This window comes from Candidatus Nitrotoga sp. BS (assembly GCF_927797785.1).
GTDB lineage: Bacteria > Pseudomonadota > Gammaproteobacteria > Burkholderiales > Gallionellaceae > Nitrotoga.
The window spans coordinates 1-42,849 of sequence record NZ_CAKMLL010000088.1 but is presented as its reverse complement, the minus strand read 5'-3'; the positions used below and the strand labels follow the sequence as shown (position 1 = coordinate 42,849).

The 42,849-nt window shown below is 46.9% G+C and carries 44 protein-coding genes and 1 other RNA gene; 21 read left to right on the top strand and 24 right to left on the bottom strand.

Features of this window, described 5'->3' with window-relative positions:
- Positions 1–386: 386 nt before the first annotated feature.
- Positions 387–1,106 (top strand): EI24 domain-containing protein, encoded by a 720-nt coding sequence (locus MJ769_RS11220; RefSeq protein WP_239237229.1) that lies wholly within the window; start codon positions 387–389, stop codon positions 1,104–1,106.
- A 249-nt stretch (positions 1,107–1,355) separates the two neighbouring features.
- Here MJ769_RS11220 and MJ769_RS11215 read toward each other — a convergent pair whose 3' ends face one another.
- Complete coding sequence (locus MJ769_RS11215; RefSeq protein WP_239237228.1) at positions 1,356–1,499, bottom strand: hypothetical protein; 144 nt, start codon at positions 1,497–1,499, stop codon at positions 1,356–1,358.
- 111 nt (positions 1,500–1,610) lie between these two features.
- Between MJ769_RS11215 and rnpB the strand changes: the two genes are divergently transcribed.
- The 18 genes from rnpB (at position 1,611) to lpxC (ending at position 21,313) form a co-directional block, all read left to right on the top strand.
- Positions 1,611–1,963: RNase P RNA component class A (gene rnpB / locus MJ769_RS11210), an RNA gene on the top strand.
- Between the two features lie 422 nt (positions 1,964–2,385).
- The gene (gene mraZ / locus MJ769_RS11205; RefSeq protein ID WP_239237230.1) at positions 2,386–2,832 is read left to right on the top strand and encodes a division/cell wall cluster transcriptional repressor MraZ; all 447 of its coding nucleotides are present in this window, start codon (positions 2,386–2,388) and stop codon (positions 2,830–2,832) included.
- Positions 2,829–3,788: a 16S rRNA (cytosine(1402)-N(4))-methyltransferase RsmH gene (gene rsmH / locus MJ769_RS11200; RefSeq protein WP_239237227.1), complete on the top strand. Its 960-nt coding sequence runs from the start codon at positions 2,829–2,831 to the stop codon at positions 3,786–3,788. The genes mraZ and rsmH overlap by 4 nt, the downstream gene beginning before the upstream one ends.
- Positions 3,781–4,071 carry a cell division protein FtsL gene (ftsL, locus tag MJ769_RS11195; RefSeq protein WP_239237226.1) on the top strand — a complete coding sequence of 97 codons (291 nt, stop codon included), beginning with the start codon at positions 3,781–3,783 and terminating at the stop codon, positions 4,069–4,071. The genes rsmH and ftsL overlap by 8 nt, the downstream gene beginning before the upstream one ends.
- A complete protein-coding gene (locus MJ769_RS11190; RefSeq protein WP_239237225.1) occupies positions 4,068–5,801 on the top strand; it encodes a peptidoglycan D,D-transpeptidase FtsI family protein in 1,734 nt (577 codons plus the stop codon). The genes ftsL and MJ769_RS11190 overlap by 4 nt, the downstream gene beginning before the upstream one ends.
- Complete coding sequence (locus MJ769_RS11185; protein WP_239237224.1) at positions 5,798–7,330, top strand: UDP-N-acetylmuramoyl-L-alanyl-D-glutamate--2,6-diaminopimelate ligase; 1,533 nt, start codon at positions 5,798–5,800, stop codon at positions 7,328–7,330. Before MJ769_RS11190 ends, MJ769_RS11185 begins: the two co-directional genes overlap by 4 nt.
- The gene (locus MJ769_RS11180; protein WP_239237223.1) at positions 7,327–8,793 is read left to right on the top strand and encodes a UDP-N-acetylmuramoyl-tripeptide--D-alanyl-D-alanine ligase; all 1,467 of its coding nucleotides are present in this window, start codon (positions 7,327–7,329) and stop codon (positions 8,791–8,793) included. Before MJ769_RS11185 ends, MJ769_RS11180 begins: the two co-directional genes overlap by 4 nt.
- Positions 8,783–9,868: a phospho-N-acetylmuramoyl-pentapeptide-transferase gene (mraY, locus tag MJ769_RS11175; RefSeq protein ID WP_239237222.1), complete on the top strand. Its 1,086-nt coding sequence runs from the start codon at positions 8,783–8,785 to the stop codon at positions 9,866–9,868. Before MJ769_RS11180 ends, mraY begins: the two co-directional genes overlap by 11 nt.
- Positions 9,868–11,265: a UDP-N-acetylmuramoyl-L-alanine--D-glutamate ligase gene (gene murD / locus MJ769_RS11170; protein WP_239237221.1), complete on the top strand. Its 1,398-nt coding sequence runs from the start codon at positions 9,868–9,870 to the stop codon at positions 11,263–11,265. The genes mraY and murD overlap by 1 nt, the downstream gene beginning before the upstream one ends.
- Positions 11,247–12,410, top strand: coding sequence for a putative lipid II flippase FtsW (gene ftsW / locus MJ769_RS11165; protein ID WP_239237220.1), 1,164 nt, complete (start codon positions 11,247–11,249; stop codon positions 12,408–12,410). Before murD ends, ftsW begins: the two co-directional genes overlap by 19 nt.
- The gene (gene murG, locus MJ769_RS11160; protein ID WP_239237219.1) at positions 12,407–13,468 is read left to right on the top strand and encodes an undecaprenyldiphospho-muramoylpentapeptide beta-N-acetylglucosaminyltransferase; all 1,062 of its coding nucleotides are present in this window, start codon (positions 12,407–12,409) and stop codon (positions 13,466–13,468) included. The genes ftsW and murG overlap by 4 nt, the downstream gene beginning before the upstream one ends.
- Positions 13,465–14,883 carry a UDP-N-acetylmuramate--L-alanine ligase gene (gene murC / locus MJ769_RS11155; protein WP_239237218.1) on the top strand — a complete coding sequence of 473 codons (1,419 nt, stop codon included), beginning with the start codon at positions 13,465–13,467 and terminating at the stop codon, positions 14,881–14,883. Before murG ends, murC begins: the two co-directional genes overlap by 4 nt.
- Complete coding sequence (murB, locus tag MJ769_RS11150; RefSeq protein ID WP_239237217.1) at positions 14,880–15,863, top strand: UDP-N-acetylmuramate dehydrogenase; 984 nt, start codon at positions 14,880–14,882, stop codon at positions 15,861–15,863. The genes murC and murB overlap by 4 nt, the downstream gene beginning before the upstream one ends.
- Positions 15,856–16,803, top strand: a complete 948-nt coding sequence (locus tag MJ769_RS11145; protein ID WP_239237216.1) for a D-alanine--D-alanine ligase — start codon at positions 15,856–15,858, stop codon at positions 16,801–16,803. The genes murB and MJ769_RS11145 overlap by 8 nt, the downstream gene beginning before the upstream one ends.
- On the top strand, positions 16,793–17,581 hold the full coding sequence (locus MJ769_RS11140; protein ID WP_239237215.1) for a cell division protein FtsQ/DivIB: 789 nt from the start codon (positions 16,793–16,795) through the stop codon (positions 17,579–17,581). The genes MJ769_RS11145 and MJ769_RS11140 overlap by 11 nt, the downstream gene beginning before the upstream one ends.
- A gap of 106 nt (positions 17,582–17,687) precedes the next feature.
- The gene (ftsA, locus tag MJ769_RS11135; protein WP_239237214.1) at positions 17,688–18,923 is read left to right on the top strand and encodes a cell division protein FtsA; all 1,236 of its coding nucleotides are present in this window, start codon (positions 17,688–17,690) and stop codon (positions 18,921–18,923) included.
- A 78-nt stretch (positions 18,924–19,001) separates the two neighbouring features.
- A complete protein-coding gene (gene ftsZ / locus MJ769_RS11130) occupies positions 19,002–20,159 on the top strand; it encodes a cell division protein FtsZ (RefSeq protein ID WP_239237213.1) in 1,158 nt (385 codons plus the stop codon).
- Positions 20,160–20,401: 242 nt separating this feature from the next.
- Entirely contained in the window at positions 20,402–21,313 is a 912-nt protein-coding gene (lpxC, locus tag MJ769_RS11125; protein WP_239237212.1) for a UDP-3-O-acyl-N-acetylglucosamine deacetylase, read from the top strand.
- An 806-nt stretch (positions 21,314–22,119) separates the two neighbouring features.
- Here lpxC and MJ769_RS11120 read toward each other — a convergent pair.
- On the bottom strand, positions 22,120–22,521 hold the full coding sequence (locus tag MJ769_RS11120) for a hypothetical protein (protein WP_239237211.1): 402 nt from the start codon (positions 22,519–22,521) through the stop codon (positions 22,120–22,122).
- 512 nt (positions 22,522–23,033) lie between these two features.
- Between MJ769_RS11120 and MJ769_RS11115 the strand changes: the two genes are divergently transcribed.
- Positions 23,034–23,552, top strand: a complete 519-nt coding sequence (locus MJ769_RS11115; protein WP_256445720.1) for a cbb3-type cytochrome c oxidase subunit I — start codon at positions 23,034–23,036, stop codon at positions 23,550–23,552.
- 13 nt (positions 23,553–23,565) lie between these two features.
- Here MJ769_RS11115 and MJ769_RS11110 read toward each other — a convergent pair whose 3' ends face one another.
- The 16 genes from MJ769_RS11110 to MJ769_RS11040 form a co-directional block, all read right to left on the bottom strand.
- Positions 23,566–23,994 carry a hypothetical protein gene (locus tag MJ769_RS11110; protein WP_239237209.1) on the bottom strand — a complete coding sequence of 143 codons (429 nt, stop codon included), beginning with the start codon at positions 23,992–23,994 and terminating at the stop codon, positions 23,566–23,568.
- Positions 23,975–24,403 carry a hypothetical protein gene (locus MJ769_RS11105; RefSeq protein ID WP_239237208.1) on the bottom strand — a complete coding sequence of 143 codons (429 nt, stop codon included), beginning with the start codon at positions 24,401–24,403 and terminating at the stop codon, positions 23,975–23,977. The genes MJ769_RS11110 and MJ769_RS11105 overlap by 20 nt, the downstream gene beginning before the upstream one ends.
- A complete protein-coding gene (locus MJ769_RS11100) occupies positions 24,400–25,740 on the bottom strand; it encodes a 4Fe-4S binding protein (protein WP_239237207.1) in 1,341 nt (446 codons plus the stop codon). The genes MJ769_RS11105 and MJ769_RS11100 overlap by 4 nt, the downstream gene beginning before the upstream one ends.
- 7 nt (positions 25,741–25,747) lie before the next feature.
- Positions 25,748–28,339, bottom strand: coding sequence for a fused MFS/spermidine synthase (locus tag MJ769_RS11095; RefSeq protein WP_239237206.1), 2,592 nt, complete (start codon positions 28,337–28,339; stop codon positions 25,748–25,750).
- A 700-nt stretch (positions 28,340–29,039) separates the two neighbouring features.
- A complete protein-coding gene (locus tag MJ769_RS11090; RefSeq protein ID WP_239237205.1) occupies positions 29,040–29,291 on the bottom strand; it encodes a hypothetical protein in 252 nt (83 codons plus the stop codon).
- A 134-nt stretch (positions 29,292–29,425) separates the two neighbouring features.
- Positions 29,426–29,674, bottom strand: coding sequence for a hypothetical protein (locus MJ769_RS11085; protein WP_239237204.1), 249 nt, complete (start codon positions 29,672–29,674; stop codon positions 29,426–29,428).
- A gap of 2 nt (positions 29,675–29,676) precedes the next feature.
- Positions 29,677–30,741 (bottom strand): formylglycine-generating enzyme family protein, encoded by a 1,065-nt coding sequence (locus MJ769_RS11080; protein ID WP_239237203.1) that lies wholly within the window; start codon positions 30,739–30,741, stop codon positions 29,677–29,679.
- On the bottom strand, positions 30,742–31,212 hold the full coding sequence (locus tag MJ769_RS11075) for a hypothetical protein (RefSeq protein WP_239237202.1): 471 nt from the start codon (positions 31,210–31,212) through the stop codon (positions 30,742–30,744). It lies immediately after the preceding gene.
- Positions 31,209–31,697: a c-type cytochrome gene (locus MJ769_RS11070; protein ID WP_239237201.1), complete on the bottom strand. Its 489-nt coding sequence runs from the start codon at positions 31,695–31,697 to the stop codon at positions 31,209–31,211. Before MJ769_RS11070 ends, MJ769_RS11075 begins: the two co-directional genes overlap by 4 nt.
- The gene (locus MJ769_RS11065; RefSeq protein ID WP_239237200.1) at positions 31,694–31,972 is read right to left on the bottom strand and encodes a hypothetical protein; all 279 of its coding nucleotides are present in this window, start codon (positions 31,970–31,972) and stop codon (positions 31,694–31,696) included. Before MJ769_RS11065 ends, MJ769_RS11070 begins: the two co-directional genes overlap by 4 nt.
- Before the next feature lie 42 nt (positions 31,973–32,014).
- The gene (locus tag MJ769_RS11060; protein WP_239237199.1) at positions 32,015–32,335 is read right to left on the bottom strand and encodes a hypothetical protein; all 321 of its coding nucleotides are present in this window, start codon (positions 32,333–32,335) and stop codon (positions 32,015–32,017) included.
- 80 nt (positions 32,336–32,415) lie between these two features.
- Positions 32,416–32,550 carry a hypothetical protein gene (locus MJ769_RS14460; RefSeq protein WP_256445719.1) on the bottom strand — a complete coding sequence of 45 codons (135 nt, stop codon included), beginning with the start codon at positions 32,548–32,550 and terminating at the stop codon, positions 32,416–32,418.
- A 27-nt stretch (positions 32,551–32,577) separates the two neighbouring features.
- On the bottom strand, positions 32,578–33,243 hold the full coding sequence (locus MJ769_RS11055; RefSeq protein WP_239237198.1) for a hypothetical protein: 666 nt from the start codon (positions 33,241–33,243) through the stop codon (positions 32,578–32,580).
- Between the two features lie 18 nt (positions 33,244–33,261).
- The gene (locus MJ769_RS11050) at positions 33,262–34,224 is read right to left on the bottom strand and encodes a cbb3-type cytochrome c oxidase subunit II (RefSeq protein ID WP_239237197.1); all 963 of its coding nucleotides are present in this window, start codon (positions 34,222–34,224) and stop codon (positions 33,262–33,264) included.
- A 35-nt stretch (positions 34,225–34,259) separates the two neighbouring features.
- Positions 34,260–35,669 carry a cbb3-type cytochrome c oxidase subunit I gene (locus MJ769_RS11045; RefSeq protein ID WP_239237196.1) on the bottom strand — a complete coding sequence of 470 codons (1,410 nt, stop codon included), beginning with the start codon at positions 35,667–35,669 and terminating at the stop codon, positions 34,260–34,262.
- A 341-nt stretch (positions 35,670–36,010) separates the two neighbouring features.
- Positions 36,011–36,292, bottom strand: coding sequence for a hypothetical protein (locus MJ769_RS11040; protein ID WP_239237195.1), 282 nt, complete (start codon positions 36,290–36,292; stop codon positions 36,011–36,013).
- Between the two features lie 229 nt (positions 36,293–36,521).
- On the opposite strand from MJ769_RS11040, the gene MJ769_RS11035 reads away from it, so the two are divergent.
- Positions 36,522–37,988, top strand: coding sequence for a hypothetical protein (locus MJ769_RS11035; protein WP_239237194.1), 1,467 nt, complete (start codon positions 36,522–36,524; stop codon positions 37,986–37,988).
- Positions 37,989–38,349: 361 nt separating this feature from the next.
- On the opposite strand, the gene MJ769_RS11030 is transcribed toward MJ769_RS11035, so the two are convergent.
- The 6 genes from MJ769_RS11030 to MJ769_RS11005 form a co-directional block, all read right to left on the bottom strand.
- Positions 38,350–38,736, bottom strand: a complete 387-nt coding sequence (locus MJ769_RS11030; protein WP_239237193.1) for a hypothetical protein — start codon at positions 38,734–38,736, stop codon at positions 38,350–38,352.
- A gap of 526 nt (positions 38,737–39,262) precedes the next feature.
- Entirely contained in the window at positions 39,263–39,712 is a 450-nt protein-coding gene (locus MJ769_RS11025) for a hypothetical protein (RefSeq protein WP_239237192.1), read from the bottom strand.
- 6 nt (positions 39,713–39,718) lie between these two features.
- Positions 39,719–40,165, bottom strand: coding sequence for a TlpA family protein disulfide reductase (locus MJ769_RS11020; protein WP_239237191.1), 447 nt, complete (start codon positions 40,163–40,165; stop codon positions 39,719–39,721).
- Between the two features lie 89 nt (positions 40,166–40,254).
- Complete coding sequence (locus MJ769_RS11015) at positions 40,255–40,767, bottom strand: cbb3-type cytochrome c oxidase subunit I (protein WP_239237189.1); 513 nt, start codon at positions 40,765–40,767, stop codon at positions 40,255–40,257.
- On the bottom strand, positions 40,748–41,344 hold the full coding sequence (locus MJ769_RS11010; protein ID WP_239237187.1) for a c-type cytochrome: 597 nt from the start codon (positions 41,342–41,344) through the stop codon (positions 40,748–40,750). Before MJ769_RS11010 ends, MJ769_RS11015 begins: the two co-directional genes overlap by 20 nt.
- A gap of 122 nt (positions 41,345–41,466) precedes the next feature.
- On the bottom strand, positions 41,467–42,246 hold the full coding sequence (locus MJ769_RS11005; protein ID WP_239237186.1) for a c-type cytochrome: 780 nt from the start codon (positions 42,244–42,246) through the stop codon (positions 41,467–41,469).
- Positions 42,247–42,849 lie beyond the last annotated feature (603 nt).

The following is a 42,849-nucleotide window of genomic DNA, read 5'->3' as shown; positions in this document are numbered from 1 at the left end:
GCTATTCAAATCGCTTTGGCGGGTAAGGCTCTTGAGGGATGGGGTGAGTAGTTACATTTTTTTATCTGAACTCATCAAAAATTCACCAGCCACTCTCTACATTTGCGCTGAATAATAAATGGCCTATAGTGCTAATTCATAAATTAGTCATCGACCAACACAACCAATAATGGTGTCTTATCCATGTCATTTCAAGAGGAGACAGGCGTGAGGACATCTATTTGAATGTTGCCGATAAAGAAGATTGGCGATAAGTATTAGGCCATATCTGTAGTCGTTATAATTGGGTGGCTCACGCGTATTACCAGATGAACAATCATTATCATTTCTGGTGGAAACGGTAGCCAAAAATGAATCATTGAATAATAATTTGTAAGGAAATCGTCATGACACAAATATTTGATGCAATCGTCTGCGCCTTTCGCGACCTTTTCCAGTTTAAGGTGTTATGGATCGTTATCTGGCCGATGTTGGCGTCGGTTTTGTTGTGGATGGTGCTGGGCGTTGTCTTCTGGGATACTTTTTCAGGATGGATCACAAGTGGCCTCACTTATATCGGCGTCCAAGAGTGGTTGGAAGGGCTGGAGCCGCGCTGGGTGGCTAACGGTATTCAGATCATCACACATTTTATACTGTTCGTTCCTCTGGTATTTACTACTGCGCTGCTGATCACGGCATTTTTTGCCATGCCGGCACTAATTCGATTGGTGGCGGATCGTGATTACCCCCAGCTTAAACGTGAAAATGGCGGTAGCAATATCGGCAACCTATTGAACGCAGCACTTGCTATTGGCGTATTTATCGCGATCTGGGTGTTGAGTTTGCCGTTTTGGTTGATCGGCATTGGCGTGATCGTACCCTTCGTCGCGGCGACCTATCTTAACCAGCGCTTGTTTCGCTTCGATGCAGTGGCGGAACACGCCAGCAGTGAGGAGATGAAGAGCATGTTTTCCACCTATCAGTCATCCTGGTGGGGGTTGGGATTGTTGACCGGATTATTGCAATTCGTACCTATTCTGAACCTGTTCGCACCGGTGCTCACGGCCTTGGCCTTTATACATTTCGGCTTGGCCAGGCTAACCAGTTTACGTAAAGTTTCCGAATGAAGTTTTGCACAAAGCCCAGCGCAGACCTATAGGGAAAGCGTAATAAAAAACCACTTTCTCCCCCCGAAGAAAGAAAGTGGAAAGGAAGTCAATCAAGGAAGCCCTCCGCTTAAAGCGTGTCAGGGGAGACTTTCAAGTTACAAATAATTAAGGAGAAGAATTATTTGTACTCTGAGCAAAACGCAAAAGCAGAGAACGGGCTCATTATATATAAATATAAATGCTAATACAAATGATTCGCATGTTTAATCACGCGAATATCAGTAACTTCAAACCTTTTTCTTGCCTTTTCAGCTCCACTAGCTCACCAGACGGTCCATATACATGCCCGAGCATGGCGGCCATGGCGCGCTCCATTGAAGCTCTCTCCGAGCGACTATAGATCATAGTCACGTCAATCCCCTGCGTCAGGCTGGTTGTCACCTCAAAATTTAATCAGGACTCGAGAGTCTCACCTTCATCTATTTCCCGAGACGTATATCTATACCGTGGTAAACTCACTGCGAAGCTGGCTAGACAGTCGCCGCGTCCACCAGTAAGGGCGGGGAGGAAAGTCCGGGCTCCTTAGAGCAAGATGCCGGTTAATGGCCGGACACCGTGAGGTGATGACAAGTGCCACAGAGAATAGTCTGCCCAAGTTCCGCAAGGAAACGGCGATGGTGAAACGGCGGGGTAAGAGCCCACCGCGGACGTGGTAACACGGACGGCACGGTAAACTCCATCTGGAGCAAGACCAAATAGGCAGGTAATGACGTGGCTCGCGTCGCCTGCGGGTAGGTTGCTTGAGCGTAAGGTAACGAAACGCCTAGAGGAATGACTGTCCACGACAGAACCCGGCTTATCGGCTGGCTTCACTTGATTTCTATAAGTTTCTAACGGAATGATCTTTCTAGTAGGAACGGTTTTAGTATAGGCTGGTATAAAAAACTACCGTTGCCGAGCGAGCGCTTCTACCAAGCTTTTGTTTTCATTTGAATGAAATCAAAAACAATCTTAAATACCTTACCTCAGCTTCACATCCTAACAGCATCACGCAAATTCACCCGCAAGCCCCAAATTCCCCGCAAACCGCAAAAAACACCACAAATAACTTTAGCTTTTTTGTGCAATCCATTCTTTATTAAAGAAATTAACACAACATCAATTTCTCAGCCCTAACTACTTGTCGCGCAAAGAAAAAACTATTTTTATTCCTTGACCCAGCATGTTTTTTTCAATATAGTGAAGCCGAGTGGGAAAAAGTGGGTTTTTGTGGGTAATCAAGTACAGGGTTGCGATGATGTTTCAGGGAGCGGCACAACTCAATCTGGATAGCAAAGGCAGGCTCGCGATACCGGCTCGGCATCGTGACGTCTTGCTTGTGCATTGCGCCGGGCAGTTAGTGCTAACCGCTGATGCGGATGGTTGCTTGCTGTGCTATCCGCAGCCCGAATGGCAGCCCATACGCGACAAGCTGCTCAAGTTGTCCTCCCTTAATCCACGAATACGCGCGTTACAGCGCCGCCTGGTTGGTTACGCCGAAGATGTCGAAATGGATGCAGCAGGACGCGTACTTATTTCTCCTGCCTTGCGCAGCTATGCGACGCTGGATAAGCGCGTAATGCTGATCGGCCAAGGCAATAAACTCGAATTGTGGGATGAGGCAAAGTGGGCAGCGCAGCAGGAAATAGCATTGACCTTTGCCGATGGCGAGCTTCCTCCGGAACTGGAGGGATTCACGTTGTGAGCGGTAGCTTATCTCACACGCCCAAATTGTTACACGAAACAGTTTTATTGCATGAAGCCATTGAGGCATTGCAGATAAAACCGGATGGTGTCTATGTGGACGGCACGTTCGGGCGCGGTGGACACAGTCAGTTGATACTGCAAAAGTTGAGCGCGATGGGACGTTTGATTGCCTTAGACAAAGATCCTGCAGCGGTCGCTGCGGCGCAGGCAATTTCTGACCCACGTTTTCTCATAGTGCATAGTGGATTCGCGCACTTGACTAAGATATTGGGCGAGCTGGCGGTTGAAAAAGTGGACGGAGTGTTGCTCGACCTGGGAGTGTCTTCGCCGCAACTGGATGATGAACAACGCGGTTTCAGCTTCCGTTTCGACGCGCCACTGGATATGCGTATGGATATCAGCAGCGGACAAACCGCAGCGGAGTGGCTTGCTACCGTAGATGAAAAATTGCTTGGAGAGGTAATACGAGACTATGGCGAGGAACGGTTTGCTACACAGATTGCAAGAGCGCTTGTTGCTGCACGCCAAGAGAAAGCTATTGCCTCGACGCGCCAGCTCAGCGAAATTGTTGCTCAGGCCGTGCGCACACGTGAACCCGGGAAAAATCCGGCGACACGCACCTTTCAAGCTATACGGATTTATCTCAACCAAGAGCTCGAAGAAATTGCGCGGATTCTCCCGCAATGCGTGGATTGCCTAAGCTCAGGAGGACATATCGTGATCATCAGTTTCCATTCGCTGGAAGACCGTATGGTAAAGCACTTCCTGCGCGACATGGCGCAAGGCGACAAGCTACCCCGTAATTTGCCGATTCGCGCTGCGGAAATACCAAAAGGTAGGCTGCGCCTGATTGGCAAAGCGATTCAGGCCACCTCACAGGAGGTGGCCATGAATCCACGGGCGCGCAGTGCGGTAATGCGCATAGCTGAGCGTACTGGAGAGGCGGATGACTAGGCTGCATCTATTGCTATTGCTTATAGTGATCGTTAGCGCGCTGAGCGTTGTGACTTCACAAAATAAGGCGCGCAAATTGTTCGCGGAACTACAAAAAGAGAATGAGCGCGCGCAGCAAATGGAAGTGGAATGGGGACAGCTACAACTTGAGCAGAGTACTTGGGCAATGTCAGCTCGGGTAGAGAAAATCGCTGTCAATCAATTGAAAATGCAGCTACCGGAAGGCCATCAGATCCGATTTATTGATACTGAAGAGCTGAGTAAATTTAAAACGCAACCATGAATTATTCCAGCCACATACAGGCCGCAAAGCTAGCCACATTACCGCAGTGGCGTTCACAGCTGTTATTTGTGCTGTTGTTAATTGGCATGGCTACAATGATCGTTCGCGCAGTGTATTTGCAAAGCATCCACCATGATTTCCTGCAACAAAAAGGGGATGCGCGTTCCAGCCGTGTCATAGAAATTAGCGCGCACCGCGGCATGATTGCCGATCGCAATGGAGAGCCGCTCGCCATCAGCACACCAGTGGAATCCATTAGTGTTAGTTCACAGGATTTGGACGCGACAAAGCAACAAGTGAATCAGTTAGCGCGGATACTGGGCATGGATATAAACGAAGTACAGCATCGTTTATTCGACACTACGCGTAACAACGTTTATCTCAAGCGCCAATTACCACCCGAACAGGTGGAAAAAATTGTGAAGCTGGGCATACCCGGTGTATCGCTACGGCGTGAGTATCGCCGCTATTACCCAGGCGGAGACGTAACGGCACACCTGCTCGGATTTACTGACGTGGACGACAACGGCCAGGAAGGACTGGAGCTGGCATTACAGAATCAACTCAGTGGCAAAGCGGGTAGCCAACGTGTAATTAAGGATCTCAGAGGTCATATTGTCGAAGACGTCACCAGCATTCGCGCGCCCAAACCGGGCAGCAATCTGATGCTGAGCATAGACAGCAAAATCCAATATTTGGCTTACCGGGAAATAAAGCAGGCGGTCAAGCAGCACCGTGCCCAAGCCGGCTCCATTGTAGTGCTGGACGCTCAAAGCGGCGAAGTGTTAGCGCTGGCCAATTGGCCAAGTTTCAACCCTAACAATCGCGCCAAGCCCAACCTTCAGGTGCTACGCAACCGCGTAGTGACCGATCAATTCGAACCGGGTTCCACACTCAAGCCATTCACCGTGGCAGCGGCGCTGGATATAGGTAAAGTGACGCCACAAACCATTATCAATACCGAGAATGGAGTCATGCAAGTCGGCAGACACAAGATCAATGACACCCATCAAGAAGAAGTGCTCACAGTGGCGCAGGTAATTCAAAAATCCAGTAATGTAGGCGCGGCTAAGATTGCGCTATCGTTAGCACCGGAAACAATCTGGCAAAGCCTTAACGATAGTGGTTTCGGTACTCAGGGCGGCAGTGGCTTTCCTGGTGAAGCGACAGGTAAATTGCGTGATTTCCAAAAATGGCGGCCTATTGAGCAAGCCACTCTTTCTTATGGCCACGGCATTTCTGTCAGCCTGTTACAACTGGCACGCGCCTATACCATATTTGCAAACAATGGTGAACTGAAGCCAGTGTCATGGCTTAAGCTTGACGCACCTGTGGAGGGCAAGAAAGTATATTCGGCTACCACCGCTCGCGAAATACTCGGTATGCTGGAACTAGCGGTTCTGCCCGGCGGCACTGCACCGTTGGCACAGATCAATGGCTACCGTGTAGCGGGCAAGACTGGCACTGCGCACAAACTAGAGGGGGGGCATTACGTCAATCGATATATTTCTTCTTTTGTCGGATTGGCACCTGCGACTAACCCACGACTGGTCGTGGCAGTGATGATCAACGAGCCGAACAACGGTCAGTATTACGGCGGTCTGGTCGCAGCACCCGTATTTAGTAATGTGATGGGCGCAGCGTTACGCCTGCTCAACGTGCCCAACGATACACAGCTCGGCAATGTATTAATGCCGCAATCTGTGGATTTCGTGAAGGAGGAAGTGTGAACTTCTATTCCAACCTCATTACCTCCCTCGGTGTAACGGTCACACGGCTGGTGACGGATAGCCGCGCAGTTGCGCCAGGTGATACTTTCATCGCCTATCCCGGCAGCAAGACTGATGGGCGCCAGTTCATTAAGCAAGCTATCGCAAATGGTGCCAATGCGGTGATCTGGGAAGCGCACGGATTTAGCTGGAACGAAGCATGGCAGCTTCCCAATGTGGCAGTAGCCGATCTCCTTCATCATGCCGGAGAGATTGCTGACCATGTCTATGGCAGTCCCTCGCAAAAAATGTGGGTGGTCGGTATCACCGGCACTAATGGCAAGACATCATGCTGCCACTGGATTGCACAATCATTTTGCGCGCTGGGCAAAAAAACCGCACTGATCGGAACCTTGGGCAACGGGTTCCATTCTGCTTTGCAGCCCACTCTGAACACTACACCCGATGCCATCCACCTGCATAAATTATTAGCCGATTATCTCGCACAAGGTGCGCAGGCTGTAGCAATGGAGGTGTCCTCCCATGCTTTGCAACAAGGACGCGTGAATGGGGTGCAGTTCGATGTAGCGCTACTTACCAACCTCAGCCGAGATCATCTCGATTACCACGGCGACATGCACAGCTATGCGGCGGCCAAGCGCAGCCTGTTCGATAAACAACAACTTAAATTTATTGTACTCAACCTGGATGATGCATTTGGTGCCGAGATTGCCGAACAACTGCGGGATAAGGATGTCGAAGTGGTTGGCTACGGTCTAAACGATACCGCCTTAGCCTTGGCCGAGCGTCTCGGTTTACGCATGGTTTACGGTGGCCCATTACGCATGGATGCGCATGGATTTAGCCTGCAAATCCATTCCAGCTGGGGCGGTGGTGAGCTGCATAACACACTGATCGGACGCTTTAATGTTTCAAACCTTTTGGGCGTTATGGCGGTTTTGCTGGTAAGCGGAGTGACGTTAAGCGATGCGCTGCACGAGTTATCGCAAATCACTGCGGTGCCGGGACGCATGCAGACTTTTGGAGATGGCGATCACCCAACGGTGGTAGTGGACTACGCACATACCCCGGAGGCACTGGAAAAAGTATTGCAGGCCGTACGTGAAGTGGTCGGACGTGACATAGTCGGGGCTTATGACGGCAAACTGATTTGTGTATTCGGTTGTGGTGGTGACCGCGACAGCGGCAAACGGCCAATAATGGGGGCTATCGCAGCCAAATTGGCAGACATCACTATCATTACCAGCGACAACCCGCGCAGTGAAGCGCCGCTCGACATTATCGCAGCCATTGTGTCCGGCATTACATCTGCAAGCAGGACAGCGAACAGCACATACCAAATTATCGAAGATCGCGCCTCGGCCATCGCTCAAGCAGTACTCAACGCGCATGCGACAGATATCGTACTGGTTGCCGGTAAAGGGCACGAGTCGTATCAGGAAATCAAGGAAGTGAAATATCCGTTCAACGACGCCGAGGTCGTACAGCGGGCATTGTTGGCCTGGCGCAATGTGGAGCAGCGGGCATGATGCTGCTATCGCAGGCTGCGCAAGTGTTGGGCGGCAAGCTTGTCGGCCACGATGCATTATTTACGTCCGTGTCCAGCGATAGTCGAGCGATTAATGCAGGCGATCTATTTGTAGCATTGCAGGGGGAAAATTTCGACGGCGCCGCATTTGTTGCCAGTGCGACTCAAAGTGGCGCGGTCGCTGCATTAGTAAACACTACAAGTTATCGAGACGTTACGTTACCGTGTCCATTGCTGCTGGTAGAAGACACTCGCTTGGCGTTAGGTCATCTGGCAGCTCATTGGCGTACACAGCTCAACACCCCCGTGATAGCAGTGACCGGTAGCAACGGCAAGACCACAGTGAAGGAAATATTGGCAAGTATATTGCGCGCGGCGACCGGTGGTGATGGCACAGTGTTAGCAACAGTTGGAAATCTCAACAATGACATTGGTGTGCCACTTACCTTGCTTAAGTTACGAAATGTGCATCGCTATGCGGTGATCGAGATGGGCATGAACCATCCGGGAGAAATTGAATACCTGACGCAGATGGCGCGGCCGAATGTCGCCATCGTCAACAACGCGGGCAGCGCGCACTTGGCCGGACTGGGTTCGGTGGACGCGGTGGCACGCGCTAAAGGAGAAATTTTCACAGGATTGTCGCCCCAAGGCACTGCGATCATTAATGCCGATGACGCTTATGCACCATTATGGCGTGAGTTGGCAGGCGGTCATACGATTATTGAATTCGGTCTGGAAAAAAATGCTGCGGTACATGCGCAATGGCAAGTACAGGATAAGGGCATGTATATCCAAGTGAGCACGCCGCAGGGTAACTTTAATGCTCAGTTGCAAGTTCCGGGTTCGCACAACGTGCGCAACGCGCTGGCCGCTACTGCGGCAGCGCTAGCCTTCCACATACCCTTGTTGGCGATTGCGGCAGGACTAGAAAATTTTGCTGGCGTGGCCGCTCGTTTGCAGCGTAAAGCTGCACTGCATGGTGCGATGCTGATAGATGACAGCTACAACGCCAATCCAGCCTCACTGCACGCCGCACTTGAGGTATTGGCGCAGAGCGCCGGCAAAAAAATCCTGGTACTGGGCGACATGGGAGAGCTGGGAGAGGACGCCGAGCGCCTGCATAGCGAAATTGGCGCTGAAGCCCTCCGTTTGGGAGTAAACCAGCTACTGGCACTGGGCAAATTGACACTTCATGCAGTACATGAGTTCGGCACAGGCGCTCGTCACTTTGAACGCATTGAGGATTTATTCGCCGTGCTGGATAAAAATTTGGATATTGATAGTACGGTATTAGTTAAGGGTTCGCGCTTTATGCGCATGGAGCGAGTGGTGCAGCATTGCACTGGAACAAATGAGGTCAGAGAGGAAAAAAGCATGGAAGAATCCATGCACAAGCTTCACCATCCTTCCTCATCTTTTCCACTTAACCGAGCGGCCGAAAGAAGCAAAAATGTTACTTAAATTCGCGCAATGGTTATCGCAATATAACAGTGTATTCAGTGTATTCAATTACATCACACTGCGCGCTGTGCTGGCAGCAATGACTGCATTGTCTATTTCCTTTCTGGTCGGGCCGATGATGATACGCAAGCTGACTGCCTATAAGATAGGCCAAGCTGTGCGGAATGACGGCCCGCAGACGCATCTGATAAAAACTGGCACGCCAACCATGGGGGGCGCGTTAATTCTCACCTCAATAGCTATCACCACGTTATTGTGGGCCGACTTGAATAATAATTATGTATGGGTGGTATTGCTCACCACATTGGGTTTCGGTGCGATCGGCTGGGTCGATGACTACCGCAAAGTGGTACATCGCAACCCCAAGGGGCTGTCTGCCAAAACCAAGATATTCTGGCAATCCATCATTGCATTGATCGTAGCGGCGTACCTGTGGCAGACCGCCAGCCTGCCTGCGCATACTGAACTTATCGTGCCCTTCTTCAAGTATCTGGTATTTCCGCTAGCAGGATTCACTTTCATTCTGCTCACCTACCTGGTTATCGTTGGCACCAGTAACGCAGTAAATTTGACCGATGGTCTAGACGGCTTGGCGATCATGCCCACGGTGATGATCAGCAGTGCGCTGGCAATTTTTGCTTATGTTGCAGGCCATGCAGTGTTCGCCAAGTATCTTGGCATGCCGCATGTACCCGGTGCGAGCGAGTTAGCGGTGTTCTGCGGCGCAATTGCGGGTGCAGGTCTAGCTTTCTTGTGGTTTAACGCTTATCCGGCAGAAGTCTTCATGGGGGACGTAGGTGCATTGGCGTTGGGTGCGGCACTCGGCACGGTAGCAGTGATCGTGCGCCAGGAATTCGTACTGCTGATCATGGGCGGGGTATTCGTCCTGGAAACGCTTTCAGTTGTTATTCAAGTGGTTTCTTTCAAACTTACAGGGAAGCGAATTTTTCGCATGGCACCGCTCCATCATCACTATGAATTAAAGGGCTGGAAAGAGAATCAAGTGGTTGTTCGGTTTTGGATTATTTCAATGATGTTGGTATTAATTGGACTGACTACACTTAAATTACGGTGATGAAAATGACAAACAAATCTGTACTAGTGCTTGGTCTCGGAGAAACTGGGCTATCGCTTGTCCACTGGCTAAGTTTACAGGGTGCGCGGGTGCGCGCTGCCGACAGTCGTGACCACCCTCCATCTCTGGAAGCATTGCGCGCACAGTTCCCGGAGATGGAATTGCACTGTGGTGTGTTTCGCAGCGAATTGCTCAATGGAGTCGACTTTATTGCCATCAGTCCCGGCATACCCTTAAGTAACCAATTCGTAGCGCAGGCAATAGCACGTGGCATTCCGATAATGGGGGATATTGAATTATTTGCGCAATCATTGCCGCAAGATCGACGCCCGAAAATTATTGCCATCACCGGTGCCAATGGCAAGACCACGGTAGCCAGCATGGTCGGGGCAATGTGCCGTGCGGCAGGTTTGGACACGGAAGTGGCTGGCAATATTTCGCCCACAGTACTGGATGTACTATTAAAGCGCCAAGGACAGCAGCCGGATGTTTGGGTACTTGAACTTTCCAGCTTTCAGTTGGAAACCACTTCCTCGCTCAGTGCAGATGCAGCAACAGTGCTCAACATCAGCGAAGACCATCTCGATCGTTATTCCGACATAAACGAATATATAGCCGCCAAGGCACGCATCTTCCGTAACAACGGACAAAGAACCGAGCAAGTGCTCAATCGCGATGATGCAATTAGTGCTGGCATGGCGTTATCAGGGTGCATACAAAATACATTTGGATTGAATACCCCACCTCTCACCGATAGTGATTGGGGCATAGATAGCAATAGTGAAGGTGTATGGCTAATGCATGGCCAGCGGCGTGTTATGAATGCCAATGAGTTGCGGGTGGCTGGGTTACATAATGTAGCTAATGCATTGGCTGCTCTAGCCTTGTGCCATGCAGTGGGTTTGCCGCTAGCACCGTTACTGAATGCGTTACGAGCTTTCGAGGGCTTACCGCACCGCGTGCAGCCCGTCACGGAAATCAATGACATCGCTTATTACGATGACTCAAAAGGAACTAATGTCGGCGCTACTATAGCGGCAGTTCAGGGTTTAGGACGGCCTGTCGTATTGATTGCGGGCGGAGAGGGTAAAGGACAGGATTTTTCGCCGCTCTATCCGGTAGTAATGCAGCATGCACGAGCAGTCGTGCTCATCGGACGCGATGCTGACAAGATTGCAGCTGTACTTCAAAATTGCGGTGTACCTGTGGTTTATGCGCAGAGTATGGTCGATGCAGTGCGTCAGAGTGCCTCCCTGGCGCAGCCAGGTGACGCAGTGCTGTTATCGCCAGCTTGCGCCAGCTTTGATATGTTCCGTAATTACAGCCATCGTGCTGAAGTATTTAACGCCGCAGTAAATGCTTTGCAAGAGGATAGGCTATGCTCGCCGCAAGCCTGAACAGACGCCCCCATGCATATATGGAATACGACATGATACTGTCGTGGATAACCATCGCGTTGCTGTCATTCGGACTGGTAATGGTTTATTCGGCTTCTATCGCCACTGCCGAAGCAAGCAAGTTTACCGGCTTTCAGCCTGCGCATTATTTGGTGCTGCATGCCCTGTATATTTTCGTCGGGATCGTAGCCGGTGTAATGGCGTTCCAAGTATCGCTCCAGAACTGGCAGAGGCTGGCACCCTATTTGTTTCTGCTTGGCGTAGCACTACTGATTCTAGTGCTGATCCCCGGCATCGGGCGCGAAGTGAATGGCAGCCGCCGTTGGCTTTCACTGTTCGTCATTAATCTCCAACCATCTGAACTTATAAAATTATTTGCCGTGCTGTATGCGGCCGATTACACCGTGCGCAAAGGTTTAATTAAAGATCACTGGGGGCAAGCATTTCTACCGATGTTCGCAGTGATGGCGCTGGTCGGAGGCTTATTATTGCTAGAACCGGACATGGGTTCTTTCGTGGTGATCTGTATTGTCTCAATGTGCATTCTGTTTCTGGGCGGATTTAATATCAAGGTATTCGCTGGATTGGTGATTGCCCTGCCACTCGCATTTACATCTCTTATTTTCTCATCAGAATATCGCACGGCGCGTATATTCGGCTTCTGGGATCCATGGTCAGACCCTTACGGCAAGGGATACCAGTTAAGTCATGCGCTGATCGCATTTGGTCGCGGCGAATGGTTCGGTGTGGGGCTGGGCGGAAGCTTACAAAAATTATTTTATTTGCCTGAAGCACATACGGATTTTCTACTCGCAGTCATTGCTGAAGAGCTTGGCTTCGTTGGTGTATGCATGGTTACCCTGTTATTTGTCGGGCTGATCATTCGCGCTTTCGCCATCGGTCGGCAAGCCGCCAATCTCGAGCGCCAGTTTTCCGCGCTGGTGGCGCAGGGTATTGCCGCGTGGTTAGGCGTGCAAGCGATGATCAATATTGGCGTAAACACGGGCGTATTGCCCACTAAGGGGTTAACCCTGCCCTTTCTTAGTTTTGGTGGCAGCAGCATGGTGGTGAGTTGCGTTGCGGCAGCACTGCTACTTCGCATTGATTGGGAAAACCGACGAATGTTGAGCGGTCTGCCAATATGACTCGAAATATCCTGATCATGGCTGGTGGAACAGGTGGCCATATATTCCCGGCTTTGGCTGTAGCTGACTACCTGCATTCGAAAGGCTGGCGCATCATTTGGTTGGGCGCACCCAGAAGCATGGAAGCAGAACTAGTGCCCAAACATGGCTATGAAATGGCTAGTGTGCGGTTTTCCGGTCTGCGCGGAAAGGGGCTGCTACGCAAATTGATACTGCCGTTCAATCTATTGCTGGCATTGTGGCAGAGTGGCGTTGCATTGTTGCGTCATCGTCCCGACGTGGTGCTGGGCATGGGGGGATATATCACCTTCCCTGGCGGAATCATGGCTGCACTGATGCGCCGACCACTGTTAATTCACGAACAAAATTCCATTGCCGGACTGAGCAACAAAGTTCTGGCGCGATTAGCTGCACGAGTGCTAAGCGGTTTTCCGAACGTACTGCCAAGCGCTGAATGGTGCGGCAATCCAGTACGCGACAGCATTGCCACGCTATCCGAGCCACAGATACGCTACGCTGCACGCAGCGGCGTGCTTAACCTGTTAGTGCTGGGTGGCAGTTTAGGTGCTAAAGCAATCAATGAATGCGTGCCACAGGCATTGGCATTATTACCACAGTCTGTGCGCCACAACGTGTTGCACCAAACTGGCAAGCAACATTTGGAATCGGTACGAACCGCTTACCGACAGGCAGCAGTCAATGCCGAGTCTCAGCCATTTCTGGATGATATGGCGCAATACTATGCCTGGGCAGACGTAATAATTTGTCGTGCTGGAGCTTTGACTATCGCTGAACTGACAGCAGCAGGCGTGGCTAGCATACTGGTGCCATTTCCGTTCGCAGTGGACGATCACCAAACCGTCAATGCGCGCTTCCTCAGCGAACGCGGCGCGGCCACCCTGCTGCCGCAGACCGAATTGAAGCCGCAGTTCTTAGCAAATTTATTACGGACAATAACCAGGGAACACGCTCTGAACATGGCGCAAAGCGCACGCAAACTGGCCAAACCAGAAGCAACACATTGTGTTGCTCAGGTATGTATGGAGTTGGCTGGATGAAACATAAAGTTAAACACATCCATTTCATAGGTATAGGTGGTTCCGGCATGAGCGGAATAGCTGAAGTTTTACTCAACTTGGGTTACCAAGTGAGTGGTTCTGATCTAGCTGATAATGCGATCACACAACGTATGAAACAACTCGGCGCAACAGTGTATCTGGGGCATGCCAATAGTCATTTGGCAAATGCAAATGCAGTAGTAGTGTCTTCCGCAGTAAATCCAGACAACCCGGAGATAGTGGCCGCGCGCGCACGCAATATTCCAATAGTGCCGCGCGCAATGATGCTGGCAGAACTGATGCGTTTACGCCAGGGAATCGCGGTGGCCGGCACACATGGAAAGACCACCACCACCAGCCTCACCGCCAGTGTCTTAGCCAAAGGAGGGTTTGATCCGACCTTTGTCATTGGCGGGAAGCTTAACAGTAGTGGCACCAACGCCAAGCTGGGAACTGGCGAATTTATCGTAGTGGAAGCCGATGAATCGGATGCTTCATTTTTGTACCTGCAACCCATTTTGGCTGTCATTACCAACATCGACGCCGATCACATGGAAACATATGAGCATGATTTCTCAAAGCTGAAGCAGGCATTCGTAGACTTCGTCGAGCATTTACCTTTCTATGGCATGGTCATAGTGTGTGTGGACGATGCCAACATACGTGACATTCTGCCCAGCATCAGCAAGCCAGTTACCACTTACGGCTTTACTGAAGACGCGCAAATCCGTGCTGTGAATATGCGCCACCACGATGGCCAGATGCGATTCACTGCATTATGCCGACAAAACGGACAGCCTCGCGACCTGGAAATCATACTCAATCTGCCTGGACAGCATAACGTACTGAATGCACTGGCAGCAATCGCCGTAGGCCTTGAAGTCGGCGTAGCAGATGATGCCATCATTAGTGCGCTAGGCGAATTCGAGGGCGTTGGACGACGTTTTCAGCGCTATGGCGAGATTCCACTGGTGGGGAGTGGTAGTTTTACTCTTGTCGATGATTACGGCCACCATCCCATCGAAATATTGGCAACTATAAATGCTGTGCACGGGGCATTTCCGGGGCGGCGTTTATTGCTGGCGTTTCAGCCCCATCGCTACACGCGTACGCGTGATTTATTTGAAGATTTCGTCAAGGTATTAAGCGGGGCGGATGTACTACTGCTAGCCGAAGTATATGCCGCTGGCGAATCACCCATCGTTGCAGCAGATGGACGGGCACTGGCGCACGCGTTACGTGTCGCCGGACAAAACAAGGTGTTGTTCGTGGAACAAATTCAAGATATGCCACAAGCCATTCTGAATATGGCACAAGCCGGTGATGTGGTCGTAACCATGGGAGCGGGTTCGATTGGTGGTGTAGCGAGCATGATAAAAAATAGTGCTACAAATATTGGCGCATCTCCTAAATGAACATGATCGAACCAACCCAGTTTATGACAGAAGAGCTGCGCGGAACGCTACGCAGCAATGTCGCCATGTCTCGCCACACCAGTTGGCGTGCTGGTGGCTATGCTGAAAGAGTATATCAACCCGCTGATCTGGCCGACTTGATTGTTTTCCTGCGAACCTTACCCGCAGATGAGCCGGTAATCGCGGTGGGATTGGGCAGCAACCTGTTGGTGCGTGATGGAGGTCTGCGCGGCACGGTGTTGCTATTACATGCGGCACTCACCGAAATGCGTATCGAAGCGGATGGATCGATCTATGCACAGGCTGGCGTATCCGGTGCCAAGCTGGCCCGCTTCGCTGCGAAGCATAACCTGATGGGTGCGGAATTTTTTGCCGGAATACCCGGCACTTTAGGTGGAATGTTGGCAATGAACGCTGGCTGCTACGGTAGTGAAATCTGGAATGTAGTGAAAAATGTGCAGACGCTAATGCGTAGCGGGAAACTATTGGAACGTGAGCCAGATGATTATGAGATTGGCTATCGGCATGTTGTACTGCAAAAAAAGGATGAATACCTTGAGCACAATGATGCCCGCATCTCTAATTCATTGCCTTTTCACCAAGAAGAGTTTTTTGTCGGCGCGAAACTGCGCATGCTCGCTGGTGACGGTGACATCTCTCGTCGCAAGATTAAGTCGCTGCTATCCAAACGCATTGCCTCCCAGCCCTTAAACCTGCCGAATGCAGGTTCAGTGTTCCGCAATCCGCCTAGTGATTATGCAGCACGTCTGATCGAGCAGTGCGGGTTGAAAGGCTTGCAGATTGGCGGTGCGCGCGTGTCCGAAAAGCATGGCAACTTTATCGTGAACATGGGCAGCGCCACGGCGGCAGATATTGAAAATCTGATTAACGAGGTACGAGCCAGCGTGCAACTGAAAACTGGTATTTGCCTTCATCCGGAAGTGCGAATCATAGGCGAGTATGCAAGCAATCATGAATAAGCAATATTTATTTCCACACTCCCGGCCTCCTGCACAACATGGAAAAGTTGCAGTCTTGTTTGGCGGGCGTTCCGTCGAGCGCGAAATCTCGCTCAAAAGCGGTACAGCAGTACTGACCGCGCTACAGAAAAGTGGGGTTAATGCCCACCCGTTTGATCCTGCCGAACAGGATTTGCATATGCTGCTGGAAGGTGGTTTTCAGCGCGCCTTCATTGCGTTGCACGGACGCTTTGGCGAGGACGGCACGATGCAGGGCGCACTTGAATTGATGAAAATACCCTATACCGGAAGCGGAGTACTAGCTTCGGCTTTAGCCATGGATAAGTGGCGCAGCAAACTGGTGTGGCAGGCTGCAGGGCTGCCTATTCCGGCTTATGAAATGATCGATGCAACTAGCGATTTGGCTGCGATAGCGAACCGGCTGGGGCTGCCACTGTTCATCAAGCCAGCCAATGAAGGTTCGAGTGTAGGCATCAGCAAAGTAAAAAAGGCCAGTGAACTGCAAGCTGCATATGCAACAGCAGCGAAACACGACAAACTGGTAATAGCGGAGGCATTTATCAGCGCGGGCGAATACACGGTCGCCATCCTTGGCGGGCAGGCACTGCCTGTAATTAAGATAGAGCCAGCTAATGAGTTTTACGATTACGAAGCAAAGTACTTGCGCAACGATACACGTTATCTGTGCCCCGCTGGTTTGTCGCAAGAAAAAGAAGGCGAAATGCAACAGCTGGCGCTACAAAGTTTTGCACTGATCGGAGGCGTCGGCTGGGGACGCGTGGATTTTTTGATGGATGAAACTGGGCAGCCTTATTTGCTGGAGATCAATACTGTACCCGGCATGACCGACCATAGCCTAGTGCCGATGGCAGCACGTCAGGCCGGAATCAGCTTCAAACAACTGGTGTTGACCATATTGGAGTTGTCCCATGTGGGATAAGCCGGAGTTGCTACGCATGATTTCCAGCTCGCTGTTCGGCATTTGCTTCGTACTGGTTTTATATGGCGCGTTGCACTATGTGCTGCACTTGCCAATGTTTGCGCTACGCATCATATCCATTAGCAGTGCGCCGCGCCAAGTGATCCCCGCTCAAATTGAGGCAGTTGCGCGAAATGAATTGCCCGGTAACTTTTTCACTATCGATCTGGAACGCACGCGGCGGGCTTTTGAGAGCATCCCCTGGGTGCGTAAAGTAAGCATACGACGGCATTTCCCTTCGCAACTGGAGATAAGCTTGGAAGAGCATGTGGCGCTGGCACATTGGAACGATGCAGGGTTGGTGAACACTCGCGGCGAAGTGTTCTCAGCTGAGACGAGCCAGCAATTACCCAATTTCATCGGACAACCGGAAAGCGCAGCCGAAGTATCTCAAAAGTATGCCGAATTGACTGAACAGCTTGCGCCGCTTAAGCAGGGCATTGCAGAAATCAGCCTGTCGTCGCGCCGCTCCTGGCAGTTGCGCCTGAGCAACGGCATGCTGCTGAAACTAGGACGTGAACAATCATTGCAGCGTTTAGCACGCTTTGTGGCGTTGTACCCATACAGCCTGATGACCATACAACAAAATGACAAAGTTTTTCATGCAGGAAAAGCTCCGCATGAAAATGAACTACAAAACAGGATAGAGTATGTGGATTTACGCTATAGCAATGGCTTCGCAGCTCACCTGTCGGGTACAACGAATGGTCTGGGCATGGCTGGGAAAAAAACGATATAGGGCGAAGCTAAAAAATCCATAGAGGATTTATCTCATGATGGGACACGTATTTTAGTACATGTATGGTCCATACAACGCATAAAAGATTAGGCAGTGGAGAAATGCAATGAGCAATGGCAGGGAAAACAAGAATTTGATCATAGGGCTGGACATCGGCACGTCCAAGATTGTGGCTATCGTCGCCAAGGTCAAATCAGAAGGAACTATGGAAGTAATCGGCGTAGGAATGTACGAATCCTCCGGCATGAAGAAGGGAATGGTGGTCAATATTGATGCGACTGTGGCGGCTATCCAGCGTGCGCTTGGTGATGCCGAATTAATGGCAGACTGCAAGATTCGTGAGGTTTACACCGGCATCGCGGGCAGCCATATTAAAAGCTCCAATGCCAATGGCATGGTCAAGATTAAAGACCGGGAAGTTGCGCAAGCTGACATCGACCGAGCGGTTGAAACTGCCAGTTCACTAAGCATGCCTAGCGACCAGCAGATATTGCACATTTTAGAACAGGAATTCAGCATCGATGGGCAACGGGATATCAAAAAGCCATTGGGTATGAGCGGTATGCGCCTCGAGGTCGAAGTGCATATCGTTACTGGTGCGGTAGCAGCGGCACAAAACATCATGAAGTGCGTACACCGTTGCGGGCTGGAGGTGCGTGAGATGATCCTGCAACCCTTGGCATCAAGCAAAGCGGTACTGTCGGACGACGAGAGAGATTTAGGCGTGTGCTTAGTGGACATTGGCGGTGGCACAACCGATGTAGCAATTTTTACTGGTGGTGCAATTCGTCATACCGCCGTAATTCCGATTGCAGGAGATCAGATTACAAATGATATCGCAATGGCTTTACGCACCCCGACGTCGGATGCGGAAGACATCAAGATCAAATATGGTTGCGCTCTGCGCCAGCTCGCTGGCGATGGCCCGATCAGTGTCCCGGGAGTTGGTGAGCGTGATGTACGTATGTTGTCGCGGCAAATCTTAGCTGAAGTCATTGAACCACGTGTAGAGGAACTATATTTGCTGGTGCAGGCTGAGTTGCGCCGCAGTGGCTTCGAAAGTTTGCTGTCCTCTGGCATCGTCATCACTGGAGGCAGCAGCGCCATGCAGGGCATGGTGGAACTGGGTGAGGAAATATTCCATATGCCGGTGCGTCTAGGACTGCCGAGCTATGTAGGGGGGCTGTCTGATGTGGTGAAAACACCCAGATTTTCCACCGGAATTGGCTTACTGCTCTACGGCTTAGAGCAGTACCAGCACAACCAGGCTACTCGTCAGCACTCGAATTCTTTTAGCGAGGTGTTAAGCAGTATGAAAGCATGGTTCAAAGGGAATTTCTAGGGAATAATTTCTAGCTGGCAGCAGCTAAGCAGATTATTAAGTGTTTGAGTTTTTATTGTAAATATTAAGGGGAAAGCAATGTTTGAAATAGAGAATGTACAGCTTCAGGACGCAGTAATTAAGGTTATAGGCGTGGGCGGCTGCGGCGGCAATGCAGTGGATCATATGATTGAGAAAGGCGTACAGGGTGTAGAGTTCATCGTCATCAATACCGATTCACAAGCACTCAATCGCAACAAAGCGCACACTCAGTTACAGATTGGCGCCACTATTACCAAAGGGTTGGGTGCGGGGGCAATTCCGGATGTTGGACGAGCCGCTGCCGAGGAAGATCGTGAGCGCATTGCCGATTTGATCCGAGGTGCCAATATGATATTTATCACTGCGGGAATGGGTGGCGGCACCGGCACTGGCGCGGCACCCGTGGTAGCCCAGATAGCCAAGGAAATGGACATTCTCACCGTGGCCGTGGTGACCAAACCATTTCTTCACGAAGGCAAGCGCATGCGCTTGGCACAAGCTGGCATCGAAGCACTGTGCGAGTCTGTGGATTCACTTATCATCGTGCCAAATGAAAAACTGATGAGCGTGCTGGGCGAAGACACTAGTCTATTGGATGCATTCAGCGCCTCCAATAGTGTATTACAGGGTGCGGTGGCGGGCATTGCCGAGGTAATTAATGTACCTGGCCTGATGAATGTGGACTTTGCAGATGTGCGCACCCTTATGTCTGAAAACGGCATGGCGATGATGGGATCAGCTACTGCTTCTGGATCTGATCGCGCCAAAGTTGCAGCAGAACGTGCCATGTCCAGCCCTTTGCTGGAGGACGTGAATTTAGCAGGCGCGCGCGGTGTGCTGATAAATATCAGCTCCAATAGCAAACTCACCCTAAGAGAATTCAGGGAAATTACCAACAGTGTGCAATTTGCTATTGAAGAAGCCACCGTTATAGTTGGCTCTGTGTTCGATGAAAGCATGGGTGACGAACTACGCGTGACCATCGTGGCAACTGGCTTAGGCTCGCCGCTTGAACGCAAGCAAACCAAGCCGGAACTTGTTTATGGGCTACGCACAGGCACAAATAACGAGCCAATCTTCGCGGGCAATTATAAAGAGCTTGAAATGCCTGCAGTAATACGTAATGGCCGTCACCGCGAAGCAGTCGAGGCGATGAAACAGTCCGGTGTAGACACACTGGATATTCCATCTTTTCTACGCAAACAAGCAGATTAATAACGTTCGAGGAGCGCGAAAATTCCAACCCGCTCTAGGCGGTTCGGGCAGGAGATTAGCCTTAATGAAAAATAATTCACATTAGGTAATTGCCCTGAACATGATTAAACCACGTATGGAATTGACGCGCCGCAATATGCACACGATTTTCTTAACAGCTCTCCTGCACAACACGGGCAAAAATCGGTGCCAGAATGAACTATGTTAATATTTAAAATAACTTATAAACGTTTTAAAGCAGCATGGTTAATCAACGCACATTAAAAAATTCGGTGCATGCTACTGGAGTAGGCTTGCATACTGGTGAGCGAGTTAATCTTACCTTGTCTCCTGCACCTGCAAACAGCGGCATCGTATTCCGACGGGTGGATGTTGTGCCAATGGTGGCGATACGTGCTGAAGCACATCTGGTGCATGACACCCGTTTATCCACCTGCTTGGAAGTAAACGGCACGCGTGTAGCTACTATTGAGCACCTAATGTCCGCTTTTGCTGGGCTTGGTGTGGACAATGCCTTTGTTGACTTGACTAGCGCCGAAGTGCCTATTATGGATGGAAGCGCTGGAACATTTATTTTCCTTTTACAATCTGCAGGCATCATCGAACAATCTACGGCAAAGAAATTCATCCGCATAAAAAAAATCATAGAGATTAAGGATGGTGACAAGTGGGTGCGCTTCGAACCATTCAACGGCTACAAACTTAACTTTACTATTAACTTTTCCCATCCTGTGTTTGCTTCAACCAAACAGCATGTGACGATAGATCTGGGCGAACATTCTTACATCAAGGAGGTAAGTCGTGCCCGCACCTTCGGCTTCATGCATGACGTTGAGAATATGCGAGCTCAGGGATTGGCGCTGGGTGGTAACTTGGACAATGCCATCGTGATGGATGAATACCGCGTCATTAACCCAGACGGGTTGCGCTATGAGGACGAGTTTGTCAAACATAAAATACTAGATGCAATTGGTGACCTATATTTGCTTGGACACCCTCTTATCGGCGCTTTCTCTGGATATAAATCAGGCCATGCTCTGAACAATGCCCTGCTACGCACCTTGCTGGATGATGAACAGGCATGGGAGTTCGTGACTTTCAAAAAGAATGAGGAAGCACCAGCGTTCCTGCGCTTGCAATTATTAACTGCCTGAACTTCATCAGGCTACACCTCCCAAACCCATCTGCACCGAGTGGATAAAAGGATCAGGAAAATTTAAATCCAGTTACACAACTGTAAGGGTAAATACTTTGCTCATAATGCGTCTGCTAATCATCTTGGCCGCTCTTTTTATTCTCTTTTCCGGCGGAGCGTATTTAGTTACCCGTAATCGCCGCTATCTTAATCTAGCTTGGCAGATAGTACGATTCGTGATGTTCATGCTATTAATATTTGTTGTGCTAATTTTATTGGAGCGTTATGTTTTGATAGGTTGGGGAATTTTTGTTTAGGGGGTTTTATCTTATGCAATTTATAATTAGCCGTCCCACGAACAACCAATTAAGTGGCATACCTACATAGATGGGTAATCAAGCAATCTAAAATTTGTCAGGATCCAGCCTGTAAAGCGTGAAGATTTGTTAAATGAAATCCCCGCAAAATTGAGGATACGCCTCAATTAAGTCATTATTTGGCTGTGGCTAGAACGGAAAATTGACAAATACAACTGGCAAGCAAGATTGACCGGGATAGAGCAGAAGAACAATTCGTCAAGCTGCTCCCCGAAAAAAGGAGGGGCATCTCGGTAATTGATGGAGAGCTTGCGCACTATCGCCTGAAGCACCTCTGCATCCTAGCGGGAGTAATGATGACCAAAAGCACAAAGCTATTTGTATTAGACTACGTCAACGCTATGTAGTGCACATCGAAACAAAGTAATATTTTTTCTGATTAAGAGGCGGAATAAAACTATATAAAATTAGACCGACACTCAACATGTCAAACCAGTCGTCACAAAACTCAATGTATTGAACCTCCAGAATCTTTATCGAGATTTTGCACAAACTTTGTAGCTGTCTTAAGCACTTCGTCTAGCGGAAGAATAAATGTTAGCTCAACCTCACCCATAAAAACTCGTAAAGCACACTCAGTAGAGGTTCGGGCAAGCGCTAACTCAACATGCTGTGCCGGAAGTGCATTTTTAGGACCAGACCAAGATTCTACTTTTGAACCTGACTCTTTTGCCCATTTCGATGCAAGTCCAAGAACCGGATATATAAGGGCATTCAAACCTTCTGGATTGATGATAAACTCTGTTTCAGAGCCATTAGTATCTGTTAATGCGAGACAAACTACGTTACCTGCATCGGTAGGGTATGTACGAACTGAAGCTAACGGCCTTAATGTTTTTTCTTTTGACATTTTTTTCTACTGTAGGGTGTAATAGTTTAATCCCTAACATTTAACTGAATAATACTCTAGCAAGAACTCAACCTAGAAGTGGTATCACTTAAGATGGAAACATTCCGACCAGAACTGTTATGATCTTATAATTTGTTCGTTCATTATATTGTGTCTAATTGAGGCATGCAATGCCTCAATTAGACAAATACCTTGCGCAACGAATATCTTTTAGATACACTTATCTCTAGAAGAGTAATTAATGTTTTTCTAAAAATTAACGATACTAAGGAGTAACATCATGGAAGTATTGGTTCCCATAATTATCTTCGGCACTGGCATTATTATCGCCACAACGTTGTCTAGTTTAGGTATTGAACGACTTAAAGAGGCAGAAAAAAATAACAAGTAAATATTTGCGCGACCTCTTATTACAAAACTCAAAACGATAATATCGTTATCCTGTTATTAACGAAAGCACGGTCATATTACGACCGTGCTTTCGTTATTTAAGCATCACACCCATACTTCCCATGCGTTTAAATAACACTGAATTTACACACTTAATTAAGTTTTTGTTGATTTCCACAATTTCATTTTTTTTCGGCGCAATGCACGGCCTGTTGCAAGTAATTCCGTCCATTCGTGCTTGGCTGGACTCTATCGGCAGCCCTTACGGTGGCCCTGGACACATGATAGATCCCCTGGCACATGCGCACATAAACTTAATCGGAGGACTAGTGATATTGGCAATGGGAACTATGTATTATCTGCTACCAATTATTAGCGGTAAGGCAGTTTACTCATTACGCCTGATAAACCATTCGTTTTGGTGGACAACAATTGGGGTATTTTATTTTTATTTTACGCAAGTGGCATTTGGCATCTTGGAAGGAAATTTATTGCTAGACAATGACCTTCAAGGCATGGCAGATGTGCACCGCTTTTATGGACCCATTGTAGCCAGCTCAGGGATGATCATGGCGACAGGTTTTTGCATCTATCTTGCTAATGTCGTACTCACACTTAAAAGCAACGACCAGAATTATTAATACCTATCTATTTCTAAATGGATAATTTCAACGGAAAGCGCAAAACCCCTTCAGCGCCGTTACGTTTTACCTGCACCTGTAACACAGATCTGGTGCCTGGAGCAACTGTTGCCGCCCGGCGGTAAACGCCTATATCCCCATCTTGTATTGCCTGTACCCATTGATCTTGGTCGTCGGTGCGTACTGAAACCATAATGTCATGGATCGGCCCACGCTCACCAGTCACTATTATCAAAAACTCGTTTTTTCCAGGCTGTGGCGGGCTGGGCCTAGATTCAACTCGCACCTCCGCACCCTGCCATTTTTGCGGTTGCGTATCAGCTATTCGATCTCCACCGCATGCTGCTAACAACAGCAAAAAAAATAACTTGAAATATTTTACATTTCCTCTGCGCAATCGGTTAATCGATATATACATATTATTATTTTGCATTGAGGTCATGGGATTGGTCCTTATTATTTTTATCTGAATCCAGCGTTCCACCAATCGACGATCCATATAAATTTACCATGAAGCGAACAAAAGCACTTCCGGCAGCAACATAAAATATAGCGATGATGAATCCCCAGTCCACCCAAGGACGCTCATCACCCGGACGAAGACCCCAAAAAGGGAAACTCAAACCCACCGCAACCAGTAACACTGCAACTGTCACCCCTATAAACCAATAAGGTATATTTTTTTGCGACTCAGGAATGGTTTCTACCAGCTCCCAGTCTTCTAGCCCTCGTTTAGCCATACGTTCTTCATTAGAAGCATAGCCAAAATGATCATCCGGCATCTCGCCCCAGCGCGGCGCATCTACTTTCGATAAATCTTGAGCTTTTTCACTAATATCGCTGGTGATCATAGTTTTCTCCTTTGTTCAGAAAAATGTTGAACAGGGAATCGCCCTATCCAGGTATCACCTGCAGAAACCTCCACCACCACAGAATATAAGCCTCGTGGCAAATCCTGCACGATAGACAGCATGAGTGACTCTCGCCCGACCGGCGGTAATATAATGTCCTCAGCACTAAGCTGGTAACTGCCCGGCGGCAAACCTAACACACGCACGTGCAGCTCCGCAGAGTGATACAGTTTATTAGAAAGCGCAATACGATACTCTTGAATTGTGTGGCCTTGCTGTACATCCGCATTGCCCACTGCAACATGGTAAGGTTGATATGACCATAATCCCCAAATAAACATCACAGCACCCAATACCACGAAAGGGGTCGTCCAGCCCAGTCGAGCAATCAGAGAAATTGCGACACCACGCAATCTATTTACACTGTTACTCGTGCGCTCAAGCATATCAAAACGCAATAGCCCAGGGACTCCTTGTTTGTGATGCAATCGATTGCAAGCATCAACACAGTCACCACAATTAATACAACTGTCGTAAATATCAGTTTTGCGCGGATCCAGATCGATAAAACAAGAAGTGACACAATAATTACACTTGGCACATTCATCACTTCGACTGGCATCATATGCTATATGCAAAGTCTGCTTGGTTTTAAACGAATGCATCCAAACCCTGTAAATGCAAGCGTAACGGCACCAAAAATGTCTTATGACAGCAATGTCTATTAAAACGATCACAACACATACCGAGTAAATCCAATGCAGTGATCCCGCCAACTTGGTATTCTCTTCCAGTATTACGAAAGACCACACCACACTTGGCGGATAGAAATAAAATAACGGAATTAGCGCAAAAAACATAGCCGCCCCCAAAAAAGCAACCCCGAGCAACATCCAATTCACGATCTTATTCTTTGCACCCGCCACACGCGGCGCTTCCCCGGTTAAGCTTACCTCGGCATGCTTACCTAATAATTTGCGAGTAAGATTGTTGGCCCATTCGGCCAAAGTATTTTGAGGACAAAGCCAACCGCAAAAAACAGTACCAGCGGTCGAGTACAGCAACACCAAACTACTCGCCAAAAATAGCCATGCCCCAGTCACCAAGGAAAAATCAGCCAACCATATCTGCCGATCGAGCACAACGAAAGCAGCAGCCCCCGGATCGATACGGAATAGGCCGCTAGCCGGAATCAATACAACCAGGATCAGTATCAGCATCTGCAGCAACCGCCGCTTCCAACGGAATTGAGAGCGGACTGGGTTCGAACCTACGACCGTGCCGATTACCTTGACTGGGATGCTGGAAATGGATTTATACTTGACACCGCTGGCCATAATGAAGTTAATTCCTCGCCATATTTGCTTCAAAATCAAGCGGACTCAGCTCCAGCAAGTGCGCACGGGTCGATTCCGCGCGTGCAGCACCGGCATTTCGCTCAATTCGCCACAATGCGCGCACCGCTTCTACATGATATGGATTAAGACGTAAAATTTTCTGCAACGCCTCTTTCTCGCTTAAACCATGCTCGCGCGCTTGGCCTAATGATGAAAACATATTATCAGCCAACGCATAAGCAATCCAGCGATCTTTTGCATTCGCCTTATAAGCCAAATGCGTCAGCTGATTAGCCTGTTGCGTTGCTCCACGCGCAGCTGCAAGCCAGCTTCGCGTCATAAGCTCGCTTCCTACGTAAGCGCGTTCGAAAGCATCTTTATCGTTGTCACGAATTCCCAGCAATTTTGCAGCGGCTTCCATATTCGGCCTGGTTTTCAGCAAGGCTTGTAATAACTTTGCCACATCTAAATTACCAGCGTAGCGCGCGCGCGGCAGATGAAACTCAATCACTGGCGACCACTCGTCTTGCACCTGCTCCCGGCTGCCCGGCAAAGGGCCCCAATAGCGACCTAGCCAAGTCCACCCCCCTTCGCCTGCAGTTACTTCGTCCTGTTGCTCCAAGGACAAACGCTGCAAATTGTGCAACAGCCCCTGCGCGCCCATAAATTTCTGTCGTGGGCCGACCAAGGCTAAATGCATCCCATCGAGAAATATTTGCGCATCTGGAAAAGCCAGCCGAAAGCTGTTAAAAATTACGTTTAAAGATTTATTGTCGAATTGATTGAGTGCTAACCACTGAACAAATATTCCATTCTCACTTAGGCGATTACGTACACGCTGAAATTGCTGCACTGATAATAAAGAACTTGAACCTGCCAAATCCGGATGAAACACGTCGCCGATTATGACGTCGTATTGATCCCGACTCGCACTTAGAAAATGCCGTACGTCATCACGTTCAACTTTTGTTTGGCTCAGCGCGTTGCGATTTAAAGGGGCAAACCAAGTCGCTGCGGAATTAATCGCGCCCTGTGACAATTCAACTGCACTTCGATCCAAATTAGGAAACGCTAGGGAGCCAGCCACGGAAATTCCAGTACCCAATCCAAGAAATAGAACCGAGCCAGGCTGTTCATGCAACAGCAATGGCAGTCGCGCTTGATTGGATTGCACAAACACTGCCGTAGGATCAGTTGAAGCATCCATTCTCTGCAAGTCGGTCAGCAATACGCGCTGCCCGTCTGGTTGCTCTACGACATGCGTCATCGAAATAGCGTCTTCGTAAAAATATAAATCCCTGCTTCCCGCTTGCGCCTGCGGCAATAGCATATTAACTGGCGGTAACTTTACAACTGGCCACACTGCAATTAAAAATAACGGTACGACAAGCCATGCGACACGCGACTGCGCCCAGGTTAAACCCAGGATCAACAACACAGAAGCGGCCATCGCTACTGTAGCAGCACTGCCCCAAAACGGAATGAGCACCACTCCTGCAACGACCGCTCCGAGAGCGGCACCCAGTGAATTTGCCCCATACAACCATACCCCACCACCATTCGAGCGGCTGTTTAACAAAGGCAACCAAGCTCCAAGTGCCAGTGTAACTGGCAAAGTTACCAGCGTGAGTATCAACCCTTGCATTCTCAATGCTTCAAATAAAGAAGTAAACTCAGCTCGCTCCACCCATGCCGAAAGCGCAGGCAACAACCATAAGCTTAATATGGTGAATCCTCCAGCAGCAATGGGCAAGATTACAAACCACACTTGCCTGTGCTGGCGCGGCGCGATCAAACTGCCTATACCGATACCCAGCAGAAATGACGCCAAAATCACTGACAACACATACTCAGTGCGCAGCATCACCATGCCGAACAAGCGTGTCCAAGCTATTTGCAAGATTAGACTTGCCGCTCCAATTCCGGCATAGGCGAACAAGAAAGCTAAACGTGGCCGGCTTTTCTTAACGCATTTCTCGGTCACCTGTGCTGCGGTATACCGTGATGAAAGCAGCAACAGCACAACAGCTCCCACACAGCCAATCGCGGCAACCACTCTGACCGCCCAGACCCAACCGATGGCTGGCAGCAACCACAGCGGCAACAATGCTCCACAAGCAGCACCAAGGGTATTTAAACCGTAAATCTTCCCCAATCGCTCATGCCTATTTCCCAAAGATGCTAAAACTAATGGAAACCCTGCCCCCATAATGAAAGCTGGGAACAGCAAAAAACACAAAGCTACACTCGCAATAAGGCCATACCATTGAAATAACGAAAGTTGCGACGCCGCGTGTTCCATTCCAGCCGAGGTGATTTGCAGAATCAGCGGCAAGAGTAAGGCGTACACAGCAATACCACCTTCCAATGCAGCAAGCAACAATAATGGGCTTTTGATATGGGAAGCCCGACGTACTGCGAACAAACTTCCCGCTCCCAATCCACCCATAAATGCGGCGACGGTTAGCACCACCGCAAAAATACTCACACCGAATTGCAAAGAAAGCATGCGCACCCACAACACCTCGTACGCCACGCTAGTCAGGCCGAATACTCCATACAGCAGTGCCAGCGGCCAAAAGCTACGCTTTGAGATCATTAATTGTGGCTCTTTCACCAGCATGAATCAACCTTGGTATGCTGCAAAATATTTCAAACAAATACGGTTAACAGGGCTGAATATAAAACTTTAATTTAAAATTAAACATGGTGGTATGTGCGTAACTTACAGTGAACCTCATACAACCTGTTATATTTTTAGATTTTCACAGTGGGACAAGTATGCGGATTCGAATGCCGTGGAAGTCACAGAAGCCGCATTCGCTTGCCTAAATCTTTTACAATAGTATTTGAAACCCTTGGTAACAACATTGATGTCTAGTGGCAAGCGCAACTGAACAAGCTCTCCAAGCTCAGGTACAGCATGCAACTTGTTGTATCAACAGGCTCTAATCGATTTCGAAACCCACTTGCCACCCACATCACTGAGTACGCGAAGCAGCGGCGGCGTATCTATATCATCACGAATTTAAACAAATATACATTTATGCGCCAAACACGACTGGTATTAAGATTAATCTGATACATAGAACATAATGTCAACACTTGCACTGCACCTAAATAATACTCTGCAGAAAACGCCTTTCTTCTGTTAAGCCGAGAGAGAATGCAATCTACGATCACTACAAATTAATCTGAGAACCCACTAGACAGATAGTAAATAGAGAGACAGACATAATTCAAATGCATATGTGCAGCGTTTAAAACAAACTATAGTACGAGGCATAGAGTGCTTTGAATTAGAAAGGATAAAACCAGATAACTCCCACAATAGCGTGTACAAAAGCTAGTGTGATGGTAAGTCCAGCAGAAATCATATGCAGCATAAATACTTGTTTACCATATATACCCATAGCGATGCCCAGCGCTCCAGTAATTAGAAGCAAGATCAACAATGGCACGCCCAATAAAAACATAGTCAAATGTTTTTTTTGTATGGTTAAAGGCCTATCTATATTATTTTTACTGGCTTGCTGTTCAAACGCTTTCATCACCTTAGCGCTATTGCCCTTCTGGCCGTTATCATCAGCTCGCGCAATTGGTATCGCACAAAGCAAAAGCAGCACCGCTGTAATCAGCCAGCATGCCAGTCTATATGGAACGGAGCCACCCCTCGAACTCAACATCATTTGTCAGTCTCGGCTGATATTTCCTGCTGTTCTTTCAGATTATCTTTTTTTTCCGCGTAGTGCCATGTCAATACTGCCATCAAAATATATGGAACAAAAAGAATAGCCAGCAGGAATAAAAAAATATACCAAAGAGTATCAATATGAACGTGAAGAAACCGATAGCTATCAACTGCATAGCTCATTTTTACCATGAGCAATGAGAGACCAAGAACCATTCCGAGATGCCATAACATCTTAAGCACTCTCACCTTCTTGCGACCTTTACCTCAAGATTACTGGCACAGCGGAACCCAAAGAAATCGGAGGCATAATTTGCAAAAGCGAAATTTCGATGAAATACTGAAGACGAAAATGGATCCCCCTTCCATGATCCGCCACGCAATACTTTGTAGCTTCCCCCAGTTGGCACAATTTCAACCTCTTTACTATTTGTCGCCTGCAAAACTTTCCCTTTGAATAAATCTGACGGCGCGTCCGTTCCTGGGTAAGGCGTAAAATCATCCTCTGTCCACTCATTCACGTTACCTGCCATATCCATTACTCCATATGGACTAGCTCCATTTAGATAAGCATTTACGTTGGATGTCGAGCCCACATTGTAATAAGTATTCAGCCGATCTGGTTCCATCTTACTACCCCACGGCCAACGTCGACCGTCAGTGCCACGCCCTGACTTTTCCCATTCTGCTTCAGTAGGAAGTCGCTTGCCAGCCCACTTTGCGTATGCCATTGCATCGTACCAAGACACCATGGTAACAGGGCGCAACACCTCTCCCTGAGGAATTTTGCCCTTCTTCCAGTTCAGCGGTGGACGGTGCGAAGTAGCGACTACAAATTTGGCATATTGTGCATTAGTTACAGGATATTTATCTATCCAGAAGGCGGGCAAGTTTACTGTATGTTGTGGGCGATTTTGTGCATCTGCTCGTTCTAAATTTGTACCCATGGAAAAATTTCCCTCGGGGATAAATATCATACTATCTATTTCGAGCCACTTCTCTTTGGAGAGTAAGCTTTCAACTTCTATAGCACTATATCCTCCCGCATGATTTTTTTCGGCCTCATGTACTTTATGCAATGCTAGATCTTCACCAGCTGCGCGAATATGGGATGCTTCATCTATCAAATCATACGTTGCACTCGAACGCATTTCACCCATGGTGTCGAATCCCTGGTTCACCACATACAGGGTTACCCCAATTGCTAACAAGACAAAACAAATTATAAAAGTTGCCAATAAGTAACGTTTACGACGTGCCAGTTCTGCAGTCGGAAGTAATGAATTTATGTGCTCTGAAGTCACAGCCATCTAAATGTCACGTTCACTATTGTCGGTACTCTGCTTATATAAAAGATCGCTCGGATCTCTTCCATAAGTTTTTTTTATGATGATTTCTCCCATGACCCCACCGAAACCTGCCGCAGTCATAACTACAGTCACAAACAAAGCCCACATGCCAAATGGCATTAACGATGCACCTTCCGGAACTCCAGTTAAATATATAATTTCTAAGTAACTAATAGATTTAACTATTAACGGAGGAAAGTAACACAGCCATTTACCGCCAAGTCCAAAAATAACTGCGACCAGCACACCTACAAAAAAAGGTAGCACAAACATATCTATGACCCACAGTCGGTTGAAGTCAAGAATGCCTCGAAATAACTCAATTTTTACTCCAAGAATACGATCGCCGAGGTAATTCAAAGCGCAACCCATAATAACCGCCACAACACCGCTGAAAAATCGGACTCCGGTCGAGGGCGGAAATTTACTCATGGTTGGAATTTCTGGCCGGTAAGTATTTCATGTTCGGCTCTGCGTGTTTCTTCAAGATACCAATCTTGAACCTTCAGGCTTGACATATAACGTGCCAGAAGTCGTCGATCACTTTCCGGCAGTTGCGCATAAGATGGCATTTGATATTCTTTCTTTAAGCGAGATTGTAGAATCGCTTGTGGATTTATAGCTGAAAAATACTGGTAAAACCAGTCTTCACTTCTCAATGAACCCATACCGTCCAATATTGGGGCAGGAACGGATTTCATAAGATCACGCACAGTCCACAGTGAATGGCAGCTTTTACAGTTTTGCTGGCGGTAAATATCCATAGCAGCGCGTTCCAAGGTAGCAGATGCAGTGCTGTAATAAGGAATACCTTTATCGACTTCCTTACTAGTATTGAGGTGCCAAAGATTGCGCACCATAAAACCAACAACCACAATTGCAATGACTACAAAAACAATTTTTTCACCTTGTTTCATTGATTCTGATGCTTTTCTTTTTCCTGACGCTTTAAAACACGCTCCCGACTTAGCATCTGGGAGGTATTTACCTCACGACTTTTTGCATACTCTTCTGGTGACATTTTATCTCTATCACCTTCATCAAATACTAGATACTTGATATCTTCATCAAACTGCTCATTCATCATTCCCCACCTGATCCAGTATATGACAGCAATAATAATCATGCCACCAACAACAAGCCAAAGGTAAATAGACCATCCATCATCCAACGATTGCAAGTAGCTTTCCATGTTTTCTCCATCTTTCGTTAGGGAACCAAACTAATAAATAAGTTAGTAAAGATATCCGCCCAGCATTTGCATTCCGCCAAAAATGACTGCAACTATAACGCCTATAATTATCAGACTGAACATCATTTTCTCGCCGAATCTCATTTTTTTTGGTGCGTGATTTCCGAACATCAACATAAGTACGATGCCAGAAAATACCAATACACCCAGTAGCATAAAAAAAAATACACCCGTGCTAAATTGCTGGCTGCGCATCCCTTCTATGCTTAGATCTAATTTAGGAGAATATCCAGTGTCTGCTACCACCTTTAAGACACGGCCTATATTTAATGCATCAAGAAATGAATAAATAATAATCTCCATTCATTCCAAATATATCCTTGTAAAAAGAATATGCCGCCCGTACGGCGGCATACCTTATTCATTTAACTTAAAACCGTAACCTAGTTATTTTTAGATCTAATTTGCGGATTTTTTTTATCGTAATTATCCACAAATAAACTATAGAAATAAGGAGCAAAAAAACCAATGGCTACAACCGCCATAAAACATGTAGGGCCATAATCATAATCTATCATCTGTTACCTCCGTAATGTAATTTAAAATTAAGGCTTATGACGTCTATCGCCGTGGCGTGGGTCAGCGTCGTGATGACGTGGCTGCCAGTGGTACGCAGGCAACCGCTTCACAGTAACTGTTACTCCAATAAAGAACATCGAAAGATAAAATACGTCAATCAGGAATCCCTTATCCCACCACGGCTGCTGCCGAACCCGCTTACCGTTTGGACGAAAATTACCTTCAAAATTAGCAATTTTTACTATTGGCCCTACAACTGTATAATCCTTAAGATCTACCGCCGGAAGCTCCATTACCGCCTCTATTTGTGGCTTCAAAATACGCAAGTCATCCATAGTAACTGGATGTCGACCTTGCGCAGCTATGAACTCACTGCCTTTGTTAATTTCAACAATGCGCTTCATAGCTGCTGCATCACCCTGAGCCTCTTGAATTGCCAGAATTTCAGGTGTGTCCATTACTTTAATGTATTCAGCATAGATCGCAGCAGTCGGGCGCTGCCCCCAAAGCGGTATTGTAGTCAAAAAAGCGGTTGCAACTGTTAGCAAAACAAGAATTACAACTGGCACCGGCAACCGGTTGTTATCCTCTGTCATACCGCCAAGATCCTCAGCTTCCCAAAGACGAATACTTTTCTGTACTGTCTCTTCGTGCGTCAAAGTATGCAGCGGCTTATCAAATACCCAAGTCATATCATCGCCCCCCTTAAACTATTTCAGATTCACAACAAAATCAATCAAGTTCCGAATTTCGCTATCCTTAGCGTACATTGGCACGTCAGGAGGCGTAGTGATTTTTCCTTCTCGGTATTCATCGTACTCAGAACGCCATTTTTTGAAATCAATTTTCTTGCCGTCTGCGTCTACCTCACCCCACAAGTAATCAAAACGCGGCATGATGGAATGTGGCTGCACTAACCGAGGATTAAAGAAATGCAGCATCATCCACTCTCTAGATGCATTGCGTGAACCGACATGTAATAAATCTGGTCCCTTGCGGTCAGATCCAAATGCTGTTGGAGATTCACCATTAAAATCACCCAACATAGGGGGAGCGCCAAATACTTGCCAATCTTGTGTTTGCTCAGGTAATAATGTATGACACCACCAGCAACCCTCTCGTACAAACATGGTTTTCCCAGCTCCAGCGTGCAATATATCCGAGTCTGCTGCCTGTTTTAATACCGCATCTGGAGCCCAGCCTTTTGTGGCTGTCGCATTTTCTATGTAATGCAGCGGCTTGTCCTCGAAATCCAGCAACTTGTCACTTGCCTTAATCAGGAATACGGCACCATCCTCAATTTTTGCCTCTTTTATTCGGCCCTGGTTAAGACTCAGCTCCTCGACACCTAGACCCAGATTATGATGATGCTTCACCCCATTCGGCAATGACGTTCCCGCAGTATATACATATGCATATACTGGCTCCATCGGCTCACCAGTCTTTGGGTCTTTTCTAACCAGCACCTTCAATGGCTTGTTCAAGCCATCCAGCCAAGGATCCTTAATCTGCCAACCCGAATCCCACCCTGAAGTCAGCTGCTTATCCAAGCCGACCTCAGAAACCACTGAAGCTGCAAGATCGTAACTTGGGAAAAGCAAGGTTATACTCATTGACAATGCGAATGCCGCACCAAACATCCTTGAACCTATTTTATACTCTCTAAAATTCATAGTTTACTCCCCATATTCTGGCTTAATGTTTAGGATTAACGCTCGTACGCCAATTCGTGTGGCATACGTCCAGCCGGAATAACAGTACCTTCGCGCGCAGTCATCCACATATTGTATAACCAAAGAATGGTTGAGGAAAACACCATAGTTCCGCCCAACCACCGAGCTATCATATAAGGATGCTCAGCAATCACGACATCAATGTATGGTACTTCATATATCTTTCCAGCACCTTGAATTAACCCAGCAATCGTCATTGATATCCAGTATGTACTAAATCCGATCAACAATAACCAGAAATGCAGATTACCTAAAGTCAGCGAATACAACTTGCGCTTCATGAGTGTTTGCAGACCAAGATAAACGGCCGCAGCCTCAAGAAACGTCGAGAACCCAAGCAAAGCAAGATGCGCGTGCGCCACCATCCACCCTGTTCCGTGAATGTACCAGTTGATAGAACGAGTTTGCTGAAAGCCACCCTGCATATTAAGTGGAATAGCCAACAATACACCAACCACGGTAAAGCGCACCTCAAGGTTCTCGACAAACATATTCCATTTGCCCTGCATGGTCAAAAGTATGTTCGACACAAATGCTATGGCTGGCACCAAAATCAGAACACCCTCCACCGAAGCGAATGATTTTAGCCACTCTGGCAAGGGCGCCGACATCAAATGATGCGCAGCAGGAGTTGAGTAAAACACAACTATCGACCAAAAGTGCAAGTGACCAATACGATGCGAATACAACGGATTACCCGTCACCTTTGGAATGACGTAATAGGCAATCGCTGCAGCCACAGGAGTAATCCACAACCCCAGGACGTTATGCGCAAACCACCACGTCATGTATGCCTCGGTCAATCCAGTTAGGTGAAAATATTCTGGAAGATTTCCTACCAAAAATACAATTATCAACATGAAAGTTGAGGCTGCAAAAAACCAATTGGTCGTATAAATCCCTTGAGTGCGTCGTTTTATTATGGTCATCCATACATTAACCGCCAAAGGAATAGATATAAATGCGGCAACAGCAAGATCCAGTGGCCATGGAAAGTCAGAATACTCACGCCCAGAGGTTACACCCATCCACATTAGGGACAAACCCATAAGCAGAGAGATATTCCACATCATGCAATTCCACAAACCAAGCTTCTCTGACCACAGCCTAGTGTTCCCCAATATCGGGGTGATATACATCATGGCCATTGCAAACGCCATCGAAATCCAGCCGAAAATGACAGCAAGCACATGCACCTGACGCATATGACCGAAGGCAAACATTTCCGTCCCCGTTACAAAATCTGGAAAAGCAAGCTTAGCCGCATTGAACGACCCCAATCCTGTTCCGATCATAAACCAGACAATGGCCGAAAAACCAAAGAAGACTGCCGCCGAACCAACCGGGATAGCCTCATTTTTTGCAAACAAATACTTAAGAATCATGCTGCATCTCCTCATTTCGCCCTAAACAGACATATTGGCTGTCGTAATCAGCGTTAGTCCCACTATTAATTTTTATTAGGTGTTATTTTTTTGACGTTTTATGATGTGTGATCGAAGACAGCTCCTCTGAAACTATATCTCCCACCGTACCACCAACCACCTCACCCAATGCATCAGTACCATCAGCCAAATGTATACGCTTGTGCGGCATTAATACATACCACGATAACCACATACTAGAAAACGCCAAAAGCATGCAAAACGTCCCTGCCAATATTATTAGCATATCCCCCCCTATTTAAGGCTTCATATTTTAAAGTTTTTACACAGGTATGTCGCGCCTAAGCACGAACTCCATTCTCAATCGTATCGTGCCTCTTTAAAGCGAGCGCCAACATTAAAGTAAACGCAAAGCCAAACACAAACATACAAGTACTCATAAAACCATTAAATGTTGAAGGTATATATGAACCAGCACCCACCCCACCCCAATCTTCAAATCCTGCACGTCCCATCCAACACATAAGAGCCGCCCCGAACACACTACCATTACCCATTCCCGTTACGAACCCCGCAACTATAATTATCCAAAAGGAACTAGCTGGTATTGACTTTTTTTGCATTTTGCATTTCCCCCTGGTTTTATCTAAACAATTTAGATTGTTACTGTTTTTATCGGAATCCAGATGTTTCAGATCCGTCAACTCTGCAACTGAATTCCTTTGGGCAATGATTGTCTCCGAGACAAGCGACCACTAAAATTCAGTGTTATAAAAATGCAGTGATATAATAAAACCCTACACTTAACCTTGTCAAGGCATAGTGTACTTAAACCAAACAATTATATTGATAATGAACATTAATACTTTTTTTGACCGTATTCCTCTTCGTTACTGGGGGTATCTTTCCTTGTCATTATGGGGAGCAGCCATCCTTTTATTGTCGCGGCCCGATCTTTACAACTTGGATGAAGGCTCCGCTAAATCTCTTTTATTAGCATGGTCAATAGCTGATCAGGTAGCCGCTTCAGTTGTTACTTTTGGTGCGCCTGATTTGCGTGCATTGTTGTTTTTACCTGTTGCATTTCTTTGGACAGGTAAGGTTTTTGCGGCCAAGGTTTTCACTACACTTTTATTTGCCTTTGCCATTTGGATGCTTTACTTATGGAGCCGTCGCAATGTCAATGCTGAAAGTGCATTAGTTGCCAGTGGCTTACTGGCTGTATCTCCGCTGATACTTGAACAAATTGATACTCTTTCTTCCGGTATCTACTTGGTAATCGCATTTGCATTTGGTGCATGGCTAAATACGGAATATAGAGCAAACCCTCGCTCTGGTGGTGGCTGGTATTTTTCCCAGTTACTTGTCAGCGCGTTTAGCGTGAGCTTGCATCCCATTGGCCTAGCATATCCATTAGCGCTGCTTTGGTCATGGTACAAAGAGCCGCTGGATATGAAGCAGCAGAAATATTTTTTTATTGGTGTAAGCTTTATTTCTATCTTTACCATACTCATGTTAAACGGATGGAATTACGTAGAATGGTTCAAAAATCCAATTGAGAGCCTAGCAATTAGCATATTCGGCTCATCTTTAGGAGGTGAAATGTCTATTGTCAGGTGGACAGTTGGATGGGTCATTCTTGCAGTACTTGTAATCATCGTCACCAAACAATTCCGCAACTTATGGTCAGATTTTACTGGCCGCACCTTACTGATTGGTTTGACGCTGGGAGTTACAACCAGTGATTTGGCGTGGGGCATCATTGCGTTAAGTCTTATTTTGTATTTTGGAACGCCTTTATTATTACATTCGAATCATGTACGCACAGACAAAGGGTTTGTTCATCATCGCGGATTGATGATGCTATTTATTATCATTCTTTCCACTGTATTTATGCAGGCAGATAGGAGTCACTACGAAATTCGACAATCTGGATTTCTGCCTGAGGAGGATCAGTTAATTCACTTTCTTGTTGAAAAGGCTGAAAATATCCGCAAAGCCAATGAAGAAGACGAAAGCGGAAAAAATCATAATCTTTTGCGAGTAGCCAGCCAATGGCCAAGCCGTACCATGATCGCATGCAAATGCGATACCTTACCCTTACCTCCCGCCGCACAAGATCCGCAGGCTCAACTTGACTTGTTACACAGTATTACCCACATATTATTCAATCCGCATCAAGCCAGCAATACAGCGCTCGCAAAGAACCTATCTCTGCTTGGTGGAGAGATTGTTGAAACTATCGCATTACAGCCCAGCGGGGTATTATTGCATATAAAAAATGTCAACAAGCCAGCCAACCTGAAGTCCAATCAATAAGCTATATGAGATTTGCGTATATCTTCAGTCATATTAGCATGACCAACTTTCCATATTGGATGTTAGTGGTTAGCCTGATTAATCCTAATATATGCCGTAATTGGTAATAAATATACTTTAAAACGTAATGAATAAGCTCATTCAAGAAATCTTAATTTATTTTATAGTGGCTCTTAGCTCTCTGTTCATCATGAGCTATGCTGTACACATGCTAATTGGTGGCTTGGTTAGCAAGGAAACTGAGTATTTGCTTATTCTAGCCACCTGTCTCATCGGTGTAGTGGCTATTGGATTTATGGTTTGGGATGTAATTCGACACCGCAAGGGCAGTAAATAGCGGCTTCACAAACAGCCATATTTATTAGGTCTCTACAAGTATGGCGCCTGTAAAAATGACCAGTGCGCGTACCAGCAACGTAGCCCGACCTTGAGCGCCATGATCGATGCGTACACTGTTATCATTGCGTAGCAAGCGCAGAGCAGTTTTAACTTGCAGTACATATAACGCATACATCATCACAATCATCATTAAATGTATCCATACAATTAATGAGGTTATTTCGCTCTCTACAATCAAACGGCGATACCAGTCCTTAAAAATATAAAGATAAACAGGCATTCCCAGATCAAACAAGATTACGGAAGTCATTGCCAACACATGAAACATGCGATGCCTAGCATATTGAAACGCTGCTAACATTAACGCATAGGTTAGTAACGCAGCCCACACCGTGCCTGCTGTTAACATCTCATACTCTGCCCATGCATTTTACTTGCTTTTTCCATCAGTTCCTTTAGATTGATTTTAACTGCTAGATATTGCAGCTATTTATTTTTTATTTTAAATATCTACGTAGATGCAATGAAATTTAAGCTTCCTTGTCTTTGGAGCAGACTCTCATATTTTGATCATGATAACAATTTCTTTATTTAGCTTGAGGCATGCTGAGCACAACGAATGTCCTACCATCTAAATAACTTCAGAATTAATTATTTGCAATAAGAATCACTCGTTTAGTTGACGCCTTAAAACTCATTGTCATTTATTAAGGTATCAAATATATGGATCAATTCTTACCTAATTAGCCACTAAGCACAGTCGACGCGGCTGAAGAGGAGCAAAATTTCGCATTCCGATGAAAGTCGATATGAAGCTTGGATCAGCGATGAGAAGTTTTAAATGTTTTTCCTACGCATCGAATGACGGAATTGCGCATCTGAACATTATGGTTAACCTAGATTTTTATGATCAAGTGAATTTTGGAATATGGATGCTAACTAGCTATATACTTTTCCTGAACTGCTTGGTAATCTTTTATGCTTGAAAACTGCCCTTTATGAAATACGAATTGCAAACGCTGGTCCAATTTATCAAGCCCTGCCAGTCCAAACGATCGACCTGAGTAATCCGCGTAAAGTCGTATGTCTTTCACCAACTCCACATTCTCTCCGTTGCGCATAATTACTCTAGTTACTTGCTCAGCAATTTCAATTGCAATGGGCGCGGTAGGTAATAACATTAATCGAGTTTTCAATATGCGGTTGGCGCCAGCGATAAAAAAGAAACTGGCTAAAAATGAAAATAAATAGGCCAAACTGACATCTCCGCCGTACCAAAATTTGGCTACCATCGACAATAAGGCGATCACTGTAGGTACATACAGAAGCAAATCCCACATCATGCCTTTGCGATCTTGGACTAAACTGAAACGTGTATCGCTCATACCTGATTAACCTGCGCTACTTTCTGTTCCTTCTTTAAGAATCTTTGTTATTCCCGCTTCCATTTCCCCATACAACATACGTCCAGGTTGAACGCCGCTAACAACGCCTTTGTCATTTATAAAAAAAGTCCATGGATCACCCATTACGCGATATGCCTTGAATGCTTCCGGATTTTGGTATTGATCCATATGCAAAAAAAGTACCTGGGTTTGATATTTTTCCAATAACGCCTTCATAATTTGCAATTGCCCATCACACACAGTGCAATGACCAGGTGTGGCAAACTCCAGAACGATAGGCTTGCCAAGCGCCAATGCTTTATCCAATGAGTATTGGTACATGCGCGCGTCTGGTTGACGATATGTCGTCATTTTGCTCATATCTCCACCGACATCTGCCAATGTTTTTGTGGGCAAGCTAGGCGCAACCATTCCTTTCTGCATCATTCCCATTGACGCACCTCCAATACCCCATGAGGAAAATGATTCCCCACAGCCACCAAGAAGGCAAGAAACAGCGAGCAGTATTAATATTCTTAGATTCACTTAGGCCTGTTCCATCCATTGCAAGTACGGTATATGTTATATCCCCAGATAATGTTAGCTAATAAAACGATACTACCGAAAATTCCTGCAAGTGACATAAATCTTGATGCAACCGATTCCGCATCGTCATCGATAAAAATTCCAACCAGCCCCGCTGAGCTAAAGAAAACCACGACCCCCAGCAAACCAAGATTATGCATCCAGAAATGAATTTTTACTAAACGCAGACTATAGATGGAGCGACGCACCAGTCGTGGAATAAGATAATATACCGCGCCGAAAATAGCCATTTCCACCCATCCTAGCAAATTAATATGCGTATGCCCTAAAACGAGTCTGTGACCAGGTATACCGCTATTAACAAAATGTCTAAATGTGGGAACCCCACCCATCAATGCCCCCCATGAAAAACCAATTATGCTGTAAATGATGCAAGCATAGATAAACCACAATGTATATTTGGTATATTCTTTATCCTGAGCCCAGGGCTCATTTTGTTCCTGCGTCATGCTGATTCTCTTTCGCTTTTAATTTTACTTCCTCACGTACATCCTTATACTCTGATTTCCAGCTATCTGGCGCCCACATCCTGACCATCTCATCAATAAAATTGGATTCCCCGCCCACTGGGGGAAATCGCGACGCATTAGACCCCGGATTGGCTCGTAGCTCGGAGAGAAACACGGCAATCGCCTGCAATTCCTCTGGCGGCAATTTCGCTACGAAAGCAGCTCCTTTAGAAGGACCATGATCCATCGTCGTCCCATGGTAAGTTGCTTCTGGATCTGTTAAAAATTTGTTCAAGTATTCAAGGGTACGCTTAGAACCGATCCCGTCGAGAACCAGCCCCATATTTGTACCGTTGCGCATTGCGCGGTGACAGATAGTGCATCCCGCTGTACGAAATAACTCTGACCCTCGCAAGCCCTGTGCGGAAAAATCATACTGAAGCACTGGGAACATCGGCTTATCCAAACGTGACCTGACAACTTCTAGCACCAACCAACTGACAAAAGCCATAATACCAATCAGCGCAAACCCTCCAAATAGCAATTTTTCTCCAAGCTTCATATTGCTAATTGCCATGCCGAATAACCCCCCCCGAGACCACATATAATATTTTTCAAAATAGACAAAATCCCCGCGTCCGATGTAACTCGTCGCACGGGGATTTCGCAAGCAGCAGCTAATTTAATAGCTAAAAATACCTATCGAACTAATATTTCTTTCAAAACCGTTTGATTATCAATAAGAAGGCCGTCCCGCACATTAACTGGCGGAGCAGAAGACAAATATGCAGCAACATTATAAATGTCGTCATCTGTAAGCGTTTTCGCCACAGCTTGCATCATATGAACCCCTCCAACTACTGGGTCATTATTCCTTGTGTCATCACGCCAACTTTTTAATTGATTAACCAAATATACATACTTTTGATTGCCAATCGCCGGAAACATAGGATCAGCACCGCGTCCATTAAATCCATGACATGAGTAACAAGAAGCCACCTTACCCTTTACTCCGCTATGAGCCAGAAGCTTCCCCAAATAAGTCTGACCAACCTGCTGCCCCTCTTCTTTAAGAGCCTTTAAGTCAGATGGCTCAAATTTTCTGGGCAAGCTATCAACATACGCAGCCACATCACGGCGATCCTGCTCGCTCAACTCCTTGGCAAATCCGTTCATTACCGCTCCCAGACCAGAAGGAACACGTCTGTCCGCAGCAAAATCAGTAAGTTGCTTAACAAGATAAACATAACCAATATTGGCCAGACGGGGCGAGCCCATGGCATCAATACCTAAAGCATTTTCTCCATGGCAAGATAAGCAAGCAGGAACACCCCCTTTTCCTTCGGTAAAGATGACTTTACCATTAGCAGGATTCGCACTAATTTTTCCAGTTTCTGCAGAGGCAGAAGTTCCTGATACAAGTACTATGGCGCCTATTATTGTAAGCCATGACGACCACATGGATGTAGATTTGCGCATTCCCCCCCCTTATTTCTTGAAATTCTTCAAATTAATCTTCCCCTAACAACTTTTCTAGTTGCTGGCCTTTCAACCGACGTGAAAGACGTACCATGTTTTCGAAAGGCATCCAAAAACAATATTTCCACCACTCGCAGTATCATTAAACCTTTTTAAGAGTTCTTCTTACATAAAATTGCAGCCATACCAAAAATAAATCCAAAAATACATGCATACATCAAAAGAACTTGGCCAGTAGTCACATTCTCAAACATAACTTCTCCTCCTTTCCAATACATCTTGGTTAAAAAACTTATTGAACTCATGAACTTTCTAGACTGATGAATTTTATCACTGCCAATTTATATTAAGCAAGTTTTTTTGGGTGTTCAAGGAACAAATAAGCTCCTCCCTTTTGAAATTTAATTTAAACAACCCGCAATCTTTTAGTGAAGACTCTGATAAGCACCTTCAAAATACCAATTTATTTTCTAAGATGAGCTTCTTGCAAAACTATTTTTGCTAAAAATGCTTAAAAAGTAGCAAATTTTTGGTAACGTAGAATTTGGGAGACCTGAGTAGTAGAAGATAATTGCCCTCCAATATGGTATTTAGTTTTTGCGG

Coding starts and splice junctions, on each gene's coding strand:
- MJ769_RS11220 (WP_239237229.1), top strand. CDS start 387: ATGACACAAATATTTGATGCAATCGTCTGCGCCTTTCGCGACCTTTTC.
- mraZ (WP_239237230.1), top strand. CDS start 2,386: ATGTTTCAGGGAGCGGCACAACTCAATCTGGATAGCAAAGGCAGGCTC.
- ftsL (WP_239237226.1), top strand. CDS start 3,781: ATGACTAGGCTGCATCTATTGCTATTGCTTATAGTGATCGTTAGCGCG.
- MJ769_RS11190 (WP_239237225.1), top strand. CDS start 4,068: ATGAATTATTCCAGCCACATACAGGCCGCAAAGCTAGCCACATTACCG.
- MJ769_RS11180 (WP_239237223.1), top strand. CDS start 7,327: ATGATGCTGCTATCGCAGGCTGCGCAAGTGTTGGGCGGCAAGCTTGTC.
- mraY (WP_239237222.1), top strand. CDS start 8,783: ATGTTACTTAAATTCGCGCAATGGTTATCGCAATATAACAGTGTATTC.
- murD (WP_239237221.1), top strand. CDS start 9,868: ATGAAAATGACAAACAAATCTGTACTAGTGCTTGGTCTCGGAGAAACT.
- ftsW (WP_239237220.1), top strand. CDS start 11,247: ATGCTCGCCGCAAGCCTGAACAGACGCCCCCATGCATATATGGAATAC.
- murG (WP_239237219.1), top strand. CDS start 12,407: ATGACTCGAAATATCCTGATCATGGCTGGTGGAACAGGTGGCCATATA.
- murC (WP_239237218.1), top strand. CDS start 13,465: ATGAAACATAAAGTTAAACACATCCATTTCATAGGTATAGGTGGTTCC.
- murB (WP_239237217.1), top strand. CDS start 14,880: ATGAACATGATCGAACCAACCCAGTTTATGACAGAAGAGCTGCGCGGA.
- MJ769_RS11145 (WP_239237216.1), top strand. CDS start 15,856: ATGAATAAGCAATATTTATTTCCACACTCCCGGCCTCCTGCACAACAT.
- MJ769_RS11140 (WP_239237215.1), top strand. CDS start 16,793: ATGTGGGATAAGCCGGAGTTGCTACGCATGATTTCCAGCTCGCTGTTC.
- ftsA (WP_239237214.1), top strand. CDS start 17,688: ATGAGCAATGGCAGGGAAAACAAGAATTTGATCATAGGGCTGGACATC.
- ftsZ (WP_239237213.1), top strand. CDS start 19,002: ATGTTTGAAATAGAGAATGTACAGCTTCAGGACGCAGTAATTAAGGTT.
- lpxC (WP_239237212.1), top strand. CDS start 20,402: ATGGTTAATCAACGCACATTAAAAAATTCGGTGCATGCTACTGGAGTA.
- MJ769_RS11120 (WP_239237211.1), bottom strand. CDS start 22,521: ATGTCAAAAGAAAAAACATTAAGGCCGTTAGCTTCAGTTCGTACATAC.
- MJ769_RS11115 (WP_256445720.1), top strand. CDS start 23,034: ATGCGTTTAAATAACACTGAATTTACACACTTAATTAAGTTTTTGTTG.
- MJ769_RS11110 (WP_239237209.1), bottom strand. CDS start 23,994: ATGACCTCAATGCAAAATAATAATATGTATATATCGATTAACCGATTG.
- MJ769_RS11105 (WP_239237208.1), bottom strand. CDS start 24,403: ATGATCACCAGCGATATTAGTGAAAAAGCTCAAGATTTATCGAAAGTA.
- MJ769_RS11100 (WP_239237207.1), bottom strand. CDS start 25,740: ATGGCCAGCGGTGTCAAGTATAAATCCATTTCCAGCATCCCAGTCAAG.
- MJ769_RS11095 (WP_239237206.1), bottom strand. CDS start 28,339: ATGATCTCAAAGCGTAGCTTTTGGCCGCTGGCACTGCTGTATGGAGTA.
- MJ769_RS11090 (WP_239237205.1), bottom strand. CDS start 29,291: ATGAAAGCGTTTGAACAGCAAGCCAGTAAAAATAATATAGATAGGCCT.
- MJ769_RS11080 (WP_239237203.1), bottom strand. CDS start 30,741: ATGGCTGTGACTTCAGAGCACATAAATTCATTACTTCCGACTGCAGAA.
- MJ769_RS11075 (WP_239237202.1), bottom strand. CDS start 31,212: ATGAGTAAATTTCCGCCCTCGACCGGAGTCCGATTTTTCAGCGGTGTT.
- MJ769_RS11070 (WP_239237201.1), bottom strand. CDS start 31,697: ATGAAACAAGGTGAAAAAATTGTTTTTGTAGTCATTGCAATTGTGGTT.
- MJ769_RS11065 (WP_239237200.1), bottom strand. CDS start 31,972: ATGGAAAGCTACTTGCAATCGTTGGATGATGGATGGTCTATTTACCTT.
- MJ769_RS11060 (WP_239237199.1), bottom strand. CDS start 32,335: ATGGAGATTATTATTTATTCATTTCTTGATGCATTAAATATAGGCCGT.
- MJ769_RS14460 (WP_256445719.1), bottom strand. CDS start 32,550: ATGATAGATTATGATTATGGCCCTACATGTTTTATGGCGGTTGTAGCC.
- MJ769_RS11055 (WP_239237198.1), bottom strand. CDS start 33,243: ATGACTTGGGTATTTGATAAGCCGCTGCATACTTTGACGCACGAAGAG.
- MJ769_RS11050 (WP_239237197.1), bottom strand. CDS start 34,224: ATGAATTTTAGAGAGTATAAAATAGGTTCAAGGATGTTTGGTGCGGCA.
- MJ769_RS11045 (WP_239237196.1), bottom strand. CDS start 35,669: ATGATTCTTAAGTATTTGTTTGCAAAAAATGAGGCTATCCCGGTTGGT.
- MJ769_RS11040 (WP_239237195.1), bottom strand. CDS start 36,292: ATGCAAAAAAAGTCAATACCAGCTAGTTCCTTTTGGATAATTATAGTT.
- MJ769_RS11035 (WP_239237194.1), top strand. CDS start 36,522: ATGAACATTAATACTTTTTTTGACCGTATTCCTCTTCGTTACTGGGGG.
- MJ769_RS11030 (WP_239237193.1), bottom strand. CDS start 38,736: ATGTTAACAGCAGGCACGGTGTGGGCTGCGTTACTAACCTATGCGTTA.
- MJ769_RS11025 (WP_239237192.1), bottom strand. CDS start 39,712: ATGAGCGATACACGTTTCAGTTTAGTCCAAGATCGCAAAGGCATGATG.
- MJ769_RS11020 (WP_239237191.1), bottom strand. CDS start 40,165: ATGGGAATGATGCAGAAAGGAATGGTTGCGCCTAGCTTGCCCACAAAA.
- MJ769_RS11015 (WP_239237189.1), bottom strand. CDS start 40,767: ATGACGCAGGAACAAAATGAGCCCTGGGCTCAGGATAAAGAATATACC.
- MJ769_RS11010 (WP_239237187.1), bottom strand. CDS start 41,344: ATGGCAATTAGCAATATGAAGCTTGGAGAAAAATTGCTATTTGGAGGG.
- MJ769_RS11005 (WP_239237186.1), bottom strand. CDS start 42,246: ATGCGCAAATCTACATCCATGTGGTCGTCATGGCTTACAATAATAGGC.